The organism is Fibrobacter sp. UWH9 (assembly GCF_900129715.1).
Classification (GTDB): domain Bacteria; phylum Fibrobacterota; class Fibrobacteria; order Fibrobacterales; family Fibrobacteraceae; genus Fibrobacter.
The window spans coordinates 57,230-114,900 of sequence record NZ_FQWP01000008.1 but is presented as its reverse complement, the minus strand read 5'-3'; the positions used below and the strand labels follow the sequence as shown (position 1 = coordinate 114,900).

The 57,671-nt window shown below is 48.9% G+C and carries 49 protein-coding genes and 1 tRNA gene (2 of these 50 running past the window's edge); 36 read left to right on the top strand and 14 right to left on the bottom strand.

The genetic code is table 11. From position 1 onward, the window contains the following. From BUB94_RS08860 to BUB94_RS08815, 11 genes are all read left to right on the top strand, one after another. Window positions 1-126, top strand: the 3' end of a protein-coding gene (locus tag BUB94_RS08860) for a bile acid:sodium symporter (protein WP_073236094.1). Its footprint begins 771 nt before the window's first position; the window shows 126 of its 897 coding nt (coding positions 772-897); the start codon falls outside the window, past its left edge; the stop codon is at window positions 124-126. Window positions 127-138: 12 nt separating this feature from the next. After that, a complete protein-coding gene (locus BUB94_RS08855) occupies window positions 139-978 on the top strand; it encodes a DNA alkylation repair protein (protein WP_073236092.1) in 840 nt (279 codons plus the stop codon). A gap of 758 nt (window positions 979-1,736) precedes the next feature. After that, a complete protein-coding gene (locus BUB94_RS08850; protein ID WP_073236089.1) occupies window positions 1,737-5,522 on the top strand; it encodes a type IIG restriction enzyme/methyltransferase in 3,786 nt (1,261 codons plus the stop codon). A 22-nt stretch (window positions 5,523-5,544) separates the two neighbouring features. Next, window positions 5,545-6,264, top strand: a complete 720-nt coding sequence (locus tag BUB94_RS08845) for an abortive infection family protein (protein WP_175549700.1) — start codon at window positions 5,545-5,547, stop codon at window positions 6,262-6,264. 96 nt (window positions 6,265-6,360) lie between these two features. Then, window positions 6,361-7,431 carry a PDDEXK nuclease domain-containing protein gene (locus BUB94_RS08840; protein ID WP_073236084.1) on the top strand — a complete coding sequence of 357 codons (1,071 nt, stop codon included), beginning with the start codon at window positions 6,361-6,363 and terminating at the stop codon, window positions 7,429-7,431. Window positions 7,432-7,538: 107 nt separating this feature from the next. After that, window positions 7,539-7,754, top strand: coding sequence for an ATP-binding protein (locus tag BUB94_RS08835; RefSeq protein WP_139260175.1), 216 nt, complete (start codon window positions 7,539-7,541; stop codon window positions 7,752-7,754). Between the two features lie 22 nt (window positions 7,755-7,776). Then, the gene (locus BUB94_RS08830) at window positions 7,777-7,947 is read left to right on the top strand and encodes a winged helix-turn-helix transcriptional regulator (protein WP_083538197.1); all 171 of its coding nucleotides are present in this window, start codon (window positions 7,777-7,779) and stop codon (window positions 7,945-7,947) included. Between the two features lie 14 nt (window positions 7,948-7,961). Then, on the top strand, window positions 7,962-8,099 hold the full coding sequence (locus BUB94_RS16765; RefSeq protein ID WP_175549699.1) for a hypothetical protein: 138 nt from the start codon (window positions 7,962-7,964) through the stop codon (window positions 8,097-8,099). 179 nt (window positions 8,100-8,278) lie between these two features. Next, a complete protein-coding gene (locus BUB94_RS08825; RefSeq protein ID WP_139260174.1) occupies window positions 8,279-9,016 on the top strand; it encodes an MBL fold metallo-hydrolase in 738 nt (245 codons plus the stop codon). Window positions 9,017-9,197: 181 nt separating this feature from the next. Next, window positions 9,198-10,154, top strand: a complete 957-nt coding sequence (locus BUB94_RS08820) for an ADP-ribosylglycohydrolase family protein (protein ID WP_217653117.1) — start codon at window positions 9,198-9,200, stop codon at window positions 10,152-10,154. 25 nt (window positions 10,155-10,179) lie between these two features. After that, window positions 10,180-11,175: a bile acid:sodium symporter family protein gene (locus BUB94_RS08815; protein WP_073236076.1), complete on the top strand. Its 996-nt coding sequence runs from the start codon at window positions 10,180-10,182 to the stop codon at window positions 11,173-11,175. 90 nt (window positions 11,176-11,265) lie between these two features. Here the strand turns inward: BUB94_RS08815 and BUB94_RS08810 are convergent, their stop codons facing one another. After that, entirely contained in the window at window positions 11,266-11,922 is a 657-nt protein-coding gene (locus BUB94_RS08810) for a formate/nitrite transporter family protein (RefSeq protein WP_083538199.1), read from the bottom strand. A gap of 654 nt (window positions 11,923-12,576) precedes the next feature. Here BUB94_RS08810 and BUB94_RS08805 point away from each other — a divergent pair. After that, window positions 12,577-15,282: a TIGR02171 family lipoprotein gene (locus tag BUB94_RS08805; RefSeq protein WP_073236070.1), complete on the top strand. Its 2,706-nt coding sequence runs from the start codon at window positions 12,577-12,579 to the stop codon at window positions 15,280-15,282. 5 nt (window positions 15,283-15,287) lie between these two features. Here the strand turns inward: BUB94_RS08805 and uvrC are convergent, their stop codons facing one another. Next, window positions 15,288-17,168, bottom strand: a complete 1,881-nt coding sequence (gene uvrC, locus BUB94_RS08800; protein ID WP_073236067.1) for an excinuclease ABC subunit UvrC — start codon at window positions 17,166-17,168, stop codon at window positions 15,288-15,290. Window positions 17,169-17,298: 130 nt separating this feature from the next. On the opposite strand from uvrC, the gene BUB94_RS08795 reads away from it, so the two are divergent. Both BUB94_RS08795 and BUB94_RS08790 read left to right on the top strand, forming a co-directional pair. After that, on the top strand, window positions 17,299-18,048 hold the full coding sequence (locus tag BUB94_RS08795; RefSeq protein ID WP_073236064.1) for a coiled-coil domain-containing protein: 750 nt from the start codon (window positions 17,299-17,301) through the stop codon (window positions 18,046-18,048). Between the two features lie 45 nt (window positions 18,049-18,093). Next, window positions 18,094-18,417 (top strand): hypothetical protein, encoded by a 324-nt coding sequence (locus tag BUB94_RS08790; RefSeq protein WP_073159711.1) that lies wholly within the window; start codon window positions 18,094-18,096, stop codon window positions 18,415-18,417. Window positions 18,418-18,504: 87 nt separating this feature from the next. Here BUB94_RS08790 and BUB94_RS08785 read toward each other — a convergent pair whose 3' ends face one another. Both BUB94_RS08785 and BUB94_RS08780 read right to left on the bottom strand, forming a co-directional pair. Next, complete coding sequence (locus BUB94_RS08785; protein WP_073159713.1) at window positions 18,505-18,861, bottom strand: Hpt domain-containing protein; 357 nt, start codon at window positions 18,859-18,861, stop codon at window positions 18,505-18,507. Continuing rightward, a complete protein-coding gene (locus BUB94_RS08780) occupies window positions 18,861-20,516 on the bottom strand; it encodes a putative bifunctional diguanylate cyclase/phosphodiesterase (RefSeq protein WP_073236061.1) in 1,656 nt (551 codons plus the stop codon). Before BUB94_RS08780 ends, BUB94_RS08785 begins: the two co-directional genes overlap by 1 nt. Before the next feature lie 200 nt (window positions 20,517-20,716). On the opposite strand from BUB94_RS08780, the gene BUB94_RS08775 reads away from it, so the two are divergent. The 13 genes from BUB94_RS08775 (at window position 20,717) to BUB94_RS08715 (ending at window position 35,966) form a co-directional block, all read left to right on the top strand. Next, window positions 20,717-21,220 carry an RNA polymerase sigma factor gene (locus BUB94_RS08775; RefSeq protein WP_073159717.1) on the top strand — a complete coding sequence of 168 codons (504 nt, stop codon included), beginning with the start codon at window positions 20,717-20,719 and terminating at the stop codon, window positions 21,218-21,220. Further along, complete coding sequence (locus tag BUB94_RS08770) at window positions 21,220-22,005, top strand: hypothetical protein (protein ID WP_073236058.1); 786 nt, start codon at window positions 21,220-21,222, stop codon at window positions 22,003-22,005. Before BUB94_RS08775 ends, BUB94_RS08770 begins: the two co-directional genes overlap by 1 nt. A 12-nt stretch (window positions 22,006-22,017) precedes the next feature. Beyond that, window positions 22,018-24,315 carry a caspase family protein gene (locus BUB94_RS08765; protein ID WP_073236055.1) on the top strand — a complete coding sequence of 766 codons (2,298 nt, stop codon included), beginning with the start codon at window positions 22,018-22,020 and terminating at the stop codon, window positions 24,313-24,315. Window positions 24,316-24,463: 148 nt separating this feature from the next. Further along, the gene (locus BUB94_RS08760) at window positions 24,464-25,681 is read left to right on the top strand and encodes an HD-GYP domain-containing protein (RefSeq protein ID WP_083538196.1); all 1,218 of its coding nucleotides are present in this window, start codon (window positions 24,464-24,466) and stop codon (window positions 25,679-25,681) included. Window positions 25,682-25,801: 120 nt separating this feature from the next. Continuing rightward, the gene (locus BUB94_RS08755) at window positions 25,802-28,282 is read left to right on the top strand and encodes a TonB-dependent receptor plug domain-containing protein (RefSeq protein ID WP_073236049.1); all 2,481 of its coding nucleotides are present in this window, start codon (window positions 25,802-25,804) and stop codon (window positions 28,280-28,282) included. Between the two features lie 133 nt (window positions 28,283-28,415). After that, on the top strand, window positions 28,416-29,939 hold the full coding sequence (locus BUB94_RS08750; protein ID WP_073236047.1) for a hypothetical protein: 1,524 nt from the start codon (window positions 28,416-28,418) through the stop codon (window positions 29,937-29,939). Between the two features lie 36 nt (window positions 29,940-29,975). Then, entirely contained in the window at window positions 29,976-30,833 is an 858-nt protein-coding gene (locus tag BUB94_RS08745; protein ID WP_249269372.1) for a DUF3450 family protein, read from the top strand. Then, window positions 30,833-32,368 (top strand): MotA/TolQ/ExbB proton channel family protein, encoded by a 1,536-nt coding sequence (locus tag BUB94_RS08740; protein WP_083538195.1) that lies wholly within the window; start codon window positions 30,833-30,835, stop codon window positions 32,366-32,368. Before BUB94_RS08745 ends, BUB94_RS08740 begins: the two co-directional genes overlap by 1 nt. Window positions 32,369-32,403: 35 nt before the next feature. Then, entirely contained in the window at window positions 32,404-33,024 is a 621-nt protein-coding gene (locus tag BUB94_RS08735; RefSeq protein ID WP_254793712.1) for a MotA/TolQ/ExbB proton channel family protein, read from the top strand. Between the two features lie 11 nt (window positions 33,025-33,035). After that, a complete protein-coding gene (locus tag BUB94_RS08730; protein ID WP_175549698.1) occupies window positions 33,036-33,674 on the top strand; it encodes an FISUMP domain-containing protein in 639 nt (212 codons plus the stop codon). A gap of 52 nt (window positions 33,675-33,726) precedes the next feature. After that, complete coding sequence (locus BUB94_RS08725) at window positions 33,727-34,131, top strand: ExbD/TolR family protein (RefSeq protein WP_073159736.1); 405 nt, start codon at window positions 33,727-33,729, stop codon at window positions 34,129-34,131. Between the two features lie 142 nt (window positions 34,132-34,273). Beyond that, window positions 34,274-34,921, top strand: a complete 648-nt coding sequence (locus BUB94_RS08720; RefSeq protein ID WP_249269373.1) for an energy transducer TonB — start codon at window positions 34,274-34,276, stop codon at window positions 34,919-34,921. Next, window positions 34,914-35,966, top strand: a complete 1,053-nt coding sequence (locus BUB94_RS08715; RefSeq protein ID WP_249506079.1) for a tetratricopeptide repeat protein — start codon at window positions 34,914-34,916, stop codon at window positions 35,964-35,966. The genes BUB94_RS08720 and BUB94_RS08715 overlap by 8 nt, the downstream gene beginning before the upstream one ends. A gap of 26 nt (window positions 35,967-35,992) precedes the next feature. Here BUB94_RS08715 and BUB94_RS08710 read toward each other — a convergent pair whose 3' ends face one another. Then, a complete protein-coding gene (locus BUB94_RS08710) occupies window positions 35,993-37,051 on the bottom strand; it encodes a GGDEF domain-containing protein (RefSeq protein WP_073159738.1) in 1,059 nt (352 codons plus the stop codon). A gap of 68 nt (window positions 37,052-37,119) precedes the next feature. Further along, complete coding sequence (locus tag BUB94_RS08705; RefSeq protein ID WP_083538194.1) at window positions 37,120-38,259, bottom strand: diguanylate cyclase domain-containing protein; 1,140 nt, start codon at window positions 38,257-38,259, stop codon at window positions 37,120-37,122. A gap of 204 nt (window positions 38,260-38,463) precedes the next feature. Between BUB94_RS08705 and BUB94_RS08700 the strand changes: the two genes are divergently transcribed. Beyond that, window positions 38,464-40,455, top strand: coding sequence for a cellulase family glycosylhydrolase (locus tag BUB94_RS08700; protein ID WP_083538193.1), 1,992 nt, complete (start codon window positions 38,464-38,466; stop codon window positions 40,453-40,455). Between the two features lie 54 nt (window positions 40,456-40,509). Here the strand turns inward: BUB94_RS08700 and BUB94_RS08695 are convergent, their stop codons facing one another. Both BUB94_RS08695 and BUB94_RS08690 read right to left on the bottom strand, forming a co-directional pair. Beyond that, window positions 40,510-41,454 (bottom strand): DHH family phosphoesterase, encoded by a 945-nt coding sequence (locus BUB94_RS08695; protein ID WP_073236038.1) that lies wholly within the window; start codon window positions 41,452-41,454, stop codon window positions 40,510-40,512. Beyond that, the gene (locus BUB94_RS08690; RefSeq protein ID WP_083538192.1) at window positions 41,451-42,572 is read right to left on the bottom strand and encodes a GGDEF domain-containing protein; all 1,122 of its coding nucleotides are present in this window, start codon (window positions 42,570-42,572) and stop codon (window positions 41,451-41,453) included. The genes BUB94_RS08695 and BUB94_RS08690 overlap by 4 nt, the downstream gene beginning before the upstream one ends. A 122-nt stretch (window positions 42,573-42,694) precedes the next feature. Between BUB94_RS08690 and glmM the strand changes: the two genes are divergently transcribed. Next, window positions 42,695-44,035 (top strand): phosphoglucosamine mutase, encoded by a 1,341-nt coding sequence (gene glmM / locus BUB94_RS08685; RefSeq protein ID WP_073236032.1) that lies wholly within the window; start codon window positions 42,695-42,697, stop codon window positions 44,033-44,035. A gap of 175 nt (window positions 44,036-44,210) precedes the next feature. After that, window positions 44,211-45,332 carry an MBL fold metallo-hydrolase gene (locus tag BUB94_RS08680; RefSeq protein WP_254793711.1) on the top strand — a complete coding sequence of 374 codons (1,122 nt, stop codon included), beginning with the start codon at window positions 44,211-44,213 and terminating at the stop codon, window positions 45,330-45,332. A gap of 78 nt (window positions 45,333-45,410) precedes the next feature. Here the strand turns inward: BUB94_RS08680 and BUB94_RS08675 are convergent, their stop codons facing one another. After that, on the bottom strand, window positions 45,411-46,781 hold the full coding sequence (locus BUB94_RS08675) for a hypothetical protein (protein ID WP_073236030.1): 1,371 nt from the start codon (window positions 46,779-46,781) through the stop codon (window positions 45,411-45,413). A gap of 336 nt (window positions 46,782-47,117) precedes the next feature. Next, window positions 47,118-47,495, bottom strand: coding sequence for an Hsp20/alpha crystallin family protein (locus BUB94_RS08665; protein WP_073159749.1), 378 nt, complete (start codon window positions 47,493-47,495; stop codon window positions 47,118-47,120). A gap of 234 nt (window positions 47,496-47,729) precedes the next feature. On the opposite strand from BUB94_RS08665, the gene BUB94_RS08660 reads away from it, so the two are divergent. Together BUB94_RS08660 and BUB94_RS08655 are read left to right on the top strand one after the other, a co-directional pair. Further along, on the top strand, window positions 47,730-49,076 hold the full coding sequence (locus BUB94_RS08660) for an MATE family efflux transporter (protein ID WP_073236022.1): 1,347 nt from the start codon (window positions 47,730-47,732) through the stop codon (window positions 49,074-49,076). A 96-nt stretch (window positions 49,077-49,172) separates the two neighbouring features. Beyond that, on the top strand, window positions 49,173-52,157 hold the full coding sequence (locus tag BUB94_RS08655) for a diguanylate cyclase domain-containing protein (protein WP_073236019.1): 2,985 nt from the start codon (window positions 49,173-49,175) through the stop codon (window positions 52,155-52,157). On the opposite strand, the gene BUB94_RS08650 is transcribed toward BUB94_RS08655, so the two are convergent. From BUB94_RS08650 to BUB94_RS08635, 4 genes are all read right to left on the bottom strand, one after another. Then, window positions 52,158-53,459, bottom strand: coding sequence for a TolC family protein (locus BUB94_RS08650; protein ID WP_073236015.1), 1,302 nt, complete (start codon window positions 53,457-53,459; stop codon window positions 52,158-52,160). It abuts the gene before it with no gap. A gap of 135 nt (window positions 53,460-53,594) precedes the next feature. Further along, window positions 53,595-53,669: transfer RNA gene (locus BUB94_RS08645), tRNA-Val, on the bottom strand. Between the two features lie 62 nt (window positions 53,670-53,731). Then, window positions 53,732-54,196 carry a PTS sugar transporter subunit IIA gene (locus BUB94_RS08640; protein ID WP_073236013.1) on the bottom strand — a complete coding sequence of 155 codons (465 nt, stop codon included), beginning with the start codon at window positions 54,194-54,196 and terminating at the stop codon, window positions 53,732-53,734. 112 nt (window positions 54,197-54,308) lie between these two features. Continuing rightward, entirely contained in the window at window positions 54,309-55,064 is a 756-nt protein-coding gene (locus tag BUB94_RS08635) for a type I 3-dehydroquinate dehydratase (RefSeq protein ID WP_073236010.1), read from the bottom strand. A gap of 468 nt (window positions 55,065-55,532) precedes the next feature. Between BUB94_RS08635 and BUB94_RS08630 the strand changes: the two genes are divergently transcribed. From BUB94_RS08630 to BUB94_RS08615, 4 genes are all read left to right on the top strand, one after another. Next, a complete protein-coding gene (locus BUB94_RS08630; protein ID WP_073236007.1) occupies window positions 55,533-56,114 on the top strand; it encodes an ATP-dependent Clp protease proteolytic subunit in 582 nt (193 codons plus the stop codon). Window positions 56,115-56,135: 21 nt separating this feature from the next. Beyond that, window positions 56,136-57,062 (top strand): signal recognition particle-docking protein FtsY, encoded by a 927-nt coding sequence (gene ftsY, locus BUB94_RS08625; protein ID WP_073159763.1) that lies wholly within the window; start codon window positions 56,136-56,138, stop codon window positions 57,060-57,062. Window positions 57,063-57,217: 155 nt separating this feature from the next. Continuing rightward, entirely contained in the window at window positions 57,218-57,535 is a 318-nt protein-coding gene (locus BUB94_RS08620; protein WP_073236004.1) for a hypothetical protein, read from the top strand. After that, window positions 57,535-57,671, top strand: the beginning of a protein-coding gene (locus BUB94_RS08615) for a thioredoxin family protein (protein WP_088658847.1). The gene runs 328 nt beyond the window's last position; the window shows 137 of its 465 coding nt (coding positions 1-137); it begins with the start codon at window positions 57,535-57,537; its stop codon lies beyond the right edge, outside the window. Before BUB94_RS08620 ends, BUB94_RS08615 begins: the two co-directional genes overlap by 1 nt.

The window sequence follows — 57,671 nt, the reverse complement described above, 5'->3', positions numbered from 1 at the left end:
ACTCTGGTCATCTGGATCGCAAGTCTCTATGCCGGCCCCGTAGCCGCCATCGCTCCCACCTGCTATGTGGTGTGGCAGAACCTGGTGCTTAGCTACATGAGCGCCCGAGTCAAGCCGAAGAAGTAGTATCTTTGGAATATGACCCACGCAGAACTTGTCAAGAAGCTTTTTGAAAATCAGGACCTGAAGTATAAGGATTTCCACCTGCCCTTGGTGCCGGGGGTTTCCTGTGATTCCCTTATCGGGGTGAGGGTCCCTATACTGCGAAAGCTGGCCAAGGAATTTTTTGGTACTGCTAAAACTTCGGGCAAGTCGCAGGCTGGGGCCGCGCGGACCGTTGGTGGGTCCGTCGCGAAGTTCATGGACACGCTTCCCCACAAGTACTTCGAGGAAAATCATATCCACTCTATGATGCTGGAACATATCAAGGATTTTGACGAGTGTTTAGCTCGCACGGAACAGTTTCTGCCTTATATCGACAACTGGGCTATTTGCGACGGCAAGAAACCCCGGGCCCTGCTGAAGGATGTTCCGCAATTCCTAAAGCGTATACAGGAGTGGGTCAAGTCGGACCACCCTTATGTGGTGCGGTTCGGCATCAACATGCTGATGGACTTGTTCCTAGATGACCGTTACGACCCGAAGTTTTTGAAGTGGGTGGCCGCTGTGGATACGGCCAAGTTCAGGTCGCTGCCGGATGGATCTCCAAATGGGTCGGCTGCGGTGATGGCGCCGAACCCGAGGGTGGCTGCGGCAACTCCCGCAGGCGTTACGCTTGCGAACCCTGAATACTACGTGCAGATGGAAGTGGCCTGGTTTTTCGCCACCGCCCTTGCAAAACAGTGGGACGACGCTGTGCCTTATATTGAAAAACGAAAACTAGACCCGTGGACTCACAACAAGGCCATCCAGAAATCTATCGAAAGCTTCCGCGTGACCGACGAGCATAAGGCATATTTGCGGACGCTGAAGGTGTAGATTGCCACGATTTGATGCTGCGAAAAGGTGCTTTTTACGAAATTGGGTTACTAAATGAGCTTTTTGACGACATTTAGTAACCTAGAGTTTGTACAAACTAATTAGAAATTTGGGTTTTGTTGAAAAACGGGGTTGCTAGTCAAGTTTTTTATGGTCTTTTAGTAACCTGAATTCAAAAATGAAAACGCCTGATAATGGAAATTGACTAAAAACATTACATATAAACTAAAAATAAGGTTACTAAAAGTCTTAATCAGCGGGTTTTAGTAACCTATTTTGGAATTTTTTGTCTTTCCCGGAACAACTAATAGGTGTTTAGCCCTTTGTTGAACTACATTTGAGAATCATGCCCTCCAATCTGCAGTCAAGAATCCTTCATCTGCCGGCATCGACGGCCAACAACCGGATGCGTAAACGTAAATTTCCGCCAAGTCTGCATCGAGCATCACCTTTACCCCGCGGATGGTATATATCCGCGACTTGAGCAAATCCTCGTCTATCAGGGAAAATCCGGGCTTTTTCGGCGCGACGGCCTCGGCCGCACTGGCCGCACCAGTTTGTCAATAGGCCCGCGCGATTTTCTGAAAATTATTTTGGTGGGGGAAGTCTCCCCCTCGCTCCAACCGCCTTCGGCGTTTTTCGCTACCCCTTCTAGCGGGGACACCCCGCAACGCCCCGACTGCAAAAATAAACGAGATTTGCCTCGGAAACCTTGAAATTGCCATCTTTTGTCTTCAAAAAGGGTATATTTCCCTTGTATGTCAATCAAGTTCATTTTGCCTAAAAAGTCCGTCAATTCCGCGTTCCTCAAGCTCCCTGTTTCCGTCGAAAAGATGGAGGATTTCAAGCTTTCGCTCAAGAATCTTTATAGCAAGCGGAACGCAGCGCAGGACGAAGAATACCACAAGGGCGAAATCTGGAATTTTTTACGCAAGATTTTTGAACCTGATTATTCGGTGCAGGTCAACCGCCCGATAGACCTTGCAATTTTTAACGGGAATACGGCAAGTGCAAAGCCGGCGGTGATTATCGAAGCGAAGTCGCCGACGAATGTTGCGGAAATGTTTTCGGCGGAGCACCCGAACGTAAAATCGTTGCAGGAACTCGTCTATTACTTTATGCTGGAATACGTGCAATCGGGCAATCACGAAATCAAGTGGCTCGCCATCACGAATTTTGACGAATGGTATTTCTTCGACGTAAAAGACTTTATCCGCTATTTTGGGAACAAGACGAAACCGATATATGATCAGTTCCTAAAATTCAAGGCGAATCAGATGAGCGGCAACAAGACCTCCGATTTCTACAACGAAATCGCGAAACCCGCCATCGACGACTTCCTCGCCTCCTGCGACATCAACGTCGTGCATTTCAGCCTTGCAGATGCTTGCAAGAACGTCATTGCGAGTCCCGGATCAAAGTCCGGGATAAACTCCACGAAGCAATCTAATGCAGCGTGTCATCCTGAGCGGAGCGTAAGCGGAGTCGAAGGATCTAAAAAGCTCCTCCCTCTCTACAAATTCCTCTCTCCGGAAACTCTCCTTGCCAAGCCTTTCGCAAACGACAGCAACAGCCTTGACCGCAATTTTTATGCGGAACTCTTGCACATCATCGGCCTCGAAGAAGTGAAAGAAGATAAGGGCGGCAAGAAAGTCATCCGACGCAAGAACCCCGCAAATCGCGACAAGGCGAGCCTCCTCGAAAGTGCCATCTACCAGCTTGAAGACGATTTCCCGAACAAGGAAGAATGCGAGGCGATGGCACTCCGTCTCTGCATCACATGGGTGAACCGCCTGCTGTTCCTGAAACTTGTCGAATCGCAAATCCTCATGTATCAAAAGGGCGATGCATCGTACCGGTTCATGAGTACAGACAAAATAGCGAACTTCGACGAACTGAATATTTTCTTTTTCAAGGTGCTCGGCAAGAAAATCGAGAATCGCGACGAAGACGTGCTCAAGCGTTACCCGAACGTCCCTTACCTGAACAGTTCACTGTTCGAGCCGACCGAAGACGAAAAGCACCTGAAAATCCGAGGCATTCCCGATGCCCAGATGGAAATTTTCAACAAGACCGTTTTGAAGGACGAACGCGGCAAACGCGCAAAAGGTACACTCCCGAATCTGGATTACATCTTCAAGTTCCTCGATGCGTACAACTTTGCAAGCGATGCCCAAGGCGGCGTGACCTCTACGAGCAAGACGCTCATCAACGCGTCGGTTCTCGGACTCATCTTCGAAAAAATCAACGGTTACAAAGATGGCAGTTTCTTTACGCCGGGGTTCATCACCGACTATATGGCCCGCGATGTGCTGGAACGGACCGTGGTGCAGAAGTTCAACGAGAAAAAGTCCTGGAAATGCGAAAATTTGGAAGATGTCTCGGACAAGATTGAGGACATTTCAGAAGCGAACGAAATTGTCGATGATATCCGCATTGCCGATGTGGCCGTGGGCTCTGGGCATTTCTTGGTGTCGGCCCTTAATCGCCTGCTTGCAATCAAATCGGAATTGAACATTTTGTGCGATGCGGACGGCAAACGCATCAAACGTCGCGACCTGATTTTGAAAGTTGATAACGACGAACTTTCTGTTGTTGATGACGAGGGCGAACCGTTTGAATACAAGCCCGGCAACGAAGAAAGCCAGCGGTATCAAGAAGCTTTGTTCAACGAGAAACGTCGCATTATCGAGAATTGCCTTTTCGGCGTTGACCTGAACCCCAATAGCGTGAACATCTGCCGTTTGCGCCTTTGGATTGAACTTTTGAAGAACGCCTACTACACCAAGGAAAGCGACTACAAACAACTTCAGACACTCCCGAACATCGACATCAATATCAAAGTCGGCGATTCGTTACTGAGCAAATACCCCGTGCAGAACGGGCATGTCGTTTTGGACTTTTTGCAGAAAGAAGACAAGGCCGACAAGAAAAACGGACTCGCCGCGAAACTCAAGGAATACAGGAAAAACGTTCAGGATTACAAGGCGGGCGGAACGAGCTACAACAAGCAACAGCTTCGCCTGAACATTGCTGGTCTCAAGTCGCAACTCAAGGAGCCGCCCAGCATCGACCTCTTCGGAAACGTAGTCAAGAACAACGATATTGATTTTTCCAACTCGCTTGAATGGATGTTCGAATTCCCAGAAATCCTCGACGACGAAGGCCGCTTTACGGGCTTCGACGCCATCATCGGAAACCCGCCGTATGTGCAGCTCCAGAGCATGGGCGAGATGAGCGACGTTTACAGCAAACGGGATTACAGTTGCTACAACAAGTCCGCAGACCTTTACTGCCTTTTTGTGGAACGTGCCTACAGCCTGCTGAAAAAGAACGGATATTTCTCGTTCATCATGCCGAACAAATGGATGCTTGTGGATTACGGCAAGGAACTGCGACAATTCATGAGCCAGACCTCGCTCAAGAAAATTCTCAACTTTGGCGATGTTCAGTTCTTTGCCGATGCGACCATTTACGTGTGCATATTCGTATCGCAAAAGTCCGGCGACAAGCTGCCCGTTTTGGCGTGCTCGCTGAACAGCAAGAACTATCACGGCGAATTTGAAAAAGAAGTCAATGCCGCGACATTCGAGTTCCCGGCAGAAAATTTCGGTGCAAGCGAATGGAGCATCCGCAACAAACTCCACGATTCTGTATTGCAGAAAATGAATGTCGGCACGGCTCTGAAAGATATGCCGATTTCCATTAATTACGGCATCAAGACCGGCTTCAACGACGCATTCTTTATTGACGGAAAGACGAGAGAAAAACTCATTGCTGAAGACCCCAAGAGCGAAGAACTCATAAAGCCCTTGCTTCGCGGCAGAGACATTAACGCATGGGTAACGGAAAGCGATCAGTATTTAATCAATCCGCATAACGGAATAAAAGAAAGGAACATTGCGCCCATCAATATTGATGAATATCCTGCAATAAAAAAGCATCTTGATCAATTTATAGATAAGCTGGTTAAACGTGGGGATAAAGGCGATACGCCATACAATCTACGCAATTGTGCTTATTTGGAAGAATTTGCCAAACCGAAAATCATGTATCCGAACATGACATCGGTATTCCCGTTTACTTACGACGAAACCGGCTCTTTCGGCAACGACAAATCTTTTATCATTACGGAAAAGGACAATTCGCAGAATTTGCCAAAGGGAACGGAAAACGTCATTGCGAGCGAAGCGAAGCAATCCAATGCGGAATGTCACCCTGGAGCCGAAGGCGATAGGGCCCACTTACTAAAAGCCCTCCTCGCCATATTCAATTCCAACCTCGTCAAACTCTGGATATGGTACAACTGCCCCGAACTCATGGGCGGCACCCGCGAAATCCGCAAAGTCTATTTCGAAAACTTCCGCATCCCCCTGGAAAACACCGAAATCCTTTCGCAACTCGCCACCCTCGCCGATGAAATCATCACCGTAAAGAAAAACGGCGAAGATACCGTAGAATTAGAAGCCCAAGTCAACACCCTCGTCTATCAACTCTACGGCATCACCGATGTCGAAGAAATCGAAGCTGTGGAGAAAAGGTAAAATCTTAACAAAGGTAATCAAAATGGAATTGAATAAAAGAGAAAAAAATACAATCGGAAGAATTCTTTATAACATCTTTAAGGAGTCAGATTGGAAAGATTTGATTAGTACTTGTTATCCGAATATGGAGGATTACGAGGAATATGAAAATTTTTTTAAGAATTTGTATTGGGATAATGATCCCGCTGAATCTCAGTGTATGGCGGTGTTTTCTGATTTATTTGACGCATGTGAGGATGATGTTGTAAAGTATCTGCAAAATCATTATTTATTTGAATCGAGAATAAGAACGACGGATGTATGTATTTACAAAAAATTTTTTGATGAAGAAATTGATGATGTTGAAGTTGAAAATGAGGAAATGCCTAATGATATAATAAAGTCTGCTTTAGCGGACGTTCAGTTGCTTGTTGCTGATAATCGCCCGGCTGATGCTGTTGATAGAATTCACACTGCGTTGCATGCTTTTGCAAGGCAGAAATGTGCTGATCTTGGAGATGATGGCGAAAGAACTCTAATTGCAGATATGTCTGCTATATCGAAGTATTACAGGGATAATCACAATGAAGATGGTGCAAAAATTTTGTCATCGCTAAATAAATTTCTTGATGTTTTGAATGAAGCAAGAAATAAAAGAAGTTTAGCTCATCCAAATAGTTCTTTAATGGATAGCCCAGAGTCTGTATTACTGATAAATGTTGCAAAATCAATAATGAAATATCTAAATACATTGGAAAATTAGTGATATGTCGAAATTATTTACATTTATTTCTTTTAATATTAAGAATAAATCTCAGTTGTTTGAAAAAGTGAAAACGGGCAAAAACAATCTTTAACCATTCTTGATAAGGATTATCTTGAATGGGTCAAACAGTTGTCATCAAGATATAAAAGCTATTTGATCAAGGCTTCTGTTCACATCAATTCGGAGCAGTTGAAATTTTATTATAGCGTTGGGAAAGACATCCTCGAAAAGCAGATTGATAATAAGTATGGCGCCAAATTTTATGCCTCTCTTAGCCGCGATTTAAGAAAGTTATTACCAGATGCGGAGGGGCTGACAGAAGGGAATTTGAGATATGCAAAGCGATTTTATCAGCTTTATTCGGATCCCAAGAAATTGTTTCCGCAAGTTGCGGAAGAATTGTATCCGCAGATATTTCCGCAAGTTGCGGAAGAATTGCCTAAAGTACCATGGGGCCACCATCGTTTGCTCATTGATAAATTCTCTGACAATCCGCCCAAAGCGCTTTTCTTTGTAGGGCAGATTGTTGAAAATGGGTGGAGCCGTTCTTCGCTTATGAATTGGATCGATTCAAATCTATATGAGCGACAGGGCAAGGCGATTACCAATTTTTCGAAGATATTACCATCTCCAACTAGCGATCTTGCGAAAGAAATTACAAAGGACCCTTATAGTTTCGCTTTTGCCGGCGTAACAAAGGAGTATAACGAAAAACAGTTAAAGTCGGCTTTACTTTCCAATATCACAAATTTCTTGATAGAGCTGGGGTCTGGTTTTGCCTATGTGGGCAAGGAGTATAGGTTACAGGTCGGAAAAAAAGAAAAATTTATTGATTTGCTGTTCTATCACCTTTCTCTTAGATGTTATGTTGTTATCGAAGTCAAGATGGGTGAATTCGATTTTCAAGATGTGGGTCAATTAGGTGGATATGTTGTTTCCGCAAATCACATTTTAAAGCGTGAAGGGGATAACCCTACAATTGGTCTGCTTATTTGTAAGAGTAAAGATCGCTTGTTAGCCCAATATGCGTTGGAATCGAGCAACCAACCAATAGGTATTTCGGATTTTGAACTTGAAAAATTATATCCTGCAAAAGTTGAAGGCTTAATTCCGACAATCAACGAATTGGAATCGGGGTTAATTGACGGCCCTAAGGATGGCTAATGTCTCCTCGGCAACTACTCGTAACGCTGATTTGGAAAACTTGCACCTGCTTGCAGGTCGTTCGCATGACAAGGCAACGAACGCATTGGCAATTCTCTTGGGCAAGCATGAATATACTTCGCGAATTCAGTGCGCTCGGTTCCGCGGAACTATGCGAGCCGACTCTCGAAGGATGGGGGTCCGGTTTCCAGCGAATTAATACGATGTGTCAGGAATACGGCGTAGCTCTCCCTGAATTCACCGAAATCGGAGACATGTTCCGAGTGAACTTTTATCGCCGACAGAATTCAGAAATCGGCGATAAAATCGAAAATCGGCGATAAATCGGCGATAAATTTCAAGAAAATGATTGTCGAATACCTTGCTGAACACGAAGAAGCCCGGTCTCAAGAAATTGCAGATGTTATTGGTTTGAAGATTTCTCGTACCAAGGACTATATCACAGAACTTGTAGAAGAAGGCAAAATTGTCTCCAACGGAGCGAACAAGAATAGGACATATTCTTTGAAAAAGTGACTCCGATAATAACTATGCAACCACTAAAACTTGAAGATCTCAACGCCCAGTTCGACAGCATCGTCCGCAGGTATCGCGATGGAGGGCTTATCGCTTACCGCAACGCGCACTATTTCATGAACGACATGCTGAATTGCATGTTGCAAATCTAGCATTTGTTGCTGGTTTGGAGTGCTGGGCTACCCACACACTTTCTTGAAGCCCCGGTTTAAATAGCCGTGGCTGGATGTGTTCTGTGTTTTGTGTCACTAAATTTCTAAAAAGATGTCTTTGGTGACAAAAAATCTCCAAAAAGTTTGCTGCACATTCTAAATAGTTACATTTGAGAATCATGTCTGAAAATCTGCAGTCAAGAATCCTTCATCTGCCGGCGTCGATGCCTAGCGAAACAAGCCCGCTGAGTGCCGATGTTTACGCCATTCGAGGCGAGACCGCCTGGTGGATTTTTGACGTGGGCGCCTGCGACGAGGCGGTAGATTTCATCAACAATTTGCCTCGCGATGGCGTAGCGCCGGGTACCGCGCAGCACTTGCATCAGGATGCCGCGCCCCTCAAGAAAAATATCGTCATTTCCCATTTCCATCGGGACCATTTCTTCAACCTTTCGCGGGTCTCCTTCGACAATCTCTTTGTTGGACGCGAGACCTTCCGCCATTGCGATGAAAACATTCGCGCCCGCAGCGGCACTCAGGTTGTTGAGTCGCCCTTACAGTTTGAAGACGGCTTGAAGTTTCATATTGAGCCTATCCCCAGCAGTCATGCCAAAGGTTCCCTGATGCTCACTGTAGACGACGATGTACCCGATCGCGATTGTTGCAGCGAGCAGTCCCGTGGCGCTATCGCTTTCCTGGGAGATTCCACTTACCCTACGGTAAATCATAACGGTCCCGATTTTTACAACGTGCAGTTGCTTTACCAGCAGATTCAATTCCTGAAGGGATGTCTTGCCCAGCGCTTTGTCATGAGCCATCGCCGTTTCTCCCCGCTAGAAAAGGAAACGGTTCTGCAACTTCTGGAAAATTTTTATGACATGCGGCAATCCCATAAGAATGTGATTGAAGTCCCTTAATCATTTTTACTAAAAAAGTGGATGTACTTTGTCGCCTCTGGGGCGACCTTTTCTTTATTCCTATAGTCTAAATTTCTTGAGAAGAAATGGTGATTGTAAAACGAACGTTATTGTTATACGTTTTTTTGTCCCAGTTGACAAATGCAATTTTTGTGACGATAGGAAGGAAAAAGGAGTCTTTATGACAGAACATGAAAAGAAAATGAAGGAAGTTTTCCGCAAGGCCGCAAGCAACATGTGTAGAGGCGAACTGGAAGGCGAGACGGCCCAAAAAGAACAGAAGGCTTCTCTTAAGCGAGATACCTGCCTTCTGGGGGCTATCGCTGGCGATACTATCGGGGCGCCCTACGAATTTGACTGCAACAACATCAAGACCACGGAATTCCCGCTGTTCAATCGCGCATCGGAATGGACCGATGACAGTGTTATGACGGTTGCTGTGGCGGAAGCGGTAATGGCTGGATTCGTGGGCGACCACCCCGATGCTCGCAAACCTGACCCCGTCCTTACCGAAAAGGCCATGGTATCGTCTATGCAAAAGTGGGGGCAGGCATTCCCCTATGCAGGCTACGGTGGAAATTTCCGTTACTGGCTGGTAGATAAAAATCCAAAGCCCTACAACAGCTGGGGAAACGGTTCCGCCATGCGAGTTTCTGCAGTTGGCTGGGCCTACGATACTCTGGAAGATGTGGAAAAGTTTGCCGAGGTTTCCGCTGGCGTTACCCATAACCATCCCGAGGGAATCAAGGGCGCAAAGGCCGTCGCCGCCGCCATCTTCTTGGGGCGTGCAGGTAAGTCCAAGGAAGAAATCCTCGACTATGTGGAACGTACCTACGGCTATCCTATTAGCAAGATGACCTGCGACAAGATCCGCCCCACCTACCATATGGATGAATCCTGCCAGAATACGGTGCCTCAGGCCTTCTGCGCCTTCCGCGAGGGAAACTCCTTCGAGGAAGTTGCCCGCCTGGCAGTTTCCCTGGGTGGTGACAGTGATACCCTCTGCTGTATCGCCTGCGCCATGGCCGAAGCTGTTTACGGCATTCCTGTAGAAATCCAGCAGGAAACCGTCAACCGCCTGGATGAACGAATGTTGAAAGCTCTCATCCGTTTCCAGGATTTCGTGGCTAGCAAGTAAGACCGAACCATTCTATATTTGGGTCATGCTTAAAATTATTAGGGCGGTGACCCGTTTTCTTTCCACCTATACGTCTCTTTTTGTAATCGCCTGCGCGGTGGTTGCCTTCTTTGCTCCTGTCACGTTCGCCTGGGTTCGCGGCAATGTCTCTTCCGTGATCCTCGGAATCATCATGTTGTCCATGGGCTTGGCCCTTCGCGTTGAGGATTTCAAGAACCTGGCGAAGCGCCCGCTGGACATTTGCGCTGGCGCCTTGGCTCAGTACACCATCATGCCGCTGGTTGCCCTGTGCCTTACGAAAGTTTTCGGACTGGATCCGTATCTCGCTGTAGGTATCATTCTGGTGGGCTGCTGCCCCGGTGGCGTCTCCAGCAATGTGATGAGCTACCTGGCGAAGGGCGATGTGGCTTTCTCCGTGGGAATGACGACTGTCAGCACCTTGCTCGCTCCCATCATGACTCCGCTGCTAGTCTTGTGGCTTGCGGACACCAGCATCAATGTGAATGCGGTGGGCATGTTCCTGAACATTCTCTATGTGACCATCGGCCCCGTGATGATCGGTTTTCTCTGCAATCACTTTTTTGGACATCGCGACGGATTCAAGGAACTGCAGGCCAACATGCCAAGTGTCAGTGTCATTGGACTTGCGCTTATTGTGGGTGGCGTCATCGTGACGGTTCGCCCCCATTTGCTGTCCAATGGTATAAGCCTGTTATTTTTGGTACTGGCGGTGGTGTTCTGCCATAATGCGTTGGGCTATGTATTGGGTTATAGCGTGGGACGCGTCCTTAAGTTCAATACCGCCAAGAAGCGTACCGTCGCTATTGAAGTTGGCGTGCAAAATGCGGGAATGGCTACCGTCCTCGCTGCTGGATTTTTCGCCAATCCCGAAAATATTGCGGCCCATCCTGAAGCCGCCCTGTGTGTGGTTCCCTGCGCTATCAGCTGTGCCTACCATTCCATTAGCGGTACGGTTCTCGCCGGCATCTTTGCGAAACTGGACAGGAAAAATTCCAGATAATTTTTATAAAAATTGCAGTGTAAAAATGCAATCTTTAAAAAAAGGCTCGCGAAAATGCGGGCCTTTCCTGTATAAAATTTAGGTTGTTTACTAAGCTTCTTTGTTGATGTTCACGCTGGCGTAGCAAACGGCGCATCCGCCGATCAGGTTGCCTATGGTGATTACAGCCAGTCGCAACAGGGTGCTGCCGATTTCTGCGGCGCCGCCAAAGGCCGCGACGTTCCCAGCGACGTTCCCGCCCGCGATACCGCCTGCAATGCCCTTGATAATCGCGAAGGCAAAGTAGAACATGTCGGCAATACAGTGTTCAAAACCGCAAAGGATAAATCCCATGACAGGCAATACGACAATCAGCGGGTTGCCGCAGCGCTTGTAGCCTTCGACGGCGATGAACATGAGCATACCGCAGAAGACTCCCAAGATCAGAAGGCTCAGCAAATTGTCGTTGTGCTTGACCGCAACCAGAGCGCTTGTGCTGATGGTAAGGCGTGTGGCCGCAACGGTGGCTGCCCCGACGGTAGTGCCGATCAGGTTGCCCAGCCAGACCTTGCCCAGATACTTTAGGTAAGCCAGGTTGCGATTTGTAGAAAGGTAACCCACCTTGCCGGTGAACAAGTCGAACTTTAGCAGGATGATGGTGTAAAGACCCAGGGAGAACAGGAATGTTCCTGCAATCTTGTTGTCGACAGAAAGGAAGCTGACGCATCCCACGCTAATCATCAGGCCGGCAAAAATAGACTTAATCATACCCCAAAACATAGAAAAAACTGCACCCTAAAAAAAGTCCCGCTCCAAGGAAAGCGGGACCGTCAAAATTACCCCTCGGCTTCAATCCAAAATTGCAATCGCTTTCGCGATTGCCCAGGAGGGCTTTAGGGAGGGCGAAGCCTTCCCTTAAATCAGCCCTCGATGTTAACCTGTAATCGCAATCGCTTTCGCGATTGCCCAGGAGGGCTTTAGGGCGGGTGAAGCCTTCCCTTAAATCAGCCCTCGATGTTAACCTGCAATCGCAATCGCTTTCGCGATTGCCCAGGAGGGTTTTAGGGAGGGCGAAGCCTTCCCTTGTCTAAAAAAAGTATGGCATCCGTTCCACGGCGAAACACTCGATACTACTATTCTAAAAAAGATAGCAGTGCCTCAGGATTTCGTTTTTCCCACCTTTTTAAGCTTTGAAGCATGGTCAAGCCAAGTCAGGGAGCCGTGGGCCTAAACTGTACCGTAAGAGCGACGAGCTTTTAATATACTGTTAGATCGGGCGTTGATCCGTGAGGATGCCTAGGCGTAATATACCTAATTAGGATGCACGGGACAAGCCATTTTAAGATATAATTTTTTCTTATTTGGAGGACCCATTGTAGAATATGATTATCTGGAGTGGCTGAAAAACTTATTTTTGTGGATATGGCAGAATTTAGGTTTTCAAAATTTGCGTTTTTCCCTGTTTTTCAGGTGCTTTTCTCTGTTTCGCTTCTGTTGGGGTGCGATGACGGTGGAAGTTCTAGCCCGTTGGGGGAAGAGGATTCTGAACGCCCTGGTTTTGTAAGGGTTCTTTCTTCAGGGAAATCAACTGTTCTTGGAACTGATGTCGGTACGGCCAAGGCTAATGAACGTCCGAAAATGACGGTCACCTTTGATTATGATTACTCCATCCAAGATCATGAGGTCACTTGCGGCGAATACAAATCCTTTGACAAGTCGGTAAATTGCCAAAAGGATAGTCTGCCTGTTTCCAATGTCAATTATTATGATGCGGTTCTTTATGCCAATGCCAAGAGCAAGAAAGAAAAGCTGGATACGGCATACACCTATGTCAAGGCCTCCTATGACGGCGAAGGTCATTGCAATGGTATAGAAGGTTTGATTTTTCATCCGGAAGTGAATGCCTACCGATTGCCTACCGAAGCGGAATGGATTTTTGCCGCGAACATGGATTGGAATGTCCGTAACAGTTGGACTGCAGATGATGACGTTGATTCTCCTAAAAAAGTATGCTCCAAGAAAAAATCCATGGTCTGCGATATGGAGGGTAACGTATCCGAATGGGTGAACGACTGGTTGGGCCTGTTCAGGGATACCACTATCTCAAATTATGTGGGGGCTCCCAATGGGGGGAGTCTTGGGGAACGCGTTCTGAAGGGCGGAAGTTTCCGCAACGAGTCCTCCTTTGTTAACCGCTACAGCCGCGGGGATGTGTATGTCGTGACTTCGACGACCCGGGCGTCCTATGTGGGTTTCCGTCTTGCGTTCGGTGCAATTCCCAATGCGGTGTGGTTGTCTGAAACAGGATTGGCTCAGAATAGCTTTGTGGCTCCTCTAGCCAGTTCTGCGACAGTTCGAAAACTTTCGGGGGCGTATCGGGCCAAGTTGGTTTTTCGAGATGACAGCCGCGGGAACCTGGCCTATGTGGATTACTCGAATGCGTTCCTTTCTGTTGTTGAAATAAAAGATTCCATTGATTCCTACCATCCGGAAATTTCGCCAGATGGAAAGTGGGTGGCGTTCTGCACGGGGCTTGAAGGTGTTTCTGGAAAATCCTCTGTCTATGTTCGCAAGCTGAATGCAAGCGGCGAGCCTGCGATAAGACTGGATGTTGAATCGGCGGCCATACCTAGGTGGAATGTTCTTGAAAGCGGAGATACCGTTATCGTGTACGTTTCGGATGCCGGCGATAATAGCGATGAATCTACCTTTATGAAAAAGTCAACATGGCGTGTTCCTTTTTCTGGTGGAAAATTTGGCAAGCCTAAAAAACTGTTTGACGGATCCTATCATGGTGGCGTCCAGGGAAATTTTGCCGTTTCTGGATCGAAACTTTTGCGAGCTCACAAGAAAGATGTTGATACCGTCTGGTTTGATTCGAAACAGGCCTGCAATGTATCTTTGTCGAAATCCGGAAATGGGCAGACCCTGTTCCTTGATTTTGGGGACAAGACCGACAAGAATTTTGTGGGCGAAAAATATGGCGTTCACGAACGGATCCTGATTGCGGATAGTACCGGTGAACTGGTGAATTCTATTGGCGCTCCTTCGGGTTATGCATTTGACCATACCGAATGGGCCTCGTCAAATTTGATCGCTGCAACTTTGACTAACGGGGATGGCGCCCATTCCAAGGTTGTTGCCGTGAATACAAAAGATTCCAGCGTGACTGAACTGGTTGAAGGTGTAGAATTATGGCACCCTTCCCTATGGACTGAAAAACTGGATGCAGAACTGGATCAGAAACTCAGCTTGGATAGTGCGGCCGCTTATTATAGCGAAGATCAGGCTACCCACTATCTTTCGTACAAGTTAAGGCTGTTCTGGAATTACAAGGACTCCCTTGAAATTGTGGGCTTGGGCAATTCCCACATGAATGCGGGATTCTCTTCCAGTCTTTTGAGAAATGCCTTGAATATGGCTGTCATTCCTTGCGATATGTATTGCAGTCGTTATCTAATTGAAAATTATGTGCTGAACCATTGCCGTAATATTAAGTTCCTTGTTGTAGGTATTGATTTTGATTTGTGGAGGGATAGAGATGGGGTTGCTATTCTAGAAAACCAGGGCTCAGCTCTGGGGTACAAGTACGATATCAATCATGACTTCTGGAAGGATGGTTTGCTCAAGGGTTTTGTGGATGTTTCCCAGAAAAGCATGGTGGAAAATGAAGATATTATGACGACCTTTGATTATTACAGAGGGCAGGCGGCAACTGATGTTCAGAATGGCTGGTATGGCGAAGATGGTACTGCTGAAATTCTGGAACAAGGGTGGGATAAGGATAGCCCGAATCCAGAAGGAAACTACCAGGAACTTTTGAATATTTTGAAAATGGCAAAAAAAAATGGAGTGTATGTAATAGGTGTTGTTTTCCCCATCAGCCCCTACTATAAGAAAACAGACCAGTATGGTCGTCATGGTATGCTTCGCAGCACGGCAAAAAATTTCATCAAACGTTTAAAAGAACTGGATGAACTTGAAAAGTATTTTGTCCTGTTTGATGAAAATAAGATGGGGGATCATGATTACCCGTCTTCTATGGCGTATGATTATGACCACCTGAATATCTATGGATCCAAGCAGCTGACGGCACGACTGGACTCTCTTCTCAAGACTCTGGAGTAGTCCCCTTAAGATTGATCCTGTTCTGGATCCTTATCAAAGTCAGGTGTAATAAAGTCGGCGCAATATTGGGCAATCTGTTCGCGGAGTTTGTTTCCGCGGACTTTTCCCAACAGGATTTCTATATCTTCGAGCGGAGCGGCCATAAAGGCTTCTGCACTCTTGTATTTGCTTAGAATCTTGATGCGGGTTTCATGGCCGACGCCAGGCTGCTTTAGCCATTCCACTTCCAGATCCTTCTTGCGTTTGCTGCGCTGGTAGGTGATGGCGAAACGGTGGGCTTCGTCACGGGCGTTCTGCAGGAGTTTTAGGGCGGGGCTAGTTCTGTGCAGCACGATGCTCTTTCGGTCATCGGGGAATACGATTTCTTCGAGACGTTTGGCGAGACCGATTAGCGGTAAATCCTGATCGTGTCCCAGCTCCTTCAGAATTTGCATGGTGGCGTCCACCTGACCTTTACCGCCATCGCATACCCACAGGTCGGGCATGGGTGTGCCTTCATCTTCGAGACGGCGGATACGTCGGGTCATGACTTCACGCATGCTGGCGAAATCGTCTACACCCTCTACGGTCTTGATGATGAACTTGCGGTAGTTGGACTTGTCTGGTTTCCCGTTCTTGAAGGCCACGAGACTTGCCACCGTGTTGGTGCCGCTCAAGTGAGAAATGTCTACGCACTCGATTCTGAAAGGAGTCTTCTTGAGACCTAGAACTTTTTGCAGTTCGAAGACGCTCTGGTCGATTTCACTGTACTTCTGTACTTCGGCCCGCATTTCTACGAGGATCATGTCGGCGTTGGCACCTGCCAATTTCAGGAAGCCCAGTTTTTCACCTCGCTGTGGGTTGTTGAAATAGACCTTGTGTTTTGCTTGCTGCGTCAGGGCGTCTTGCAAAAGAGCCGCATCTTCGGGGAGGGCGATGTCTGTGGCGATTTCTCCGGGAATGAATTCCGCTTCGGCGTACCAGGTGAGAATCATCTGACGGAAAATTTCGGATTCGTCATCTTCAAGTTCGCATTTCAGCCGATAGTGGCGTCTGCCTGTAAGAACGCCTGCACGGTACTCCAGGATGACTGCGGCGGCTAGGCTTCCGTTGCGGCGCAGTGTCAGAATATCCAGGGAAAGGTTCGGGTCGGAAGTGTCGGTCTTGGCGTGGATACCTGTGGACTGAAGGGCTTGAATGGCGTCCCTTTTTTTGGCCGCCATTTCAAAGTCCAGGTTGGCGGCAGCCTCGTTCATCTCACGAGTCCAGATTTCCTGCAGGTCATCCCGCTTGCCTTCTAGCAGGAGTCTTGCCTGCATGACGTCCTTGTAGTAATCTTCGCGGCTGACGAGTCCTGCGCAGGGGGCCTTGCACCTTCCGATATGGTAATTCAGGCAGGGGCGTTGAGGGGTTCGTGCCGGCAGTTCCATATTGCATTCGCGGATCTTGAACAGCCTGGCGCAAATATCCTTCAGCTTGTCCACATAGCGGGAACTCATATAGGGTCCGTAATACTGATTGGAGTCCTTCCTGACGGATCGGGTCAGGAACAGCCTGGGGAATGGCTCGCGCACACTGAATGCCAAGTATGGGAAATGCTTGTCATCTTTCAGCAAGACGTTGTACTTGGGCGTGTGTTTACGAACAAGATTTGCTTCTAGGATCAGTGCTTCTTCTTCGGTCTCGGTAATGATCCATTCGATGTCGCGAATGTAGGGGAACATCAGGGTGGCGGCACGGTGGCCCTGATGGTCGCTACCGTCGAAGTAGCTTCGCACGCGGTTCTTTAAAACCTTGGCCTTTCCGATGTAGATGATCTTACCGGAGGCATTCTTCATGATGTACACACCCGGTCGATCGGGCAGTTCGTTCAGTCTGCGCTGGATGTGTTCACTAACCGAAATCATGAAGGTTTTTCCCCGAAATTTTCAAGTACATTTTTTATAAAAATCAGCGGTAACTTCTAGAAGTTCCTATGAAAATTTAGTTATCTTATGATAGGAAAAGTTTCAAAGAATTTCAACTTATGGAGCGAAGATGAATTTTGAAAATATGAATGCGCTTTCCCAGAAGGTCGAAGGTGTCCTGGGGACTGTGCGCACCCTCAAACAGGAAAACGCCAAGGTTCGTAAGGAACTGGAAAATGCCAAGGCACAGCTGCAGGACAAGAGCATTTTGCTGGATACCGCAAACGCCAACATTGCGTCCCTGAAGTCTAACCTTAGCGATACCAATGCCAAGCTGACCGCTGTGGGTGCAAGTCTTACAGATGCCAAGGCAGCCCTGGACGCCCGCGTCAATCAGGTGAATGCACAGGAACAGGCTCTGAACGAAAAACTGGTGAGCATTGCCAACCTCAAGAATCTTGCTGCCGAAAAGGATCGCGACATTGCGGCTCTGAATGGCATTATCAACGAAAAGATTGAATTGCTGAACGCCCTGAATGCAAAGGTGGAAGAAAAGGACGCCATCATTGCTAAACTCATGGATCAGCTCCAGGCTCAGTCCGACGAAATCGCTGACGCCCAGGAAAAGTTCAATCAGCTGGTGGCCACCATCGAAAACGAACTGGGCACCGACTTGAGCATCGAGGAACCTTCTGTAGAAACTGACGACGTTCTGGAAGCGGAAGAATCTGTCGAAGCTGTTGAAGAAGCTGCCGACGAGGTGGAACAGGCTCCTGCTCAAGAGGATCTGCCCACCATCGAAGTTCATGGCGCAGAAGAAAAGGAAGAATCCAAGAGTCGTGCGAGCGGGGAGGGCTCGCAGACAAGTTTTTTCGACTAAACTGGCTGATGGATGAAGATCCATTCGGCGTGGGGATGAAGTAAAATGGCAGAAATCGCACCTCTTAGATCAGTTAGCGTTTCCGTTGCTCAGGAACATATCCAGATCCGTACGGATTTGCCTGATGCGGAACTTAAGGAGATCGGTGATTTTATCGATCAGCGCTTTGAACGTTCGGCAAAGTTCCAGATGGATAACCGCAAGCGTCTAGCCTTGCTGTCTGTGGAACTGACGTCTGAAATCTTTGAGTTGCGAAAGCAGCTTCGCCGTGCCAAGGCCTACTACGAGCAGATGGAAAAGGATCTCAAGAACCTGAACCTTCTGCTTGACGAAGGTATGGAACGGTCTAACAGAAATGAAGAACTTTAATCCCATTAAAGATTAAAAAAGGGGTCCTGATAAAAATCAGGATCCCTTTTTTTTAAACTGTTCTTTCGCCTTGCTCGTTTGCAAAGCCTACTTGCTGGCGTTGTATTCGTTCAATGCGGCTACAACCTTTTCGTGGGCCACCTTGAGGACTTCTACCATGGCGGCGTCGGCGGGAGCCGTCTGGGGACGGAGCTGCTCTGTCAGTTCAGAGGCTGCCTGCTGCAATTCTGTAAAGGCCAGATTGGCTGCAACACCTTTCAGAGTGTGTGCGGCACGGAAGCAGTCGGGAATAGACCCTGCGCTGATGGCGTTCTGCAAGGAAACAAAGCTGTCGTCTTTCAGATACATCAAGGCGAACTTTTCGATGAAGGATTCCTTCATCAGTCGGTTCTGGGCTTCGGCGTAGTTGCCGTTGATCTTTGCGTACAATTCCTGGAGTGTCATTATATCTTTCCTTCGGCCTTGCACTTGGCAAGGAACTGCTTAAAGTCTTCTTCGGGGAGGGGCTTGCTGAAATAGTAACCCTGGATGTAGTCGCAGTTATCCTCGCGGAGTATGTTGACCTGGGTTTCTGTTTCGGCGCCTTCGGCCACAACTTTCATTCCAAGAAGATGGCACATGTCGATAATCATCTTGACGATGTGCTTGACATCGGGATTGTTTTCCAGCTGGCGCACGAAGCTCATGTCGATTTTCAGGATATCGAACTTGTAGTGCATCAACATGCCCAGGGAGGAATAACCGCTGCCGAAGTCATCCATCAGGAGCCATGCCCCCTGTTCACGCAGGGCGCTCAAAACGTCTCCGCGATTTTCCTTGAGGGCGGCGAAAGAGGATTCGGTAATTTCGTAACGTACGGAACCAGGTGCTGTGACGCGCTGTGCCACATGGTCAAGAATATTCTGGATCATGTCCTGGTCATAGAAGTCCATCCAGGAAAGGTTCACGGAAACGGGCACGGTCGGAAGTCCCTGATCATGCCAGCGTCGCATAACCTGGTTTACCTTGCGGTCTACGAACAGGTCCAGCTTAGAGATGAAGCCGTCTTTTTCGAGGACTGGGATGAACAGGTCGGGGCGTACGAAACCGCGAACGGGGTGAATCCAGCGAATAAGGGCTTCTGCAGAAGCGATCTTTCCGGTAGCGGCTTCCATGATCGGCTGGTAATAGACCTTGAATTCTTCGTTGGCCATACTGGTGTCGAATTCTGAAGTCACGGAAGCGGCGTTGATATAGTTGTTGGCCATCTTGTCGTCGAAGATGGCGTAAGGCTTAAGATATTCGTCTTCGATGTAGCTAAGGGACAGCTTGGCGCGGTCCACAAAGTTGATGACGTCTCCATCGCTGTCGATATAGCTGATGCCGGTACGGAAACGGAACTGCATGCTGCGTCCGGTCCAATCCAGAACCTGGTTGTTCTCGTGCATCATCGCATCGATGTTGATCTTGTCGGCCTCGACTAGGCACACGAAGTGGTCTGCCTCGAATCGAGAAACGAAAATGGGTTCCAGGCCGGCGCCCGACATTCCTCTGTAGGTCTGCTTTAAGACTGCGTCTCCGCCTTCTGTTCCGAGGACAGAGTTAATGGCCTTGAAATTCTTAACGTCAAAGAACATGACGGCGTACTTGGTACGGTCTTCGCACTTTTGCAAGAAATTGTTGGCCATCTGGAGGAAGCCAGATCGGTTATAGGCTCCGGTAAGTAAATCTCTATAGGAGTATTCGCGGCTGGCGATTACGTTCATTACACGGCGCAGAACGATCTGCGGGTTGTAAGGCTTGGCAAAAAAGTCTGCGGCGCCTAGATCGTATGCTCTAGACAGGGCTTCGTCGGTGGAGTCGCCGGAAATGATGATGACGGGGAGCTTGTGTTGCCACCCCCTCTTGTTGAATTCCTGTAAGGTTTCGTATCCGTTTAGGACGGGCATGACCAAATCCAGAAGTACCAAGCGAAATACGTGGTCGCCCTTTTCGATTATATCAATGGCTTCTTGGCCGTTGCTTGCCTCTACGATGTCGTACTCGTCTTCAAGAATCAGCCGCAACATCTCGCGGTTGATTTTGGAGTCATCGACAATCAAAATTTCATTTTTTACCATTTCGTACTCATGTAAAAAATTTAGATACGGGCTGGTCAGGGGGGCTTGGCTCCCTTCGCTCTCAATAAATCTAACCAAAAAAAACAAGTTTTGTGAGAAAAAAATAACAAAATGAGGATTATCACATTGTTTTCGTGTATAGAGGGGCAAAACTTCTAAATTTGGGTGACATTTTTGATCTCCAGTAGTGTTACACGGGTATGAATAGGCAAGAAATCGCAAGCAAGATGGCTTTTTCCAGGCTTTATGAAAGCTATGGGCCAATGGTGTTTCGCCGATGCGTCGCCTTGTTGAAAGATGATGCGGAGGCTAGTGACATGATGCAGAACGTATTTTTGCGGATTTACGAACGTCGTGACTCGCTGGATTTGTCCTCTCCATCTAGTCTGCTGTGGAATACGGCAACCAGGTTATGCCTGAATCGGATCCGTGATAAGGCCCGCCGTGGCGTAAATACCTGCAGTGAAGACTTGCTTCTGCAGTTGGCGTCTTTAGACGATGAGGTGGATGCCTACGAAGCCGGCAGTGTCCTGAAAAAGATTTTTTCGAAGGAGCCCGAGTCTACCCGTACCATGGCCGTACTTCACTTTGTGGATGGAATGACTCTGGAGGAGACGGCCGAAGCTGTTGGACTTTCTGTAAGCGGAGTTCGTAAACGTTTACGCACACTGCAATCCAAGGTTAAGAATTTGGAGGTCAAATAATGAAAACGAAAATGAATGTATCCGATTTGAAATTGGAACAGTATTTGACAGGGGACCTGCCTTCTGATGAAATGCAGGAACTGCGTCGTCGTGAAGCGACTGATGAAATTTTCCGTGCTCGTCTGCAGGCAATGCGTGACGAAAATGCCAAAATTTTGGCGGACAATCCCTTTAGCAATTTGTCACCCCGACTTGATGAAATCGATAGGGGAATGTCCGGTGATTCTCGCATGGTGGCTCCCAGTCTGTTTTTGAAGGTTGCCGCCGTCATGGTTATCGCCCTGGGCATTTTTGCTGCAGTTTTTGTATCGGGTGGCGAAAGGAATCTTGGCGTGAAGGGTGTTGACGGTTCAACTTCTGAAGTCGCTATGGTTTCGGTTGATGATGGAACCCGCATCAAGGGGCTGGAAGCTCGGATGGAAGTCTGGAAGAAAAATGGTGAAACCGCTGTCCAGATGGAAAATCTGGGTGCCGCTAGCGAAGGCGATGAATTGCAACTCCGCTACTCGGTCCCTGAGAAGTGTTACGGCATTCTCTTTAGCATGGACGGTAACGGCGTCTTGACGGTGCACTTGGGTAATGGATCTGGATCCATCGCTCTGGAACCGGGTAAAATGGTGACTTTGCCTTTTGCGTATAAACTAGATGACGCTCCTCATTTTGAAAAGTTCTTTTTGATGACGTCCAGGAATACGTTTGCCATTGATGGAAATGATATTGATGCATCCTTGAAGCAGGAAGGCATTAAGGTTGTTGAATTTACGGTAAGCAAATTGGAAAAGTAGCGGGGGTTGAAAATGAAAAAGGTGTTGATTAAGGTTTTTGATAGTGTGGTTGGTGCGGGACCATGGAAAAGTATGATTGGTCTTTGCCTGCTTTCCTTTGCCATGTTGTTCCTTATGGTGGGGCGCATTCATGCTGCTGCCGCAGTTGCTCCGGGGTTGCCTTCGACGACCATCGATCGCTATGTGATTGCCATTAGCGCCAACAATGGCGGTAAGGGACGACCTGTTCTTCGCTATGCGGAATCCGATGCCAAATCTTTCGCGGCGGTGCTTAAGGATATGGGTGGAGTCAGTCAGAAGAATGTCTACCTGATCCAGGAACCTAGTGTGGCTTTTTTGAATGCCCACTTTGACAATGTGGACAAAATCCTGGCGAAGGGCAAGGGGAAAAGCGGCCGTGAGGAAGTGCTTGTCTATTACAGTGGCCATGCCGACGAAAAGGGACTGCATCTAGGTGAAGAAACTTACAGCTGGCAGGAATTCCGCAAACGTGTAGATGCCCTGAATGCCGATGTGAAGATTGCTGTCATCGATGCCTGTGGTTCCGGTGCCATTACCCGAGCCAAGGGAGGTGTGGCTGTTCCTGCCTTCATGGTAGACCAGAGTAGCGACATGAAGGGCTATGCCTTTATTACCAGCAGTACCCAGGATGAAGCTAGCCAGGAAAGCGATAAGTTGAGGGGTTCCTTTTTTACCCATTCCCTGGTGAGCGGTCTACGCGGTGCGGGAGACTTGAGCGGCGATGGCAAGGTGACATTGTCCGAGGCTTACCAGTTTGCCTTTAACGAAACTTTGCAGAAGACGGAGACCACCATGGGTGGAGCTCAGCACCCCAGTCGAGACATGAATCTGACGGGTACGGGTGATGTGGTGATGACGGACCTGCGCAGTACTAGTGCCGGTATGATTTTGGATGAAGGTATAGAAGGTCGAGTTTTTATTCGTGACGCCTCGAACGAACTGGTAGCTGAACTTTATAAGAAGTCCGGTAGATCGATGAGCCTTGGTCTTCCTGCAGGAAAGTACACGGTTCGTCTAGAAGGGAATGCTGACCTGAATGAAACGAATGTTGAACTTGCCAATGGAAAACAGCAGAAAGTGACCGTTCGAGACTTTAAGGCTGTATCCGCCGAAAAGACGGTGGCTCGTGGCGAAATCAAGTCTTCTGTTGTTGATGAGAATATGGAGGCCCGCTTTGATTCCCTGGATCATAATAGCAGATTTAGAACAACGTTTAATGCGGCGGATAAAGCCCACGAACCTCGTAAGGGCCTGATGATGGGTGTGTTCCTGTCGAAGTCGGATGATATTATGATTGGCGCTCAGGCAAGCCTGATTGGAAACCTGGCTGAAAATGATATGCACGGTATGCAGGTTTCCCCGATATTCAATATCGGCAAGAAAAATTTCCAGGGGTTGCAACTTTCCGGTGGCTTTAATTATGCGGGACATATGGATGGTCCGCAAATCGGTCCTGTGAATGTCATAACGAATACAAGTCCCAATGCGGTTCAGGTAGGTGCCGTTAACGTAGCAAGGAGCGCACGAGTTCAGGTTAGCTCAATTAATATCGCCAGGGATACCGTAAGTGCAACCCAGGTGGGTGCCATCAACATTGTAGGAACGACTAACGTTCAGGTGAGTGCGATAAATGTCGCTAGGGATGCCCATGTTCAGGTTAGCGCCATCAACGTGGCAAAGAAGGTTGACGATACCCAGATTGCTGTTATCAATGTAGCCGGTAAGGCGACGGGCCGCCAGTGGGGTGTCATCAACGTGGTGGGTCACGCCGAAAAGACTCCTATCGGTCTTATCAATATCGTTGGAAATGGTGTATGGAGTTTTACCGGATCCATCAACGAGATGAATGCCCCCGCCATGTCCGTTCATTTTGGTACGGCCTACCTGTTTACGGCACTTGAATTCTCCCGAGCCCTTCAGAAAGGTTTTGATGAATTCGAGGATGTCTATGAGAACGGCATCGGTCTCGGAACCCAGTTCGGCCAGTACGGTACTCATCTTGAACTGGAGTACATGTTCCTCCACGTTACGGATAAGTACGGCGAAGACCGTGAGGAAGAGGACTATAAGGGAAATTTCCACCATCGTATCCGTCTTGGCGGTACCGCCAGGCTGATTCAGGGAATCGGACTTTCCGCCGGCGCAACTTTGAATCTGGCCACGGAGGGTTATGGCGAAAGAATCCTCGTGGAACCCAAGGGAAAGTGGCATGACGACTGGAATTATCACGGTCATAAGGCGAAATTCTGGCCTGGAATGTATGCCGGTATAACATTTGGGCGATTCTAAATCCTCAAAATCTTCAAAAATCCTCAAAAAACGTGAAAAATGCAAAAAAGTCCCTCTTTTTTCGAGAGACTTTTTTATTTTCTTACAAAAAACATACACAAAGAGATGTAAATTCTGCTTATCATTTGGTTTTGAATTCAGGTATGGTATGGCTAAGCATAGTGATTTTATAGTACGTCAGAACGAGGCCGAAGCTAATAGAATTGTGGCTAGAGTGCTTCGGATGACTCTTTGCATTTTCTCTCTGGTGTTGATCCTGAACCTTTGCAGGGTATTCATTATCGACCAGAAGGTGATGCTTTCAGCCTTTGGTTTGAGTGCCCTGCTGCTTTTGGCTCCTACGGTCATTAACCGTTTTGTGGATAATGCCAACCCGAATTTAAAGTATCTGTATGTGATTCTGTCCAGCCTGTTCTTGCTGGTTATCGAAACCACCCTTTCGTTCCATGCGGTGGTGGTGTATGCGTTTCCTATCGCCCTGGCCTGCCTTTACTTTTCTAGGAAGCTGACTTTGCATATTTGGTTCCTGACGGTGGGCGTTTCCATTGTGGGGCAATTTGCCGGTTTCTATATGGGTTGCGTTCCCGACCAGAACTTCCTGGTCTTTAAACGTCTGGTGCTGTTCAGCATTTTGCCTAGAACCCTCTGCATTTTTAGTATCGGTAGCTTGATCTATTTTATTTCTGCCCGTACCACAAAGCTGGTGGATCGACAGATTGCAGATACGGCGAGAATCAAGGAACTGAATACGGACATGGTGATGGGTTTTGCTAACCTGGTTGAAAACCGTGACGAAAATACGGGTGGTCATGTCAAGCGCACTAGCCGTTATGTGGAATTGCTGGTGAAGGAACTGCACCGTCGTGGTGTGTACAAGGATATTATTAACCACGACTTTATTCACGACTTGGTGAATGCGGCTCCTATGCACGATATTGGAAAAATTGCCATTCCCGATCATATTTTGCAGAAGCCGGGAAAGCTGACCGACGAGGAATATGCCATTATGAAAACCCATGCGGAACAGGGTGGCCGAATTATTCGTCAGACCTTCTCCCATATTGGTAATGCCGGGTATAGGCAGATCGTTTATGACGTGGCTCAGTTCCATCACGAAAAATGGAATGGTCGCGGTTACCCGGAAGGCCGAAAGGGACAGGATATTCCCCTGGCTGCTCGCATTATGGCTGTTGCCGACGTATTCGATGCAGTTTCGCAGAAACGCTGTTACCGCGATGCAATCCCTCTTGATGAATGTTTTTCCATTATTGAAAAGGGCCGCGGAACGGATTTTGAGCCTATCCTTGTTGACGTATTTTTGGGGATGAAGGATCCTATCCGTCAGACCATGGATGAAATTGCCTAATTATTAGGTGACACTTATCGTTCTTTCTGGTGTTTAACGGTTTAGAATAGTAATTGCTAATTTCTAAATTGGTAGACAAGCGCGAGAGACGATTTGAAAAAACTTCTTTTATACCTTGCAATGTTTTTGTTGCCTGTCTTGGCAGTGGCGCAGGAAGCCGCTGGTGAGGGGGCGTCTCTTGCTGCACAGAAAGGGATTCTGTTTTACGGCATGGTTCAGGATTCTTCCTTTGCTCCCGGTGAAAAACTGAATGTGGAAATTCTTGAAACTGGCGAAGCCCTGCAAACGGTCGTGGGTGAAAATTTCCAGGTGATGCTTCCCGAAGATACCCTGTGGAATGTTTGCGTTACCAATTCCGACATCAGTGGCGCCGAAAAGGAAAAATGCTATGAGTTGGTCTACCATGGCCAGGATAGTGTTTTTAGCTCAGTCATTGGCGATGCCGGGTTGACGGAATCTGTTGCCGAGGCTAATGAGGGAACTACTGGTACGGCTGATGGTGACGATTCCAAGACTGCTGTGGCTGCAGCAGATTCCGTGGAACCGCGAAACGACTCGCTACAGAACGATCCTCAGGAAAAAGATGTAGATGTGGATGCCCTTTTGGCTGCAGGAAGCAACGGCAAGGTGACCGAAATGAAGAAGGTGGTGGTGCAGTTACGTCGTCGCCCCAAGCGCAAACCTGGTGAGTCCGTTGTTAGCGCCAAGAGTATCAAGCGCATGCCCGGCCTAGGCGAAGCGGATGTGATCCGCAGTATCCAGCAGTTGCCCGGTGTGGTTGCCAGTTCTGACTTCAGTACGAAAATTTATGTGCGCGGTGGGGCCGCCGACCAGAATCTGTTCCTGTATGATAACGCGGTGGTGTATTCTCCAACCCATTTCTTCGGATTGTTCAGTACCTTCCTGGTGGAAACCATTGACGGTGTGCAGTTCTACAAGAGTGGATTCCCTGCCCAGTACGGCAACCGTCTGAGTTCCGTTTTGAAAATGGATGGTCGCGCCGGAGGTAGCGATACTACGGAGGAATGGTTCAGCCGTAGCAGCGTTAAGATTAGCACTTTTGCCGCCCAGCTCCATACCGAAGGCCATGTGGGTGATGCCCGTTGGGTGATCGCTGGCCGTACCACTTACATCGGCTATATGCTGGATTTGTGCCGGGCCCTGGGTGTTCTGGATTTGGCCATCGATTACGAGTTTACCGATTTGCAGGGAACGTTCATGTATGATTTCGATCAGGATACCCGATTGAAGTTCAGCTTCTACACCGGCAAGGACGTTCTTGAATTTGATCCCCTTTATGTGGACTGGGGTAATGTGGCTGTTCCCATTAATTTCTACCACCGCTTTGGCGATTGGGATTATAATGCCACTTTGGCGTACAGCCGTTTTTACCAGACAATGAAATTGACGGACTTGATTAATATCGGTCAGGACCTTTATACCTTTGCGGCAAAGCAGTGGCTCAATTTCCGCGGAATCGATAATCATGTTCTAACCTTTGGCTATGAACTGGAATATGACTGGGATAAGTTCTATGAATACATTTCCAGTATGAGGGTGGAAGATGTCCAGAAGCCTTTGCACCATGTTCTTTATGGGCAGGATGCCTGGCGCCTGAATGAGGACTGGCTGTTTACTTATGGGTTGCGTCTGAATTATCAGGACCTGTCCAAGGATTTTGGAATTGAACCTCGCCTGTCTCTGGTGTGGAACATCGATGATCGGAAGACTTTGGAATTTTATGCTGGACACTACCTGCAGTATATGAACTCCATTATGTTCGGTGATGGCGAAGCTCTTAACGAATTCTACTACCCGTCGGTAACTACCAGCAAGGGTAAGCACTTGAAGCCCGCTCGATCCAACCTCTTTGCGGTGGAATACAAACAGGCCCAGATTGCAGATGAACTTGATTTTATTGCAGGCGCCTATTTCAAGACGCAGAACAACTTGAACACCTTCATGATGGTTCAGGATTCAACAGATGAAACCGCTTCTGCGGACTTTTTGATGGCGGATAATTTCGGAACGGCCGAAGGTTATTCCATGGGCTACGAACTTTCACTCCGTCGTGAAAAGGGTGCAATCTTCGGTGGCATTAACTGGAGCCAGAGTCTCAGCGTTCTTAAAAGCAATGACGGTACTAAACCCTATTTCCCCAGTTGGCACCAGCCCTATGCCTTAAAGCTGGATGCGGGTATTAACTGGAGGGGTGAAGATGGATTAAAGCCTCACAAGGTTAAGGGACGTTACTTTAGGTCTTCTGTGGTCATGAAGTATTCTGCAGGCATGCCTATCAGTGAATATCTAGGCTATTTCTACCAGCAGAAAATGGAAGATCAGAAGTATACCGATAATATCCAGGTTATCCCTGGTTCCCGCAATGCAGGCCGCCAGACGCCCTACTTCCGTATTGACGTAAAGGCCATCGATATTGGACGTGAAAACAAGTGGAACTTCAGCTGGACCATTATCAATCTGACGGACCACGAAAACATGTTCTATTCCTACTACGATACCGACAAGAACCCGCCGGAGTATAGCTCGATTTCTCAGTTCCCCTTTTTGCCGATCATGATCAATTATGAGTATTACTTCTAATAGGTGTGAGGCTTCTCGGACAAGAAAAGCCTTAACTCGTGTTTTGCTTCCTACTGTTTACTTCCTACTATCTACTATTCTCGCGGCCTGTGATTTTCAGGGGCCTTGGACTTACTATCCGGAAGAGACGGAAGTGTACCGCGGTATCTATACTTTCGGCTATATCGTAGCCGATGAATCGCCCTATGTCTGCTTTTCCAAGGTGTATGAATTGGACGAAACCTCTGCGGAAAATTTCGCTTTCTATGATAGTGCCAGTGTGACGGTGTCAGGAAATTTTGGCCGTGCAGAAGGGGATTCTGTAGCCCAGTTGCAATCTCTGGAATCCAAAGGAAAGCCTAATTGCTTTGGTATGGATGAAGTGGGTTATGCAGGTATTCCTGGCAAATCCTACACTATGAATGCAACCTTCAAGTGGGATAGCGCAGGCCACAAGGTGACTTCCAAGATGAAGGCTGAAACGAATATTCCTGCCAAGATTCATGCTAAGGGCGTCATTCCGCCTAGTGTCAAGGATGATGCCGCCTTTGTCAAAAATGATTACAGCTACTTGCCTTTTGAATTCCTGGGATTTCCTAATGATGTGAAGACCTATAAAATTCCCATGGAGTATGACGAAAGTGTCCGTGGTGTTCTTATGACCATGTCCTACGATAAGATGGAAGGTGGAGAGTCCATGAATACCACCATAAACAATATGCTGGGTTCGTTCTTGGATCCCGACTCCACTGGTTATGGCGGCGTTTCAACAAAGAAGCCTGAAGAAAGTACGGCTAGCATGGGCTTTATGACCCGTATGATGGTGGCCGGTCGAAATTCGTTGGACACAATGGAGTATCCCGGAATGACTGTTCCTGTCGGCAAGTCTACCATTTATTTCTATGCTACCGATCAGGCTTATTCGGATTATGTGAATACGGTGCTGGAGGCCATCAGTGATTCCCGTGTGGTGCCCAAGAGCAACGTGAACGGAGGAACGGGCGTGTTTAGCGGCATGCTGAAGGATTCCTTGCTGATGGAAGTGTCTGCAGAAAATTATGTGACGTACACGCATATGCGTGGCTGGGATTGCCTGCAGGAAGGTGGCATGGCGGAACATGTTCCGTTTGAAACGAAGTGGTGCCGCTTAATAGAGGAATCGGTTTGTGTTGAGAAAGAGCAGACGGATGATGGTGTAAAGGTAAATCTCCTCGCAATCAAGAGCCATTGTGTTTCTGTTGCCGAAAAGGTCAGAATTGAATTGTCTGACACTTATGATTTTAAGGTGGCGTGGAATGACTACATCGATGAAATTGCCAAGAACGATGATGAATGGTGGTGGGGCCGTGGAAACCGTGATAAGATTGTTTCTCAGAAGAATTCCATCAATGATAAGGCTTTGTTCATGTTCTGCGCAAACAGCGATTTTGTAAGCAACCGTGTGGCCAGTTGCGATAGTCTGCTTGAACAGTGCCAGATAAATCTGGAAAAAAATAAGTGCAAGGAATCCCTTTGGGAATGGTGTTCTGACCGTGACTGGAATATTTCTGAATATCCTCAGTGCGGGACCGCCTTGGTTAGCCGTTATTATCTTGAAGAAATCCAGTCTCCGATTTTGAAAAGGGTGGTGGACAATTGGTGCAAGGAACACCCCAAGGATGCACAGTGCAAGCGGTAACAGAATTTGTAATTTGAAGTGTTTAAGAGAACGAGTATGAATATGAAAATAAAAACACTGGCTTTTTTAATGTTCGTTGCGGTGTTTGCCGGTAACGTCTTCGCCGACGTGGATTCCGACATTCGGGATCTGCAACTGCAGAAGGAAACCCTTAACAGCGAAATCGCAAAATTGAATTCGCAGATTTCCGCTACGGATTCCATGCTGAAGGCAGACGAAAAACGCTATAAGACTTTGCAGGATCGCTATAAGTCGGACTCGGAACGTCGTAAGGCTGAAATCGATTCCTTGAATACCAAGATCAAGGCTGTTGCCGCTCAGCTGAATGATGAACGCAACAAGCAGGCTCGTGCCAAGAACCGTAGCGACAATGTGGCCGCCAAGCGCAAGGCGCTCATGACCACGTTGGCTTCCCTCAGCAAGCAGCTGGAATTTCAGGTGGGGCAGACTTTGCCTTGGAATCGTGACGTTCGCCTGGACCGTGTAAAGTCCCTGACCCGCGATATAGAAAGTGGAAACGCTTCTGCCGAAGAATCTTTCTCCCGCCTCAAGGCGCTCATTGCCGAAGAGACCAAGTTTGGTGATGAAGTGGCCATCATCAATTCTCCGCTGACCCGTAAAAATGGTGAACTGATCAACGCACAGATTTTGCGTATCGGAAATCAGTGGATGGTCTACGCCGATGAAAATGCAACGGTTTTCGGTTCCCTGGTTCGCAAGTGTGCCGGCGATGCGGGCAAGGGCTGTGCTTCTGTAGAATACGAATGGAATGAAGACCTGAATTTGGAAGAACGTGCCGCAGTAAAGTTTGCCATCGATGTGAAACAGGCCAAGAAGCCGCCTCAGATGGTAACGCTGCCCGTAAGCCTCTCTATTGTGAAGGAGGGCAAGTAATGAAGAACTTGATTCTGATTGCCTTGTTGTGCGTTTCCTCTGCTTTTGCCTGGCCTTGGTCCAGCGACAAGAAGTCTGCCGCAGTCGATAGCGCCTTGATTTTGGATTCCCTGAAACGTGAGGAATTCAAGAACTTGCAGCGTGAAGTGGACGCCCTTACCCGCATTCGTTTGCAGAAGGCCGATTCCCTTGAAAAACTGGAAGCTGAACATTGGCGTAAGCGATATAATGAAACTCAGCTGACAGAAGAACATCAAACTGAAACCCGAGAATTGGATGGCCGCTATTCCAAGCTTTCTACGGATTTAGGCCGCGTCAACGAAGAAGTTCAGGCCAGCAAGGATCTGACGACGGATGCGGAAGAAAAGGCAAAGTCCGATGAAGGGGCTTACGATAATTTCAATACCCAGGTGAAACTGGCCGTTGAAAAATCCCTGGGCGAAGTGACGGGTGATTATCCGGTGGGAATGAACGATCGTCTGTTGCGCCTGAAGAAAGCCCAGAATGATGCGGATGCCAAGAATCCCAATACGCTTGCCGCCATGCGTGCCTACCTGGAAGATGTTCTGGGTCGACATGAACTGACCTACACTCAGTCTTACGGTAACGAAAAATCCCAGGTGGGAAGCCGCCCCGATGTTAACGTGAACCGCCTGCGTCTGGGTACGGTGTTTCTGGGCGAAGTGGCTACAGACGGATCTGCCGATGGTCTTGGCGAAGTTCAGGCCCTGCTCCGTTCCGGTGCTCTGCAGGGTAAGATTTTCGAATGGAATTCAACCTTGCCCATGGAACTTTCTGCAGGTATTCGTGGTGCTGTAAACGAAGCCGGTTCCGCTCCGGCCGTGGTCAGCGTCCCGCTGGATGTTCTCCAGAATAAGGCTGTAAAGAATTCCATTACCGATACCAAGGAATTGACCTGGAAAGAGGAACTGCAGGCTTTCTTCAAGAAGGGTGGCATTGTGATGTACCCCTTGATGCTGGTGGCCGCTTTCGCCTTGCTCCTGTGCCTGGAACGTTTTATCATGCTCACAGTCCGTGGTCGCGTCGGCCGCCGTTTTGTGAAGAAGGTGCATTCCCTGGTTGATGAAAAGCGTTATGATGATGCCGCCAATTATTGCCTGAAGCATATGAATAGCCTTTCCATGGTTATGTTTGCGGTGGTGAATCGCGCCAGGGATTCCCGCGAAACGGCGGAGCGTGCCTTGCAGGAAGCCTTGCTTCGTGAACAGCCGAAACTGGAACGCAGAATGGGATTGCTTGCCGCCATGGGTTCCATCGCCCCGCTGTTGGGCTTGCTGGGTACTGTGACCGGTATTATCACCTTGTTCAACGTGATTACGGAAGTGGGAACTAATGATGCCCGCGTTTTGGCTGGAGGTATTTCTGAAGCCCTTGTTACGACAGAAACCGGTTTGATTATTGCCATTCCCGTGATGATTCTGCATGGCCTTCTCAGTGAAAAAATCGAGAAGGTGACCAGCGAACTTTATGTGCAGAGTACGACCTTGTTGAATAAGATTTTCCCCAAGGCATAGAATTGAATAACAGTTGGTACATATTCATAGAAGCTTTGCAGAGCACTTATGGCGCCGGCGGCGTCGTGATGCTCCCTATTCTGCTGTGCGGTGCCATCGGATTCTATTTTCTGTATTCTGCCTGGATTCGCATTGGCCGAGATATCTTCCGTAAGGATGTCCACAAGGTTGTGGATCGCCTTCGCAAGGACTTGCATGAAAGTGTAAGCGGCCGCGGTTTAACCGCCCGTAGGCATTTGAAGAAACGTGGCGGAATTGTGGCCCGTGAACTTCATTTGGCCTTGAAGGTGGCTATCGATACTCCGGCAGATTATCAGGACTACATGCAAGTGCGCATGATCAAGACCGTGCGCTATATGCAGCAGGGAACTCACATTGTTTCGGTGATGGCGGCTGCGGCTCCGTTGTTGGGTTTGCTTGGAACCGTTACCGGCATGGTGTCTACCTTTGAAGTTATTACCCTTTACGGAAACCAGAATCCGGTCCTTATGGCAGACGGTATTTCTGAAGCTCTAATTTCTACACAGAGCGGTTTGCTCATTGCGTTTCCGCTGACCTTGTTAAAACAGCGCCTGGACGAGCGTATTGAATACCTGACTCAACAGTTAGAACTTGGCGCTACGATTATTGAAAACTGGACCTCTGGTCGGGAATAATGAGGCTGATTATGAAATTCAAATTTTTTGTTTTGCTCGCCCTGGGCCTCGTTTCAATGAGCTGCTCTTCTAAGGAATCCGCTGAAGAATATAAGGCGGGAAAAAACGAAGTGACGGCTGAACCCGCGGTTGAAATTTCCATGGAAATCGTAAATGGGGAATCCTTCGTAGATGCCCGCGATAACCAGGTGTACCGCTATGTGAAAATTGGCGACGCTGTCTGGATGAAGGATAATCTGAGGTTCGCTTCCGAAAAAAGTTTCTGCAATCAGGAATATGGCGGCTGCGACAAGGTGGGCCGTTATTACACCATCGAGGAATTGTCGGCCTTGTGCCCTGAAGGCTGGAGGATACCCAAGGCTAAGGATTTTGCGGCCATGCAGAAGGCCTGCAAGAAAAATCCGGGATTCTGTCTATGGCACGAATTTGAAAAGCAGGGCTCTGACGAAATTGGGTTCTCTGCCTTGGCGCTGGGACGTTACGACTTGCACGTCTCCAAATTTTCTGAGGTTGGAACGCGGGCTTATTTCTGGAGCGAAACGAACGGAAAGGCGAAAGATGTATTTACCCTTAAAAAAGGGGAGTATGCCAGCAGCATCAACCGTGCCGAAAAATCAGATGCCTTTGCGGTTCGCTGTGTGAAGATGTAGGATTTTGGGTTCGCAAAAAAACAAAGCATACCTTTAGAGTAAGAGTTAAAAAATGGATTTTAATTTACCTCGCCGAAAGCAAAAGGATATGGGCATCGATATGGGCCCTTTGATGGACATTGTGTTCATCTTGCTGATTTTCTTTGTGGTGACTTCTAGCTTTACTCGCGAAACTGGCGTGGATGTGACAAAGCCCGAAGCCCAGAGTGCCTCGCAGCTGGAAAAGGAAAACATCCTGGTGGCCATTACCCGCGAAGGTACAATCCACATTAACGAACGTCAGGTGGATTTGGCCAGCCTGCAGGATATTCTAAAGCAGACTCTTGCAAAGACGCCTGATCGTGAAGCCGTGATTATTGCGGATAAGGGTGCGGAAACTGGGGTGCTGGTTCAAGTAATCGACGCCTGTAATTTAAGTGGAGTGAAAAAAGTGTCAATCGCTGCACAAGCGGACTAAACAATGAATTATGAGATATGAATTACGAGATACGAAAGAAGTAAGCTGTGTGGACAGTCATTCTGAACTTGTTTCAGAATCCCATGAATGCACGAGACCCTAAATATCTCATATCTCGTAACTCATATTTGCCTTTCGCCTTATGATAAAGTTTGTTCTAAAACTGGTTAAACGTTTTTCTGTGCTGATTGTTGCAGTACTCAGCAGCCTTCTGCTGGTGTTTTCGGTGACGGTCGCAAACTTGTTCATTTCTGGAAAGATGAATGCCCAGAAGAAATTCGTAAAAACAGAAGTTGCCGTAAAGAAACCCGAAGAAGTCCAGAAGAAACAGGAACAGAAAAAGCCTGCCCGCAAACCTAACCGTCAGAAGTCCAATTCCCGTTCCCCCAAGGCGGGCCCCCGCATGGCCATGAATCTTGGGGTTGCTGGAGGCGGTGGCGGTGCGGCCATTAGCGAGGAACTGGTCTCTGATTTTCGCGGTGGCGCCATGGCCAATCAGTCTGGCGATGTCGACAAGAAACCTAATAGCAGATCTATGCCCCAGTTTGAAGTCCCCGCCCAGATTCGTGATCGCGAAATTGACGCCAGCCTGCGTTTGACTTTCTGCGTCGATGCCAGCGGGCGTGCCTATGATATCCGCATTGTGGAGGAATCTCCGGCGGGATCTGGCCTTGGCCAGGCTGGTAAGGATGCCTTGAACCGTATGACTTTTGAACCTGCAGAAAAAGATGGTAAGGCGGTGCCTTTCTGCGGAATGGAACAACCGTTCGAGGTGAAGTTCCATGATTAGGACTAAACGAGCCTTGAAGGGCCTGATTATTCTTTTCGCATTTGTTCTAGCGATTCCTGCATTTGCGGCACAGTCTGCATCGGATGTTATGGATCGCGCCAATGCTCTTTATCGTGAAGGCCGTTTTAAGCAGGCCATCACATTGTATCGCAAGGCGGCTGACCGCGGGGCTGATCCCGTTGCGGTAAGTTTCAATATTGCCAATTCCTATTATCAGTCCGAAAAGTATCCCGAGGCTGCAGCAAGCTACCGTAAGGCGGTAGACTATTCCAATGGAACTTTCGCTCCGGCACTGTTTAATATGGCCAGCGTTTACTTTAGATTGAAGCAGTTCCCAGAATGCGTGGCCGCTTATCATCGTGCGTTAAAGCTGGAACCTAATAACATTAGCGGCTGGCTTTATCTTGGCGAAGCCTACAGCAAGACGGGCGATAAGATTGGCGCCTTGAAGGCAGTAGAAAAAGCCTATGCCTTGGACAAGTCCGACATTAGCATTGTGTACCAGCTATCAGAAGCGAACATTGCTGTAGACGATTTTGATCGCGCTGTTGCCGTGATTCGCGAAGGCTATACTTCCCACCCGGAAGAAATTGACTTCCTGGTTTACCTGGGTGATGTTTTCCGCCTGCAGAAAAATTATGAGCAGAGCGCAGGCGCTTACCGCGAAGCCCTTTCCATTCGTCCCGACGATGTGAATACCATGTATAAGCTTGCCGACGTCCTTGTTGAAGACAACAAGCAGTTTGTGGCCATGGATATTCTGAATAATGTCTTGCAGATCAAGCCGGATTTTGTGGATGCGGCCATCTTCCTCGGGAACCTGGCTTATGACGCCAAGTTCCTGGAACGTGCAGAATCTGCTTATGAGATTGCAGCGAAACATGGCAACGCCGAAGCGGTTTATGGTTTCAAGAATCTGGCTTATGACGCCCACGCCCAGAAACGGGATGACGAAGCCCTTCGAATTCTGAATCTCGCTCTTAAGTATTATCCTGACGATGCCACAATTCAGGTTGACATTCTGGATCTGACGTCCAGCCAATAAATCAACCAAAAATTCAACCAATAATTCTATTCTTCGAATAGAACCACGTTGTTCCTGCCGGCGGCCTTAGCTTTATAAAGGGCTTGGTCCGCCTGGTCAATGGCTTTCTTGTAATCCATTCCGTCGTATCGGGAAACCCCTGCCGAAATGGTGATGGGGCAAACCTTGCTTTTAGCCTGGGATACTTTTTTGCGAATTCCCTCGACGAGACTCATGGCGTGTTTAATGGAGGTGTTGGGCATCAGCAGCACAAATTCTTCGCCACCCCATCGGATGAAATAATCGCCCTGTCTCATGTTCTTCTTTACGATCGCGGTAAAATCCTTTAGGACGATGTCGCCCTTGGCGTGACCGTAGTTATCATTGACGGCCTTGAAAAAATCGATGTCGAACATGGCGACGCATAGGGGTCTTGTCAAGTCATCGATGAACTGGTTGTTTTCTTCCTTGATCAGATTCTGGATGGCATTTCGGCTGTTGGCTCCGGTAAGCTGGTCGTACATAGAAATGTACTCGAGCATCTTCTGAGCCCTGAAATGCTTGATGTAGAGTTTCTGCATAAAGAAGTGGGCTACCGTCGTTCCTATAAGGCAGGGGAGATTCAGGGAAATAAGGATGTCAAAATTGGGGTAGTGGATAATGCAGTCTGTGCCCAGAATAGAAACGAGTACAATCCCGCTGACGGCGACTACATAGTGCCAGGGGGCCGCAAATCCAACTGCAAAAAACAGGAACTGGTTGATGACGGAACCTTCACCAAAATGAGTCTTGTCGGGAAGGTAATAGACGACCCAGATTGTACACCACAACACCGAAAGGACCGTCAGGTAGGTGGCGACGGTCATAATCTTGTAGTTGGTGGTCTTTCGGCTAAGGATGGCGAGTCCCGCTGCTATGACCAGAGGGAACAAGCGCATGGGCAGAACTTCCCAGGCTGTGTATCCGAAAATCTGACAGTCCGAAACGAAGTAGGTTACCATGCAGAAGGATGCGATGATTGCAACCCAAAAAGTGAACCTGTGGTAGAACAGGTACTTGGACTTATAAAATTCCTGGGGGTCGATATCTATTGGCAGTAAACGCATCTAGGAAAAACTAAATAACCAAACTTCTTTTTTGATGGTTTGCAGAAATAAATAAGTTCCAAGTTGGACTATGCTCGCCGGCGATTATTTTCACCTTGACTGTAGAAGTCAGCCTTTTCTTCTAGCATACGTTTGCTGATTTCATCAAGGAATGCGGAAATGTCGTTTTCCGGGTTGATGTTGCAGCTGCTGAAACAGGCGGACATTTTATAGGAGTTTCTGGGATCCCTGTTAAATTCGCTGAAAGCGGACTTGATGCTGGCAATACACATGTTGATGGCCATTTCGTCTTGCGTGTTCACGATGGCGATGAATTCATCGCTGGCATATCTGACCACTGTTCCTAATTCACCGATGGAATGGGCTATAATCTTGGCTGCGTCCTTGAGGGCATTGTTTGCGGTCGATCGTCCCAGTTCCTTGTTCATTTTCTTGAACCCGTTCAGGTTGATCATGATTCCCGATACGTTATGGCGGGTGTTGCCTATATATTGCCCTTCGAGTACGTCTAGGTAGGCAAAATTATAGATGCCGGTCAATTTATCCCTGTAAATGCGTTCGCGCTGGAGGCTGGCCATGAGGCCTGCAATAGAAATGGTAAAACAGGAAGAGATGGTTGAAATGCCGTAAATCAGGGACTGAGCCACATTACCTGCCAGGAGGGGGAGTAGGTAGACTATGATGGGGAAGTTTTTCATGTAACCGCCGCGATGCCTGCAGATCAGGTAAAGGACGATGCTGTCAATCATGAATCCATAGTCAATGACACAGAAGAACCAGTAACCTGCCCGACGGATATAGGTGTTGGAATCCGATATTTCGAAAATAATCGGGAGGAAAAAGTTAACCAGGATAATGGCTATACCCAGCATCAGGGCGCAATTGAGAATGTACTTGTGGGTCAGGGAGAGCTTGATTTTGAGATGGCTTTTCAGGAATATTAACCAGAAGAAGGAGCCGAACATGTCGGCTGCGTAAAGCAGGGAATTGCCCGCCTGTACGACAAAACGGTTTAATGTTCCAGGCTGGCCATCGCATGCGAAAACGAAGGGGTCGATGACGCAACCCATGAATGCCGAAATCATCATTAGGAGCAGACAACAGCTTTCTATGTTTTTTTCGCGCAGACGGCTCCAATTGCTTATAAGCAGAATGCCGATAAGCATGATGCCGAAGCTATTGGCGACATAGATTGCTGTAAGATTCAAACCTTTATCCGTAAAAAACCGTCCTGTTGTAAGAAAAATATAATATCAAATTGTTCAAATGTTGCACTTTTGCAAAAAAATGTAAAGATGGATGTGAGGTTTGGTTTTTGCAAAAACTGCAAAAGTGTTTTTGGAGAGGTAATGGTTATAGGGGGGCTTGAAATTTATGTTTAGACTATAACGAAACGTAAAAAAAGAGGATGTATGGGATTGCGTTTTTCTGTAAAGGGTGCGTTGGCGGTTGTGGCTTTCGCCGGCATGGGGGTGGCAAGTGCGGCTACTTCTCTTTCTGTGAATTTGGGGGATAGCATAAGACCCGTGACCCATGTGGCCACGGGCTCCCTTTACGGTCTAACTGAAACATATCCGCTGGATATCGACAAGGATGTGGCTCCCCTGAAGCCCAACGTCTTCCTGGCTCCTGCCCGCAGCGGACAGGGACGTCAGCAGCCCATTGGAGGCGCGTTCCTGGTGTCTCCCCGTATTAAGAACACCACGGGAAAGGTGCAGATCCGCCTGGCGGACATTTTGCCTGGTTGGCCCTATCGGTTCAAGGATATGAATTCCTGGAAGCAGGAAGTGACCGCCGTGGTGAACGACAAGAAGGCCTCTGAAGTTCAGAATTTTGACGGTTACGAAATCTGGAACGAACCTAACGATACCTGGAAATCCACTACCATTGACTTTAATTCGGGTTTGTGGAAGCAGACTTATGATTTGCTCCGTCAGCTGGATCCCAAAGAAAGGATTGTGGGACCTTCTTACTCTTGGTATAACGCTTCCAAGATGGAAGAATTCGTGAAGTACTGTTCCGCCAACAACTGTATGCCCGATGTGATTAGCTGGCATCAGTGGGGTTCTGAAGGCTTGGCTGGAGCGATCGAGAATTACCGCAATCTGGAAAAAAAGTATAACGTTACTCCTCGTGCAATCAGTATCAATGAATACTCTTCCAATGAACATCTGGAAGAAGGATGCCCGGGTGTTTCTGTTCCCTTCATCGCGAAGTTTGAACGCCATGGTGTAGAAAGTGCCATGATTTCCTGGTGGTTCACCAACTTGCCGGGTCGTCTGGGAAGCTTGCTTACCGCCAAGAACGAACGCGGTGGTGGCTGGCATCTGTACAAGTGGTATGGCGACATGAGTGGCTATATGGCCAAGGTGACTCCTCCTAACGACAAGAGCGATGGCGTGGATGGATTTGCCGCTGTCGACGTGAAGAAAAATTTTGCCAGCATCGTTGTAGGTGGAAATACCCTCGGCGATGTAACCGTGGATATTGCCGGTGTCCCTGCCGCTTTCGGAAGCAAGGTGAATGTGGCTGTGGAATATGTGACCTGGAAAGATAAGGATACCGCCGTTCCCTCGACGACTCCGGAATCCAGCAAGGAATATACCGTAAGCAACGGAAAGATTACGGTTCCCATCAAGATTACCAATGTCTATAACGCCTACCGTATTTACGTGACACCCATTATTCCCCAGAAGCCTTTTGGCTCCGAGGCTATCAAGCTCCCCGGAAAGATCCAGGCTGAAAACTACGATGTGAACGGCTCTGGCGAAAACAATACTTCCTATTATGATGCCGATGACGAGAACAAGGGCAACGTCTATCGCGAAGACGGTGTAGACCTGGAAGAAATTGAAGAAGGTAATTATGTTGTCGGTTATACCATTGCCGGTGAATGGCTGGAATATACGGTGGATGTGGATGCCGATGGCGAATACCCGCTGACGATCCGTGCCGCTGCCGGCGGCACCAGCGGAAGTGTGCAGCTCTTTGTCGATGGCAAGGCTGTGACTGATACCGTCGCCATTCCCCAAACTGCAGACAACAAGTGGGATGTCTATGAAAATGTGGACGCAGGAAAGGTTACGCTAACTGTCGGGGAACATATAATCAAGTTGGCCATTACCGGAAGCTACGCCAATATTGACTGGTTTATGCTGGGCGAAATTCCCCAGGAAATTGTGGAACAAGATTCCATTGAAAGCCTGAAGGAAATGAACCTGCGTCTGGATAATGGTAGAGAGGCTTACACCCTGTTCGATATGCAGGGCAACCGAGTTGGACAATTCATGGCTGCAAATCTGGGCGAGGCTTGCGCTACTGCCAGTCTGCAGGCTCGTAAGTCCGGAGTCTATATTATAAAATCCGCTAGAGGCAAGGCTCTGCGGATATCAGTAAAGAAGTAAGAAGTTTCACTCCTACAACCCACCGGCCCCGCATTAATGCGGGGCCATTTTGGTTTAAAGCTGTTCCTTGATCAGGTCGATGATTTGGTTGATTGCTTCTTCGGGAGGCAATTCTGTGTCGCCACCTGCAGCGCGGACATGGCCGCCACCGCCAAAGGTGCTGACGACCTTGTTGACATCGACATAGTAATTGGAACGAAGACTGATCTTGTATTTGCCGTTGACGGGGTAGAGGAAGACGGTGACTTCGGTTCCACTGACTTCGCGGAGGGTGTCTACTACGGTTCCCATTTCAAAGGGCTTCACATCGTAGCGTTCCATGTCGGCGGGAGTGACGTAAGAGTAAACGACTTTACCGTCCAAGGCCAGTTTGGATTTTTCTAGGGCGAAACCTGTAATCAGGGTTTGCTTGTAGCTACGGGTATAATAAGTCTCGTTGACAATCTTTGCAAAGTCGCAACCCTTGTCGATGAAGTCTCCAACGGCGTTCATGGTGCGCTTGCTGGTGCAGCTGAATTTGAAGGCTCCGGTATCGTGGACGACACCGAGGTACATGCAGTTGGCGGCGTTCTTGCTGATCTTATTCTTGTCTAGCTGATAGAACAGAACCTCGCTGGCGGAACTGGCTTCGGGTTCCACGATGTTCACGTTGCAGAGGTTTAGCGGGTTACTAATGTGGTGGTCAATGTTGCAGGTAAACTTGGCCTTGGCTAGGCACTCTGCGCCCTTGGCTCCACAACGTTCAAAACTGGGGGTGTCCAGCAGGAATGCCAAATCCACGTCACGGCCGTCGTATTCTGGCAGCGTCTGGTCGGACCCGCTTAAAAGGCGATAGCTTTCCGGAAAACCTTCGACAAAAACCGTGGCGCTGATTTGCGGATAGTTGTCCCTGATGTAATTGAAGAGGCCGAGGGTTGAGCCAATGCAGTCTCCGTCTGGGCGAACATGTCCAAAAATGGCTACGGTATTCGCCTGGGAAAGCATTTCGTCGATGGTCATGTCAGTTCCTTTTTTGCTGCCTTTACAGAAATCTTCAGACCGTCCAGGAAGTCGTCTACGGTTTCCTTGCTGGCTTCGTGTTTCTTAAAGCCGATGGCGGCCTTGATCTTGTAGGGCGTCGTGTTTTCTCGGTTGAACTTGTCGAAGTTCATCTTGAGTTTTTCAATGCAGTTTGAAATATGCATTTCTTCCTGAGAATCCACCATGATAATGAATTCGTCGCCGGCATAACGTAGGATAGATCCCCACTGTCCGACAGAGTCATGGATGATTTCTGCAGTTTTGCATAAGACTTCATCTCCGCCCTTGTGCCCCAATCTGTCGTTGATCTCTTCAAATTCGCAGAGGCTGATCATAATGCCTGTCGCCTTGCGTCCCTTCTGGGAATACAGATTTAGTACGTAATCTAGGAACGGACGGTTGAAGAGACCGGTCAGGTGATCGCGGAAGACTCGTTCATTCTGCAGGCTTGTAAAGGCGCCTGCGATAGCGACTGCGAAACTGGGCGCCATGATAGATACGCCGTAGAAAAGGGACTGGATTACGGTTGCCACAAAGATGGGAATTGCATAAAGCCAAATGGGGAAGAAGCGGATGGTGCCATCTTGCCTATAATTGAGGTAGTAGATGGACAGGGAATTTAGAATGATACTGTAGTTGACGCAGATATAGATCCAGTAGCCGAATTTGCGGATATAGACACCCTGGGCATCAACATCATAGATAAAAGGATGGATCGTATTGATCACCAGCATGGCGGGAAGAGTGATGATGGTAATCAGCATGCTCTTGCGTTGCAGGCTACCCAGTTCCACCTTGAAGTGTTCCTGGAGGAAGACAAACCAGCTGAGGGCGCAAAGGAAGTTGGAGGCGTAAAGCCAACTATTCATGTGGAAGACGATTGATCTGGCGTGGGGGCCTCCCATGCCGTCTGTTGCAAAGGAGAGCAGGTCTGCAAGACAGCACGAAAAACAGGTAGCAAGCATGGCAATCAGCAGCTTACTTTCCTTGCTTTTCAAACGGAGACGCCAAATGTTGCCGATGATCATGATAATCACCAGAACCATACCGATAATATCGGTTCCTAGCGCCATTCGGATGTCAATAGGTGATTCCATTAAGTACCCTTTTTTCCCAACCCTTTCTAAAATTATAATAATATCTAATCTGTTGTTTACTTGATGGACTGATTTTTGTATGAAAAATTTATATTTTCTGCAGTTCCAAATTGGAGTTTAATATGTCTAAGTTGATGCGTTCTATTTCGGGTATTCGCGGTATTGTGGGCGATACCCTTACCCCCCAGGTTTTGCAGAGCCATGTTCGTGCTTTTTTGGAAATTACCCAGGCCAAGCGTATTGTCATCGGTCGCGATAGCCGTCCCACTGGCGATGCCATTGTGCAGTATGTGGCAGGAATTTGCCGTCTTTCCGGTGTAGACGTGGTCGATGTTGGCCTTTCTACGACTCCTTCCGTGGAAATTTTGACTACCCATTTTAAGGCCGATGCAGGTATCATCATTACCGCTAGCCACAATCCCCTGGAATGGAACGCCCTGAAGTTCCTGAACAACAAGGGCCTCTTCCTGGGTCCCGATGATGTGAAGAAACTGTTTGAATTGGCCGACGCCAATCAGTTCAGCTACCCTGACTACCGCACCATGGGCAAGTACGAAGTGGCTCCCGATGCAGACGGTATCCACATCGATGGTACCCTGGGCATCCCCTTTGTGGACGTTGAAGCCATCAAGGCCAAGAAGTTCAAGGTGGCCGTTGATGCCGTGAACGGTGCCGGTTCCTACATCGTGCCCCGCTTGCTGGAACAGTTGGGCTGCGAAGTGGTTCGCGTACACTGCGAACCTGACGGAACTTTCCCCCGCGGTGCAGAACCTCTGCCCGAAAATCTGGGCGACCTTCGCGAAGCTGTAAAGGCAAACGGATGTGCTGTTGGCTTTGCCGTAGACCCGGATGCAGACCGCTGCGCCCTGGTGGATGGCCTTGGCCGCAGCATCGGTGAAGAATACACTCTCGCCATTGCTACCGAAGAAGTCCTTTCCCAGAAGAAGGGCTCCGTCTGCGTAAACCTCTCTACCAGCCGCATGAACGAAGATGTGGCTACCAAGTATGGTTGTGAATTCAGCCGTGCCAAGGTGGGTGAGATCAATGTTAGCCTGCAGATGATCGAAAACGGTTGCGTTATCGGTGGTGAAGGTAACGGCGGCGTGATTCTGCCGGCTCTCCATTATGGTCGCGATTCCCTGGTGGCTGCAGCCCTGGTCTTGAGCTGGATGGCTCATCGCGACGGCGGTCCCGAAAAGTTCGTTGCAGAAAATCCGGCTTACTCCATGCCCAAGAAAAAGTTTGAACTGGGCAACAAGAGCGTTGCTGAAATCCTGCCCAAGGTGAAGGCTGAATTCGCCGGCTGGACCATGGATGAACGCGACGGCCTCTGGCTGGGTTCTGAAAAGTCCTGGGTTCATGTTCGCGCAAGCAACACTGAACCTGTGATCCGCGTGATTGCCGAAGCCCCCACGGCGGAAGAGGCTGAAGCCCTCTGCAGTAAAGTTGAAAAACTCATCTAAGCTGCGTTATACGTCGTTGCTCACCCTTTCTCGCCGTAGGAAACTACGGCTTCGGGGTTCGCGCCTAGTCTAACTTGCTTATCTGAGTTTTTCGAAAAACTCATTAAATTTTTTTTTAAATTAAAGAATTATATATTGACCTAGAGCTTGCTCTAGGTCTTATATTTTATTCTTAATGAAGATTTTCAAGAAAAAGAAATATATGGTTACTGCGATTATCCTTTCAATCCTATTCTTGCTGGGGGATGCCGGTGTGTTGTTCTTAAGTCAGAAAAGTTTTGGCCGCCTGCCTCAGGGGGAACGCCTTGCCCGTATCAAACAGTCGCCGAATTACAACGGCGAACAGTTTGTGAATCTTGATACCACCGTCAACTTGATTTACAAGAAAAGCAAACTGCAGGTATGGAAGGAATTCCTCTTTGACAATTCCGGCGTGCAGATCGCCCCTGCCAAGGGTGATTCGTTGACCGTTATCCGCACGGACTTGAAGGCGCTCCCTGCCGACAAGGATTGGTTGGTATGGTTCGGGCATTCCAGTTACCTGATGAACCTTTCTGGCAAGAAAGTCCTGGTAGACCCTGTTCTGTATGCGGGCTCCCCGGTTAGCTTTGTCAATAAGATGTTCAAGGGTACCGATGTGTATAAACCCAAGGATTTCCCCTTCATCGATTATCTGGTCATTAGCCATGATCACTGGGATCACCTGGATTACGAGGCCGTTGTCGAGTTGGAACCTAAAGTAGGCAAGGTCATTACTGGCCTTGGGGTGGGTGAACATTTTGAATATTGGGGTTATCCAAAGGAAAAGCTGATTGAACTAGACTGGTGGGAAGATTCCGTCTTGCATCAGGAAAAGGACGTCTCTGGTAATGACCGCATTTTTAAGGTCGTCTCTACGCCGGCCCGACATTTCTCCGGTCGCGAACTCCATCAGAATAGAACCCTCTGGTCTTCTTTCTATTTCAAGACGCCTAAACGTAACGTATGGATCAGCGGTGACTCCGGTTACGGTTCCCATTTCAAGACCATAGGCGAAAAGTTCAAGGATATCGACTTGGCTGTTCTTGAAAACGGTCAGTACAATCCTGACTGGGCCTTCATACATACCATGCCTGAATATCTAGGTCAGGAAATGAAGGAACTGAACGCCAACCGCTATCTGACCGTTCATCATTCCCGATTCGCCCTGTCGAAACACGATTACCGGGAACCTCTGGAAAACGCGAAGCAGGCTGCCAGCGAATCCGGCAAACCTGTTCTGATGCCCCAGATGGGCGAAGTCCTCTATCTTGAATAATCGAAAGGATTGAATAAAAAAAGGATTCCCTGCAACAAACAGGGAATCCTTTTTAAATGAGAGAGGATTTAAGATTCTTTAGAACTGTTCAAAGAACTTGTGGACTTCTTCAGGTACCCAGGTGTTCTGCCAGCTGCCATTGTCGAAAGCAGTCCACTGATGGGAACCGTTCCAGCTGCACCACTTCACAGGGAAACGTTCATCGACCTGCTTGAAGTCATAGCAGAGGTGGCCGGAACCGCCCACTTCCTGGGGTTTTTCGGAACTGGCGTCAGTGAATTTGCTATCACCGTCAGATGCCTTGCCGTTCTTCTTGAGAACGCGGGGCAGTGCGCTTGTGAGGGCGGTGTTGTAGGGGCAGGTGCCGTCGTTCTTGCCGTGAACATTCATCCAGGCGATGGGCAGCTGCTTTTCAGTTCCGCTATTGTGGGGTTCGTAAATGTTGTAGTCTGCCACAGCGTAGGTAACCACAGCACGGACTCTTTCCTGGAATTCTTCTGCCAGGGAGTAGCTGTACATGGAACCGAAGCTAAAGCCGGTGACAAACACGCGGGTGGTATCGATACAGTAGTTGTCTTCCATGGTGGTGAGGAGCTTGTCGAAGAACTTGTGGTCCTTGTCGCTGTACATGCTCCAGGGCATGCCATCGGTGTCACCGCGGGGAGCTACGAAGATGTAGTTGCCTTCGGTGTCCAACTTCTGCTGACCGTAGTAGGGAGACGGATGGTCCTGATCTGCGAAGTGATGAACGAAATCTTCTGCATTGGAGCCCATGCAATGCATTGCGAAGAGCAACTTGTATGGCTTTTTGTTGTCGTAGTTAGACGGCAGGGTAATGAAATATTCGCGGTTTTCGCCGTTGATGTTCATTTCGAAACGGTCGCCGTTTTCAACGCTCTTGGTCTTCACCAAGGTAGAATTCTTGCCGCAGCCTTTGGAGGGGCGCGGAGCGTTCTTTAGGGCATAGCCAAATGCATAAGTCTTTTCGGTGGGGCCCAGGGCGACTTCGCTGGAACTTTCGATTACAGGTTCGCTATCGGAGCTGGCGGGAGTGGGATCGCTATTGGAGCTTGTCGGGTTGGGTTCCTCGCCAGGGATGCCGGGGTTCACCTCTTCGCCGGGCTCGCCAGGAACAACTTCTCCACCGGGCACAACTTCTTCGCCGGGAACGCCAGGATTGACATTTTCACCGGGATTAACTTCTTCACCGGGGATGCCGGGATTGACATTTTCGTTGCCGGGAACTTCTTCGCCGGGAACTTCTTCGCCGGGGACGTCCGGGTTGACATCGGGGTTCAAGGCCGGATCGCCACCCAGTTCTTCACCGACGGAGGCGCTGGAGGCCAGCAGACTTTCGGTGTTTGTGATGGTGTTGGTAGAGTCTTCGCTGCAGGCCATTAGGGACATGGCGACCAATGTTGCGCAGGCCAGACCGAACTTCTTTTTCATAACTACTCCTTTATAAATCGTACAACGAACTCAATGCCCGTAATACGCTCTATTTATATCTATTCAAAAAGGTGGATTATTCCTATAAGGAACACTTCCTTTTTATGGACAATATGTCCAAGCGCAAAGCGCCCCAAACCAACTTAAATCTATGCCCAAAACTTCGCAAATGTTCCAATTCGGAATAAATGGTGTTGTTAAATGTTGTAAAGGGCGAAATATCGCGAAAAAAAAACGCAAAAAGGCCAATTTAACGCATAAAGAGGTTCCTCTGGGGAGGAACCTCTTGGTGGATTGGAGGAGTACGAATGAAGATAAAGAGCTGTTTTTTATGGCCTAGGCCACGGTGAGCTTGCGGGCGGCGGCCTGCTGCTTTTTCACCAGGGAGAATGCCAGGATGCCGTTTTCCAGGGCGACCTTGATGTTTTCGCAGTCGATATCGTCGGCCAGGCGGAAGCTACGTTCGTAGGTGGTCTTGGTTTCCTTGCGGGTGCGGGAAGCCTTGACGGTGATGATGTTCTTTTCTACCTGGATGTCGATGTCTTCCTTCTTGACGCCCGGCAGTTCCACTTCCAGCATGAAACCATTCTCGACTTCGTAGTAGTCTGCCTTGGGAGAGTAGTTGCATTCGCCCTGGGCGTTGGCGGCGTTCAAGCTGTCCAGGAAGTTCTGGATGCCATAGAAAGCGGTGGGGATAACGTTTGCATTGATCATGATTTTACCTCTTTTTTAATTTTTTTGCCCTTCGGCACTCGCCGTGGGTTTCTTTTTGTTTTTACACCCTGCCTATTGCAAAGGCCGTGCCAACTTTTTAAAAAGCGGTTCTTTTGGGCGAATTTTTTATAGTATGCGTTTTTTGTCTGCGTTCCCCATAAAACTCATTTCATCCCGAAACGTATGGTGTTTCAACCCTGCAACATCGGTCGTTTAATTTCTAAATTACCCCCTATGCCGCGCAATCTATACGAAGGAAATATCCTAAAGAACATCGGACTTTTCTCGGTCCCGTTCTTGATTGCGAACTTTTTGCAGACCCTTTACGGCATGGCGGACCTGTTCATTATCGGTCAGTTTACCGATGCGGCGGGGATTACGGCTGTGGCTGTTGGCAGTCAGGTCATGCATTTCGTGACGGTAATTCTTATTGGGCTTACCATGGGGGCGACGGTCCTTATGGGGCAAGCCGTGGGGGCGAAACGTCATAGGAGCCTTAGCCGGATTCTCGGAAATACGGTGGTGATCTTTGCTGTGGTGGCCATCCTGTTTACGGCGGTGCTCCTGGCGACGGCTCCCCAGATTGTCTCGTTGCTTTCGACGCCTGCAGAGGCTGTGTCCGGAACAGTCCGTTACCTGGTTATATGTTTTCTGGGCGTTCCCTTTATTACGGCCTATAATGTCATTGCCGCCGCTTTCCGCGGTCTTGGCGATACCAAGAGCCCCATGTATTTTGTGACGGCTTCCTGCGTGGTGAATATTGCGCTGGATTACCTTTTTGTCGGGCCTCTGGGAATGGGGCCGACCGGGGCTGCGCTTGCCACGGTGCTTTCCCAGCTGTTCTGTGTGGTCGTTACCCTTGCGGCTATCCGGCTTGAACGGGTACGTTTTGGGGTGGGGCTGTGCCGACGGGATTTCCGCCTGAACAAGGCGCTTATGTGGTCCTTGCTGAAAATCGGATTCCCCGTGGCCTGCCAGGAAGGCTTTATCCAGATTTCGTTCCTGTTTATTACGCTGATTGCCAACTCCCGCGGCCTTGAAATTGCCGCGGCGGTGGGGGTCGTCGAAAAGATAATCTGCTTCCTGTTTTTGGTGCCGTCGGCCATGCTCTCTACGGTTTCTGCCATTAGCGCCCAGTGCATCGGTGCCGACCGTTATGATCGTGCCCGACAGACGTTGTATTGCGGCATCGGTATCGCTGCCGGTTTTGGCCTGGTCTGCGGAATCCTCTTCCAGTTCGTTTCGGAACCGGTCCTTGCCCTATTTACCGATGACCTCCAGGTTGTAAAGTTTGGGGCCCAGTATCTGCACGCTTACGTTTTTGACTGCATGGTGGCGGGAATTCATTTCTGCTTCAGCGGATACTTCTGTGCCTGCGGGCTTTCGCTTGCTTCGTTTATTCACAATGCCGTGTCCATTGTGACTCTCAGGGTGCCCGGAGCCTACCTCGCTTCGGTCTGGTATCCGGATACCCTGTTCCCTATGGGAATCGCCACTTTGTCGGGGTCCTTCCTATCGGTTGTGATTTGCATCACGGTCTACGCTTGGTTAGAACGTCGCCGCCGCCAGAAACAGAATTAAAACACAAAAATTTCCCATTGTGGTAAACGCATTTTTTGCCACGAGATTTTATTTTTATACTTATAAATTGGGTGATTTTTGTTTTGCGGAGTTTTTTTGTCTAATTTCCTGATTGGATATATTGTTGCCTCGCTGTTTATTGCGGTGTTGGATTCTCTCCTGGCCATTGTCTCTTTTAGAAAGGGTGGCGTTCAGGGGAAGGCCTTGGGTGCGACCTGTGTTGGCTGCGCCTTTGTGGACTTGAGCTATCTGGTTAGCGTTCTTGTTGACGATTACTTCGTATATTCCTGCCTGTCCAGCGTCTATTTCGTGTGTATCGACATCATGCTGCTCTGCCTCGTGATGTTCATTCGTGATTTTTGCAAGTTTAGGAACTCGGCTGTTGGTAGGGGGCATTTCATGGCCGCCCATTTCATTATTCTTGTCGATATCATTGTCTTTGCCATTAATCCCTTCTGTGAAATCGCCATAAGCTATGTTCCCCGTGCAACGGAATTCGCCAAGTACAGCTATAACATGCATGGCCTTTTCTACGTGCATCTGTTTTTCTGCTACGCCATGGTGGCGACTTGCGTTTACTTCTTGCTTTATAAGTTGGTCAGTGTTCCCCTGGAATATAAGAGGCAGTTCCTTTATGCCGTCGCAGGTGTAGTTTCCATTGTGGCGATCAATGCCGTATTCCTGTTCCTGCCGGGTCTTTCCAAGTACAACTTCCTTGATTATTCCATTCTTGGCTATAGCATTGGCGCCTATGCGTTCTATTGGGCCTGCTTCCAGTATTCTATCAAGGGCATGACAAATCTGTTCAAGATGAGTGTCTTCGAGAATATCGACCAGGGACTCATGCTGTTTGATTACGAAAACCGTCTGATTCTCTACAACGATATGGTGTATAAGCAGTTCCCTAGGCTTAAATTTAGGGATATGCTGCCGCTGCGTGAATTCACCGATATGTGCGGCGTGAACATCAAGGACAATTACGAGAATTACGTGGTGCAGTGCTATGCCGAAACAGATGCCGGCAAGAAGCCTCTGCGTTGCGACTTTAGAACGTTGCGTAATAAGCGTGGCCGCATCATTGGCCGACTGTTCATGTTCTCCAATGCGGTTCTCGCGACGGATCCTCTGACCGGTTTCCATAACTGGGATGATTTCGTTTTCTATTCCGAAGAAAACAAGGACGTTGCTCGCGGAGACCTGGTTGTTCTTGCCTGCGACATTATGGGCTTGTCGTTTATTAACGGCTCTAAGGGCCGGCATGCCGGTGACCGTTGCATTAAGGAACTGGCAGACTTGATGCGTAACTATTTCCCGGATGATGCCTATTTTGTTCGCGGTCAAGATGCTATTCTCATTGCATTCTGCGCCGGTGGGTCCGAAGAAATAGTTGTTGACTCCTTGAAGGCGCTGGAAGAAAAGTTTGAACCTAAAATCCAGTATGGTGTCAGCGTATGTAGAAGTTCCGACAATATGCTGGAAGGCATAGGTCTTGCCATAAAGGGACTTAAGCAGAAAAAACTGCTGTGTAAGGAATCCAACCATTCCGTAATCCTGAATTCCCTGGTGCAGGCCCTGCAGGAAAGTGACAACGATACCGAGGAACATGTCCGCAGAACTCAGCTGATGGGCGCGGAACTTGGCCGCCGTATCGGCCTGAACGACGTGCAGTTGAGCGACCTTTCCCTGCTGTGCCTCCTGCATGATATTGGCAAGATCGGTGTTCCCCTTGAAATTTTGAACAAGCCCGGCAAGCTGACTGCCGAAGAATGGGATACTCTGCGAACTCATCCGGTGAAGGGTTATCAGATTGCCCAGAGTTCTCCGGAACTTTGCGGTATCGCCGATATGATTTTGCACCATCATGAACGTTGGGATGGTGCCGGTTACCCGGATGGTCTGGCCCGCGAATCGATCCCCCTGCTTTCTAGAATTATTGCGGTGGTGGATGCCTTCGATGCCATGGTGAATACCCGTGCCTATCGTAAGGCCCTGCCTCAGGATGTGGCTATCGAGGAACTGAAGCGCTGCGCCGGTACTCAGTTCGACCCCAACATTGTTTCTGAATTCATCCAGATGATCGAGGCGCTGCCTTCCAAGGCTTCGGAAGTGGCCGAGGCGGTTTCCGAAGAAGTCCGTGAAGTGGTCAGGGATGAATTGACTCAAGGTGCAAGTTCTGCCAATTCCTTCCATAGTGTGCATAACCTGCGCTATGTCCGCTATACCCTGGACGAGCAGAATAACATTATTGATTTTGACAAGGACTTTGAACGTCTAACTGGATTTAGTGCGTTGGATATTCAAAAGAATCGCATGAACCAGACGGACTTGCTGCCGCCTGAAGACCGTACCGAATATGTCTGCCAGATTACAGAAGCGCTTGGCAAGAATCCCAGTGCGTTCTTTGAACATCGTATCATGCGTAAGGACGGTTCTGTTATTTACGTACTGTGCTACGGTCGTCGTTATTTTGATTCTGCCACCAGGTCCGGTCGTGCCGAGGTCATTGTGGCCGATGTGGCGGACACCTATACTTTGCGTATCATGGCTGACATGGAACGTAACAAGGTTCGCCGTCAGCAGGCTCAGTGGGAAAATGCTTACCGCAGGGATTCCCTGACCGGCCTGTTGACCCGAAACGCCTTCAAGAGTGATACGGAATTCAAGTTGCTGGAAGGCAAGTGCAAGGTGATGCTGTTGATGCTGGATGTAGACAAATTCAAGGAATACAACGACACCTATGGCCATGTCGCCGGTGACGAGTTCCTGAATCTTATCGGTCAGACCTTGCTTTCTTCCTTGCGTCGAGATGACATTGCCGGACGTATGGGCGGCGATGAATTTGCGGCAGCCCTGTTCTTTAAGAAAGAAAGCTCCGATGAATTTATGTATGAACGCGCCCAGCAGATTTTCGATAAGATCAACATGACCTTGAAGATGGCTGCAAAGGGAACCAGCCTTTCTATGGGTGCCATTATCTCTAACGAAGAGATGAACACCTTCAATGAACTGTATCAGTCTGCTGATAAGCTTCTGTACAAGTCTAAGGAAAACGGTCGTTCCAGACTTTCTGTTCGCCAGTAATTAGTCCAGCTTGCCCTGGTAAAGTTCCAGGAGCTTGCGGGCCAGAAGGCTTGTGTACTTGGCGTTGGTCAAGGTGACCTTGGCTTTTTCCAAGTTGTTTTTCTGGGAAAGATAATCGGTATAAGTGAGGGCGCCTGCGTTGCGCTGTTCTTCGGCGACGGCCAGGGCTTCTGTTTCGGCATCGACCTGGAGGCTGGCGGCCTTCCACTGCATATCGGCACTCATGGCGTTGATGTACAGCTTCTCGATGTTGTTCTCCAGATTTTTTGCGGATTCCTGGAGGGCTACCTGGGAAGAGGCTTCGTTCACCTGGGCCTGCAGCACCTTGTTTTCGGTGGAGCCGTTATCGATGATGGGAATATTGATGTTCAGGGAAAGCGTGTTTGTCCAGCCTTCCTTCATCTGTTTGCCGTACTGGTCTGACTCAAAACCTGTAAATCCTGTTGTGGAGCTTGCGCCCAGAGTGACGGTAATGGAGCTATTCTTGCCGGCCACTTCGGTGTTCTTCTTGGCGGCCTTCACGGAAATACTGTCTGATTTTAGACCCGGGTTCGCAATACGTGCGTCTGCCTGTAATTGTTCGTAGGGCGGAAGAGCCTCTAGGGAGTCGGGGGTAGAAACGTTAGCCTCTAGGGCCACCACGTTCATGCTGTCGCTGGCGTCCACTTCCATAAGCTGGCGCAGGGTGGTCTTGGCGGTGCTGACATTCAGCTGGGCGGTCAGCTGGGAAACTTGTTTCTGCAAAACGCTGGACTGGGACTGGGTCAAATCCTTCTTGGTGACGGAGCCCGCTTCGTACAGCTTACCGTAATTTTCAAATTCGGCTTGGGCCAGTTCGACGGAGGCGTCGGCGGTGCGCAGGTTTTCCTGGGCGGCCAGCAGGCTCATGTAGGCGTTCAGCACACTTTCTTGAATGGAACGCTCGGTCTGCTTGGTGGCGAGGACTGTGGCTTCCTTGGACAGCTGAGACGCTTCGGTGTTCAGCTTGGAGGATCCGCCATCCCAGAGGGTATAGGAGCCGGAAACGCCTACAGAAAAACGGTAGTGGTCCTGGGGGTGGGCGGCCAGGGGGCGGTCGTAAATGGAGTTGCCGATGCTTGCGCTGACAGTGGGGCCGCCGCTAGCCTGGGCCTGCCTTACAGAAATGTCGGCGGACTGTTCCTTGAGCTTGGCTGCTTCCAGGGAGAGGCTTGCCTTTTTGGCCTGATCAAGGCATTCTTCGAGGGTCCATGTGCCGTTTGCTGCCCAGAGCGCGGTTGCACTGGCGATAAATCCGTAGAAAAATGCTTTCGAGTTGATCATGACCTTTGGATGCCTGAGGTGGCGGTTTCGTTGCCTCGGGCAATCGTGGCGAACGGCGAATACAAAATAGAAAAAGTGGTGTGGCTATGGTGGCAATAAGAAAAAGACCCGGCGTATTGCCAGGTCTTTTTTCAGTGGACGGTATTGGATTTGAACCAATGACCTCTGCCGTGTGAAAGCAGCGCTCTAAACCAACTGAGCTAACCGTCCGAAGTGTGAGCCAAATATATAAACAACTTTTGGGGTTGTCAAGGGGCAAGAAGAGTTTTGCCTTACAGGTACTTATCTTCGGCGGCCTTGAGGATGGTCAGGAATTCAGCCGGGGTCTTGGAGGCAATCAAATCCTTACGGACGCCGCCATCGGCTAGCAGACGGCTGACGGAGGACAGGGCCTTCAGGTGGGGGCCAACGGTGTTGCCCGGGCTGACAATGAGGATGATCAGGTAGACCGGTTCGCCATCGAAAGAAGCGAAGTCCAGACCGTTTTCGATGGTGGCTGCCACCATGCACATGCGGTCCACGTAGTCAATCTTGGCGTGGGGTACGGCCAGTCCGCAACCGATACCGGTAGAACGGCTCTGTTCGCGGTTCCATACTGCATCGAAAATTTCGTCGCGGTGATCCAGTTTGTAGGCACTGCAGAGCGTGTCCACCAGCTCGTTCAGGATAGCTTCCTTGGTGGTGCTGGCGGAATTGATCAAGATGCAATTGTCAACAAATCTTTCGGAAAGACGCATATTGTCCTTAGTCCTTTTGTAAATGTCTGTAAATAGATATTTTAGAAAAAAAATCGCATTTGGGGAGTCCCCAAATGCAGATGTAGTCAGAAAATATTAAAAATTGCCGTTTTTAACGTAAAAAAGCCAATAATTCTGTCTGCGAGTTGAGTGCAGTTTCGCTTTCCAGGGCGTTTTTCATGGTCAAGACGTCAATTTGGCCGGGTGCTTCGGCCTTTCCGATGGCGCCGTAGGTCAGATTTGCGCCCTCTTTTAGGCTCCAGAGGCGGCTGACCTTGCCGGTTTCGCCCATGCCGAAGGCGGCGAAAAGTTCGAATTTCTTGAAATTCTTCTTGATGAACTTGTAGAGGCGGTCGCAGTCGTTTTCGGAATTGCTCATGGCGGCGATCTTCAGACCGGGTGCCTTGAACTGCAACAGTTCCTTGGCGTATTCTTCCAGTTCGGCGTCGCTAGGAACCCTTTCGAAGTTGTGTTCCGAAATGAGCAGCTTGACCCTGCGGAGGGCGGCCATGTCGTGCAGCTTGCTGTAGTTGGCCAGGTAGTCTCGTTCCAGGTCCAGCCATTCGGGGACTTCGGCGGCATCCAGAATCTTGCTCCACAGTTCCATGCGGTCTACCACGCGGGCATCGGGGAAGGTGCCGCCGTCGTGCTTGAGACGGATGGTGCCGATCTGCAGCTTGCCGGGAGCTACCTTGCGGACGCGGGCGGAGAGGCCTGGCCACTGGCTTTCTTCAAAGAAATCGTAACGGATTTCTACGGCGGTGCAGCGGTCAAAATCCTTGCGAACCGGATGGTTGGCGTCTTTTTCTGCGGCTTCTAGGGCGGCGGGGCCAATGAGGCCGACAAGATACTTGGTTGAACTGGTCATGGGCGTAAATATAGCAAAGGAGCGGGGGGAGGGGGCGCCTTTAGTGATGAGCGATGAGTTGTGAGCGGTGAGCTAGATAATCGCGCCGGAGGCGACTTGTTCAGCCATGAGCGTTCAGCTTTGAGCCATGAGTTTAATAATCGCGCCGGAGGCGCCGGAATTAGGTGTCAGGTATGAGGCAACAGGCTACAGGCGCTTGGCTGTCATCCTGAGCGAAGCGAAGGATCTAGATATCAGATACGAGATATGAGTTTTTATAATCGCGTCGGTGGTGCCTAACTTTATAATTTGCAATTCATATCTCGTAATTCATAATTAAAAACAGTGGGATCCTGAAACGAGTTCAGAATGACACCCTCCCTTCACTGTTCACTATTCACTCCTTTTTGACAGTTCTTAAAAATCTGACGATATATAAATTGCTAATATTAACCTTGAACAAAAAGATTGCATTAAAGGATGCTATTTATGGCAGATTGTAACGAAAAGAAAGAAGCCCAGACTCCGGACATGATGAAGAAGGCCGAAGAATACTTGGCCAACAACCGTCGCATTTTCCTTTGGGGCGGCGTGGATGATGAAAGTGCCGAACGTATCGTGAAGCAGCTTCTTTACCTGGATTCCCTGAATCACGACGATATTACTCTTTATATCAACAGCCCCGGTGGCGTTATTTCTAGTGGTCTCGCTATTTATGACTGCATGAACGCCATCCAGAGTGATGTGGTTACCGTTTGCTGTGGCCAGGCTGCCTCTATGGGTGCCGTGTTGCTGACTTCCGGTGCCAAGGGCAAGCGCTATGCATGGCCCAATGCCCGCATCATGATTCACCAGCCCCTGATCCACGGCGAAATCGTTGCCCCCGCAAGCGATATCCAGATTCAGGCCGAAGAAATGCTGCGCATCCGTAACATCACCGGCCAGATTCTTGCAGAAACTTCTGGCCACACCATCGAAGAAATCGACCGCGATACAGAACGCGACAACTTCATGAGTGCCGAAGAGGCCAAGAAGTACGGCCTGGTTGATATCGTCGAAAGCAAGCTTTAATTTATTGCCCGCGAGAAAACTATGGGATTTTTTTCAGCCATTAAGAATGGTCTTGCCAAGACCCGCGACGCCCTGATCGGGGAGTTGAAGGGTATTGTTGGCGCCGGTAAGATTACCGACGACACCCTGGAAGATCTTGAAGAACATCTGATCAAGGCCGACGTTGGCGTGGAGGCGGCATTCCTCCTGACCGACGCTCTCCGCGAAAACGCCCTGGGCAAGTCCCTGACTACGGAGCAGGTCCTTGATATTATGCGTAACGAGGCGGAACGCCTTCTGAAGGATCCTCCCAAGTTCGAACTGAAGGGTAAGCCCCATGTGGTTCTGGTGATTGGCGTGAACGGCGCCGGAAAGACCACGACCATCGGCAAGCTTGCGGCTCGTCTTATTGGCGAAGGCAAGAAGGTGATGATCGCTGCCTGCGATACCTTCCGTGCTGCTGCCATCGACCAGCTGGAAACCTGGGCCGAACGTTCCGGTGCGGAATTCGTGAAGCATCAGGAAGGCTCTGACCCGGCTGCGGTTGCCTATGACGCCTGCCAGGCTGCCCAGGCCCGCGGTTGCGACGTGGTTCTGATCGATACGGCTGGACGTCTGCACAATAAAGACTACCTGATGGAAGAACTGAAGAAGATTGTCCGCGTCATCAAGAAGGTAAATCCGGATATGCCCCACGACATGTGGCTGGTCATTGACGGCAATACCGGACAGAACACCATCAACCAGACCAAGATCTTCAACCAGAGTTTCCCGCTGACGGGCCTGGTGGTGACCAAGTTGGATGGTACCGCCCGCGGTGGCGCCGTGCTTTCTATCGCCAGCTCCCTGCAGATTCCTATCCGCTGGATTGGCATGGGCGAACGCATCGACCAGCTGGTGGAGTTCAACAAGCGTGAATACGTAGACGGACTCTTCGAAAACGCACTGGACGAAAAGAGCGAAGGCTAATGTTTTTGTCTTGCAAAAAAGCATGTTTTGAGGAGGGGCGTCTTGCCGCCCCTTCTTTTGCGTTTTTTGCTAGGCGCCTTGGCGCCGTTGTTTTATTGTTTGCGTTACCCTTTCTGACGTCATGCCAAAAAGAAGAATCGTATAATTCGAATTTTGTGGACGCCTTTGTGGAAATGCGCGTGGTGGAAATGACGTTTGGGGCAGATTCTCCGTCGGCCCGTATTCTGCGTCAGGAAATCATCAAGAAGCATGGCTATACCCGCGAACAGTTCCTGGCCGAGACCGAAAAACTGCTGGACGATGAAAAGCAGTGGGTCGTATTCCAGAAGGCCGTGGTGGCTCAGTTAGACACTTTGTTGGCGGACCGCAAGGAAGATAATGTCAGGGCTTCCAAATCGGTTCCCCATTCTCCTCCGGTTAAGCCCGCGAATCCTATGCTTCAGCAAAGGAAGCCTAAGGGAGGTGATGACTGATGCGACTCCTGTTCTTGATCTTGTTTGCCGCGGTCTGCGCCTTTGCCGACCCGCAGGAACCTAAGAGCCTGGTCCATTGGATGGGGTACAGCGAGGCCTTCGCGCTGGCTAAGTCCAAACCCAAGCTGGTGTTCGT

Coding starts and splice junctions, on each gene's coding strand:
- BUB94_RS08855 (WP_073236092.1), top strand. CDS start 139: ATGACCCACGCAGAACTTGTCAAGAAGCTTTTTGAAAATCAGGACCTG.
- BUB94_RS08850 (WP_073236089.1), top strand. CDS start 1,737: ATGTCAATCAAGTTCATTTTGCCTAAAAAGTCCGTCAATTCCGCGTTC.
- BUB94_RS08845 (WP_175549700.1), top strand. CDS start 5,545: ATGGAATTGAATAAAAGAGAAAAAAATACAATCGGAAGAATTCTTTAT.
- BUB94_RS08835 (WP_139260175.1), top strand. CDS start 7,539: ATGAATATACTTCGCGAATTCAGTGCGCTCGGTTCCGCGGAACTATGC.
- BUB94_RS08830 (WP_083538197.1), top strand. CDS start 7,777: ATGATTGTCGAATACCTTGCTGAACACGAAGAAGCCCGGTCTCAAGAA.
- BUB94_RS16765 (WP_175549699.1), top strand. CDS start 7,962: ATGCAACCACTAAAACTTGAAGATCTCAACGCCCAGTTCGACAGCATC.
- BUB94_RS08825 (WP_139260174.1), top strand. CDS start 8,279: ATGTCTGAAAATCTGCAGTCAAGAATCCTTCATCTGCCGGCGTCGATG.
- BUB94_RS08820 (WP_217653117.1), top strand. CDS start 9,198: ATGACAGAACATGAAAAGAAAATGAAGGAAGTTTTCCGCAAGGCCGCA.
- BUB94_RS08815 (WP_073236076.1), top strand. CDS start 10,180: ATGCTTAAAATTATTAGGGCGGTGACCCGTTTTCTTTCCACCTATACG.
- BUB94_RS08810 (WP_083538199.1), bottom strand. CDS start 11,922: ATGATTAAGTCTATTTTTGCCGGCCTGATGATTAGCGTGGGATGCGTC.
- BUB94_RS08805 (WP_073236070.1), top strand. CDS start 12,577: ATGGCAGAATTTAGGTTTTCAAAATTTGCGTTTTTCCCTGTTTTTCAG.
- uvrC (WP_073236067.1), bottom strand. CDS start 17,168: ATGATTTCGGTTAGTGAACACATCCAGCGCAGACTGAACGAACTGCCC.
- BUB94_RS08795 (WP_073236064.1), top strand. CDS start 17,299: ATGAATTTTGAAAATATGAATGCGCTTTCCCAGAAGGTCGAAGGTGTC.
- BUB94_RS08790 (WP_073159711.1), top strand. CDS start 18,094: ATGGCAGAAATCGCACCTCTTAGATCAGTTAGCGTTTCCGTTGCTCAG.
- BUB94_RS08785 (WP_073159713.1), bottom strand. CDS start 18,861: ATGACACTCCAGGAATTGTACGCAAAGATCAACGGCAACTACGCCGAA.
- BUB94_RS08780 (WP_073236061.1), bottom strand. CDS start 20,516: ATGGTAAAAAATGAAATTTTGATTGTCGATGACTCCAAAATCAACCGC.
- BUB94_RS08775 (WP_073159717.1), top strand. CDS start 20,717: ATGAATAGGCAAGAAATCGCAAGCAAGATGGCTTTTTCCAGGCTTTAT.
- BUB94_RS08770 (WP_073236058.1), top strand. CDS start 21,220: ATGAAAACGAAAATGAATGTATCCGATTTGAAATTGGAACAGTATTTG.
- BUB94_RS08765 (WP_073236055.1), top strand. CDS start 22,018: ATGAAAAAGGTGTTGATTAAGGTTTTTGATAGTGTGGTTGGTGCGGGA.
- BUB94_RS08760 (WP_083538196.1), top strand. CDS start 24,464: ATGGCTAAGCATAGTGATTTTATAGTACGTCAGAACGAGGCCGAAGCT.
- BUB94_RS08755 (WP_073236049.1), top strand. CDS start 25,802: ATGTTTTTGTTGCCTGTCTTGGCAGTGGCGCAGGAAGCCGCTGGTGAG.
- BUB94_RS08745 (WP_249269372.1), top strand. CDS start 29,976: ATGAATATGAAAATAAAAACACTGGCTTTTTTAATGTTCGTTGCGGTG.
- BUB94_RS08740 (WP_083538195.1), top strand. CDS start 30,833: ATGAAGAACTTGATTCTGATTGCCTTGTTGTGCGTTTCCTCTGCTTTT.
- BUB94_RS08730 (WP_175549698.1), top strand. CDS start 33,036: ATGAAATTCAAATTTTTTGTTTTGCTCGCCCTGGGCCTCGTTTCAATG.
- BUB94_RS08725 (WP_073159736.1), top strand. CDS start 33,727: ATGGATTTTAATTTACCTCGCCGAAAGCAAAAGGATATGGGCATCGAT.
- BUB94_RS08720 (WP_249269373.1), top strand. CDS start 34,274: ATGATAAAGTTTGTTCTAAAACTGGTTAAACGTTTTTCTGTGCTGATT.
- BUB94_RS08715 (WP_249506079.1), top strand. CDS start 34,914: ATGATTAGGACTAAACGAGCCTTGAAGGGCCTGATTATTCTTTTCGCA.
- BUB94_RS08710 (WP_073159738.1), bottom strand. CDS start 37,051: ATGCGTTTACTGCCAATAGATATCGACCCCCAGGAATTTTATAAGTCC.
- BUB94_RS08700 (WP_083538193.1), top strand. CDS start 38,464: ATGGGATTGCGTTTTTCTGTAAAGGGTGCGTTGGCGGTTGTGGCTTTC.
- BUB94_RS08695 (WP_073236038.1), bottom strand. CDS start 41,454: ATGACCATCGACGAAATGCTTTCCCAGGCGAATACCGTAGCCATTTTT.
- BUB94_RS08690 (WP_083538192.1), bottom strand. CDS start 42,572: ATGGAATCACCTATTGACATCCGAATGGCGCTAGGAACCGATATTATC.
- glmM (WP_073236032.1), top strand. CDS start 42,695: ATGTCTAAGTTGATGCGTTCTATTTCGGGTATTCGCGGTATTGTGGGC.
- BUB94_RS08680 (WP_254793711.1), top strand. CDS start 44,211: ATGAAGATTTTCAAGAAAAAGAAATATATGGTTACTGCGATTATCCTT.
- BUB94_RS08675 (WP_073236030.1), bottom strand. CDS start 46,781: ATGAAAAAGAAGTTCGGTCTGGCCTGCGCAACATTGGTCGCCATGTCC.
- BUB94_RS08665 (WP_073159749.1), bottom strand. CDS start 47,495: ATGATCAATGCAAACGTTATCCCCACCGCTTTCTATGGCATCCAGAAC.
- BUB94_RS08660 (WP_073236022.1), top strand. CDS start 47,730: ATGCCGCGCAATCTATACGAAGGAAATATCCTAAAGAACATCGGACTT.
- BUB94_RS08650 (WP_073236015.1), bottom strand. CDS start 53,459: ATGATCAACTCGAAAGCATTTTTCTACGGATTTATCGCCAGTGCAACC.
- BUB94_RS08640 (WP_073236013.1), bottom strand. CDS start 54,196: ATGCGTCTTTCCGAAAGATTTGTTGACAATTGCATCTTGATCAATTCC.
- BUB94_RS08635 (WP_073236010.1), bottom strand. CDS start 55,064: ATGACCAGTTCAACCAAGTATCTTGTCGGCCTCATTGGCCCCGCCGCC.
- BUB94_RS08630 (WP_073236007.1), top strand. CDS start 55,533: ATGGCAGATTGTAACGAAAAGAAAGAAGCCCAGACTCCGGACATGATG.
- ftsY (WP_073159763.1), top strand. CDS start 56,136: ATGGGATTTTTTTCAGCCATTAAGAATGGTCTTGCCAAGACCCGCGAC.